This is a genomic window from Streptomonospora arabica, assembly GCF_039531585.1.
Taxonomy (GTDB): Bacteria; Actinomycetota; Actinomycetes; order Streptosporangiales; family Streptosporangiaceae; genus Streptomonospora; species Streptomonospora halophila.
Window position 1 is genome coordinate 1 of record NZ_BAAAQI010000014.1, and the last position, 57,671, is coordinate 57,671.

General features: G+C 70.1%; 35 protein-coding genes, 1 tRNA gene, 2 pseudogenes and 1 riboswitch (1 of these 39 running past the window's edge). Of the genes and pseudogenes, 21 read left to right on the plus strand and 17 right to left on the minus strand.

The genetic code is table 11. From position 1 onward, the window contains the following. Positions 1-450 precede the first annotated feature (450 nt). Positions 451-3,294: a family 78 glycoside hydrolase catalytic domain gene (locus ABD284_RS19310; protein WP_344145453.1), complete on the minus strand. Its 2,844-nt coding sequence runs from the start codon at positions 3,292-3,294 to the stop codon at positions 451-453. A gap of 754 nt (positions 3,295-4,048) precedes the next feature. Here ABD284_RS19310 and ABD284_RS19315 point away from each other — a divergent pair. The 4 genes from ABD284_RS19315 (at position 4,049) to ABD284_RS19330 (ending at position 10,725) form a co-directional block, all read left to right on the plus strand. Then, positions 4,049-5,041: a LacI family DNA-binding transcriptional regulator gene (locus ABD284_RS19315; RefSeq protein ID WP_344145455.1), complete on the plus strand. Its 993-nt coding sequence runs from the start codon at positions 4,049-4,051 to the stop codon at positions 5,039-5,041. A gap of 398 nt (positions 5,042-5,439) precedes the next feature. Next, positions 5,440-6,453 carry a LacI family DNA-binding transcriptional regulator gene (locus tag ABD284_RS19320; protein ID WP_344145457.1) on the plus strand — a complete coding sequence of 338 codons (1,014 nt, stop codon included), beginning with the start codon at positions 5,440-5,442 and terminating at the stop codon, positions 6,451-6,453. A gap of 145 nt (positions 6,454-6,598) precedes the next feature. Next, positions 6,599-7,903 (plus strand): MFS transporter, encoded by a 1,305-nt coding sequence (locus ABD284_RS19325; RefSeq protein ID WP_344145459.1) that lies wholly within the window; start codon positions 6,599-6,601, stop codon positions 7,901-7,903. Further along, complete coding sequence (locus ABD284_RS19330; RefSeq protein ID WP_344145461.1) at positions 7,903-10,725, plus strand: family 78 glycoside hydrolase catalytic domain; 2,823 nt, start codon at positions 7,903-7,905, stop codon at positions 10,723-10,725. The genes ABD284_RS19325 and ABD284_RS19330 overlap by 1 nt, the downstream gene beginning before the upstream one ends. 155 nt (positions 10,726-10,880) lie before the next feature. Here the strand turns inward: ABD284_RS19330 and ABD284_RS19335 are convergent, their stop codons facing one another. Further along, positions 10,881-11,786 (minus strand): helix-turn-helix transcriptional regulator, encoded by a 906-nt coding sequence (locus tag ABD284_RS19335; protein ID WP_344145463.1) that lies wholly within the window; start codon positions 11,784-11,786, stop codon positions 10,881-10,883. 351 nt (positions 11,787-12,137) lie between these two features. Between ABD284_RS19335 and ABD284_RS19340 the strand changes: the two genes are divergently transcribed. Continuing rightward, a complete protein-coding gene (locus ABD284_RS19340; RefSeq protein WP_344145465.1) occupies positions 12,138-13,160 on the plus strand; it encodes a zinc-dependent alcohol dehydrogenase family protein in 1,023 nt (340 codons plus the stop codon). Between the two features lie 514 nt (positions 13,161-13,674). On the opposite strand, the pseudogene ABD284_RS19345 reads toward ABD284_RS19340, so the two are convergent. Together ABD284_RS19345 and ABD284_RS19350 are read right to left on the minus strand one after the other, a co-directional pair. Then, a pseudogene (locus tag ABD284_RS19345) lies at positions 13,675-13,995 on the minus strand (transposase); the annotation flags it as partial. Positions 13,996-14,083: 88 nt separating this feature from the next. Beyond that, positions 14,084-14,344: a transposase gene (locus tag ABD284_RS19350; RefSeq protein ID WP_344145629.1), complete on the minus strand. Its 261-nt coding sequence runs from the start codon at positions 14,342-14,344 to the stop codon at positions 14,084-14,086. 722 nt (positions 14,345-15,066) lie between these two features. On the opposite strand from ABD284_RS19350, the gene ABD284_RS19355 reads away from it, so the two are divergent. The 4 genes from ABD284_RS19355 to ABD284_RS19370 all read left to right on the plus strand — a co-directional run bounded on the left by ABD284_RS19355 (position 15,067) and on the right by ABD284_RS19370 (position 19,893). Beyond that, complete coding sequence (locus ABD284_RS19355; protein ID WP_344145467.1) at positions 15,067-15,423, plus strand: exonuclease domain-containing protein; 357 nt, start codon at positions 15,067-15,069, stop codon at positions 15,421-15,423. Positions 15,424-16,216: 793 nt separating this feature from the next. Continuing rightward, entirely contained in the window at positions 16,217-16,549 is a 333-nt protein-coding gene (locus tag ABD284_RS19360) for a hypothetical protein (RefSeq protein WP_344145469.1), read from the plus strand. After that, positions 16,546-19,638: a P-loop domain-containing protein gene (locus tag ABD284_RS19365; protein ID WP_344145471.1), complete on the plus strand. Its 3,093-nt coding sequence runs from the start codon at positions 16,546-16,548 to the stop codon at positions 19,636-19,638. The genes ABD284_RS19360 and ABD284_RS19365 overlap by 4 nt, the downstream gene beginning before the upstream one ends. A gap of 36 nt (positions 19,639-19,674) precedes the next feature. Further along, positions 19,675-19,893, plus strand: coding sequence for a hypothetical protein (locus ABD284_RS19370; protein WP_344145473.1), 219 nt, complete (start codon positions 19,675-19,677; stop codon positions 19,891-19,893). Positions 19,894-19,905: 12 nt separating this feature from the next. On the opposite strand, the gene ABD284_RS19375 is transcribed toward ABD284_RS19370, so the two are convergent. The 4 genes from ABD284_RS19375 to ABD284_RS19390 form a co-directional block, all read right to left on the minus strand. Further along, positions 19,906-20,691, minus strand: coding sequence for a hypothetical protein (locus ABD284_RS19375; protein ID WP_344145475.1), 786 nt, complete (start codon positions 20,689-20,691; stop codon positions 19,906-19,908). Further along, on the minus strand, positions 20,688-22,904 hold the full coding sequence (locus ABD284_RS19380) for a hypothetical protein (RefSeq protein WP_344145477.1): 2,217 nt from the start codon (positions 22,902-22,904) through the stop codon (positions 20,688-20,690). The genes ABD284_RS19375 and ABD284_RS19380 overlap by 4 nt, the downstream gene beginning before the upstream one ends. Next, on the minus strand, positions 22,897-23,784 hold the full coding sequence (locus tag ABD284_RS19385; RefSeq protein WP_344145479.1) for a hypothetical protein: 888 nt from the start codon (positions 23,782-23,784) through the stop codon (positions 22,897-22,899). Before ABD284_RS19385 ends, ABD284_RS19380 begins: the two co-directional genes overlap by 8 nt. Positions 23,785-23,953: 169 nt before the next feature. Further along, entirely contained in the window at positions 23,954-24,745 is a 792-nt protein-coding gene (locus tag ABD284_RS19390; protein ID WP_344145481.1) for a Crp/Fnr family transcriptional regulator, read from the minus strand. An 810-nt stretch (positions 24,746-25,555) separates the two neighbouring features. Here ABD284_RS19390 and ABD284_RS19395 point away from each other — a divergent pair. From ABD284_RS19395 to ABD284_RS19405, 3 genes are all read left to right on the plus strand, one after another. Next, entirely contained in the window at positions 25,556-29,014 is a 3,459-nt protein-coding gene (locus tag ABD284_RS19395; RefSeq protein WP_344145483.1) for a LamG-like jellyroll fold domain-containing protein, read from the plus strand. A 790-nt stretch (positions 29,015-29,804) separates the two neighbouring features. Next, positions 29,805-35,522, plus strand: coding sequence for an RHS repeat-associated core domain-containing protein (locus tag ABD284_RS19400; protein ID WP_344145485.1), 5,718 nt, complete (start codon positions 29,805-29,807; stop codon positions 35,520-35,522). 142 nt (positions 35,523-35,664) lie between these two features. Next, entirely contained in the window at positions 35,665-35,967 is a 303-nt protein-coding gene (locus ABD284_RS19405; protein WP_344145487.1) for a hypothetical protein, read from the plus strand. Positions 35,968-37,379: 1,412 nt separating this feature from the next. On the opposite strand, the gene ABD284_RS19410 is transcribed toward ABD284_RS19405, so the two are convergent. Further along, positions 37,380-37,676: a transposase gene (locus ABD284_RS19410; protein WP_311547827.1), complete on the minus strand. Its 297-nt coding sequence runs from the start codon at positions 37,674-37,676 to the stop codon at positions 37,380-37,382. 71 nt (positions 37,677-37,747) lie between these two features. Between ABD284_RS19410 and ABD284_RS19415 the strand changes: the two are divergent. Next, positions 37,748-38,005, plus strand: a pseudogene (locus ABD284_RS19415) (tyrosine-type recombinase/integrase); the annotation flags it as partial. Between the two features lie 343 nt (positions 38,006-38,348). On the opposite strand, the gene ABD284_RS19420 reads toward ABD284_RS19415, so the two are convergent. After that, positions 38,349-38,421, minus strand: a tRNA-Arg gene (locus tag ABD284_RS19420). Between the two features lie 630 nt (positions 38,422-39,051). On the opposite strand from ABD284_RS19420, the gene ABD284_RS19425 reads away from it, so the two are divergent. From ABD284_RS19425 to ABD284_RS19435, 3 genes are all read left to right on the plus strand, one after another. After that, on the plus strand, positions 39,052-40,110 hold the full coding sequence (locus ABD284_RS19425; RefSeq protein ID WP_344145631.1) for a cobalamin biosynthesis protein: 1,059 nt from the start codon (positions 39,052-39,054) through the stop codon (positions 40,108-40,110). After that, positions 40,110-41,642, plus strand: a complete 1,533-nt coding sequence (locus ABD284_RS19430; protein ID WP_344145491.1) for a cobyric acid synthase — start codon at positions 40,110-40,112, stop codon at positions 41,640-41,642. The genes ABD284_RS19425 and ABD284_RS19430 overlap by 1 nt, the downstream gene beginning before the upstream one ends. Before the next feature lie 295 nt (positions 41,643-41,937). Next, positions 41,938-42,072 carry a hypothetical protein gene (locus ABD284_RS19435; RefSeq protein ID WP_344145493.1) on the plus strand — a complete coding sequence of 45 codons (135 nt, stop codon included), beginning with the start codon at positions 41,938-41,940 and terminating at the stop codon, positions 42,070-42,072. A 63-nt stretch (positions 42,073-42,135) separates the two neighbouring features. On the opposite strand, the gene ABD284_RS19440 is transcribed toward ABD284_RS19435, so the two are convergent. From ABD284_RS19440 to ABD284_RS19450, 3 genes are read right to left on the minus strand one after another with little or no spacing between them, the layout of a single operon-like run. Continuing rightward, a complete protein-coding gene (locus ABD284_RS19440) occupies positions 42,136-43,782 on the minus strand; it encodes an ABC transporter permease (RefSeq protein WP_344145495.1) in 1,647 nt (548 codons plus the stop codon). Beyond that, positions 43,779-44,711, minus strand: coding sequence for an ABC transporter ATP-binding protein (locus ABD284_RS19445; protein ID WP_344145497.1), 933 nt, complete (start codon positions 44,709-44,711; stop codon positions 43,779-43,781). The genes ABD284_RS19440 and ABD284_RS19445 overlap by 4 nt, the downstream gene beginning before the upstream one ends. Beyond that, positions 44,704-45,366 carry a TetR/AcrR family transcriptional regulator gene (locus ABD284_RS19450; RefSeq protein ID WP_344145499.1) on the minus strand — a complete coding sequence of 221 codons (663 nt, stop codon included), beginning with the start codon at positions 45,364-45,366 and terminating at the stop codon, positions 44,704-44,706. The genes ABD284_RS19445 and ABD284_RS19450 overlap by 8 nt, the downstream gene beginning before the upstream one ends. Positions 45,367-45,807: 441 nt before the next feature. On the opposite strand from ABD284_RS19450, the gene ABD284_RS19455 reads away from it, so the two are divergent. Next, entirely contained in the window at positions 45,808-46,314 is a 507-nt protein-coding gene (locus ABD284_RS19455) for a hypothetical protein (RefSeq protein WP_344145502.1), read from the plus strand. 99 nt (positions 46,315-46,413) lie between these two features. On the opposite strand, the gene ABD284_RS19460 is transcribed toward ABD284_RS19455, so the two are convergent. Continuing rightward, a complete protein-coding gene (locus ABD284_RS19460) occupies positions 46,414-46,986 on the minus strand; it encodes a hypothetical protein (protein ID WP_344145504.1) in 573 nt (190 codons plus the stop codon). Positions 46,987-47,153: 167 nt separating this feature from the next. Further along, positions 47,154-47,244, plus strand: a riboswitch (cobalamin riboswitch). A gap of 66 nt (positions 47,245-47,310) precedes the next feature. On the opposite strand from ABD284_RS19460, the gene cobN reads away from it, so the two are divergent. From cobN to ABD284_RS19475, 3 genes are all read left to right on the plus strand, one after another. Continuing rightward, positions 47,311-51,105: a cobaltochelatase subunit CobN gene (gene cobN / locus ABD284_RS19465; RefSeq protein WP_344145506.1), complete on the plus strand. Its 3,795-nt coding sequence runs from the start codon at positions 47,311-47,313 to the stop codon at positions 51,103-51,105. A gap of 157 nt (positions 51,106-51,262) precedes the next feature. Further along, entirely contained in the window at positions 51,263-51,703 is a 441-nt protein-coding gene (locus tag ABD284_RS19470; protein ID WP_344145508.1) for an NfeD family protein, read from the plus strand. A 70-nt stretch (positions 51,704-51,773) separates the two neighbouring features. Continuing rightward, entirely contained in the window at positions 51,774-52,880 is a 1,107-nt protein-coding gene (locus ABD284_RS19475; RefSeq protein WP_344145510.1) for an SPFH domain-containing protein, read from the plus strand. Between the two features lie 71 nt (positions 52,881-52,951). On the opposite strand, the gene ABD284_RS19480 is transcribed toward ABD284_RS19475, so the two are convergent. Continuing rightward, positions 52,952-53,917 (minus strand): quinone oxidoreductase family protein, encoded by a 966-nt coding sequence (locus ABD284_RS19480; RefSeq protein WP_344145512.1) that lies wholly within the window; start codon positions 53,915-53,917, stop codon positions 52,952-52,954. Positions 53,918-53,987: 70 nt separating this feature from the next. Beyond that, positions 53,988-56,237 (minus strand): serine/threonine-protein kinase, encoded by a 2,250-nt coding sequence (locus ABD284_RS19485; RefSeq protein WP_344145514.1) that lies wholly within the window; start codon positions 56,235-56,237, stop codon positions 53,988-53,990. Positions 56,238-56,499: 262 nt separating this feature from the next. Between ABD284_RS19485 and ABD284_RS19490 the strand changes: the two genes are divergently transcribed. After that, positions 56,500-56,769, plus strand: coding sequence for a DUF6504 family protein (locus ABD284_RS19490; RefSeq protein ID WP_344145633.1), 270 nt, complete (start codon positions 56,500-56,502; stop codon positions 56,767-56,769). A 60-nt stretch (positions 56,770-56,829) separates the two neighbouring features. Here the strand turns inward: ABD284_RS19490 and ABD284_RS19495 are convergent, their stop codons facing one another. Beyond that, positions 56,830-57,671: the 3' portion of an amidase gene (locus ABD284_RS19495; protein WP_344145516.1), read on the minus strand. 583 nt of this gene lie beyond the right edge of the window; the window shows 842 of its 1,425 coding nt (coding positions 584-1,425); the start codon falls outside the window, past its right edge; it ends in the stop codon at positions 56,830-56,832.

A 57,671-nucleotide genomic window follows, 5' to 3' on the forward strand; every position in this document is an offset into this window, starting at 1 on the left:
CCTGACCGGCGTCCAGGAACTGCTCACCGGCCAGGCCAACCCCAACGCGGTGCTGGCCGACATGGACGACGCCTACACCGAGGAGTAGCTCCGTGAGGTCGGCGTACAGCGCCGCCTCCTGCAGCAGAGGTGCGCCCGACCGTGGGGAGCCGCCGCGTCGATGGGAGCGCCAGCATCCCGGACCGGCATTTCGCCGGTGCGGGATGCGCCTTGCCCCGTCGGAGAGCACCACGAACGGGCATGAGGAAGGAGGGAGGGCGGCCTCGCCGGGGGCACAAGGGCGATGGCGCCCGCGCCTGCGTGGGAGGGGGCGGGAGGAACCCGACCGGCTCGCGCCTGTCCGGAGATCGCGGCGTTCGCACGACGGTCGCCGTACACGCGGTTCGTGTGTCCTCGACCAGCCGTGCGCGGGGCCGCCGGCTGCCGGCGGCCCCGCGGCCTTGCGATCGGCTACCGGCCGAGGCCCGAACGAGCCGCCGCGCTTGTCAGCACGGAGAATCGGACGTCACTGACGTCGTCGGCCACGACGAAGCGCCATGTCCCCGAGCCGACGCGGTAGACCGCATACCCCTCCCGCACCTCTAGGAAGTCGGCCTTCGGGGACGCCGCCACGTGCTCGGCACGTCGACCGAGGAGGGGCACATGGATCTCGCCTTCGGCGTTGGGCGGAACGACGGCCTTGAGGCGCAGGCCGCCTTCACCGTCGCGGCGCCAGCTTGAGGCGACCTTTCCCCGGACGGTCTGAGTGCCGGCCTCGGCATGGTTCAGGCCACTGGGAATGTGCGGTTTGATCCTCGCCGTCGCATATCCCGGTCGGGAGGCGGTGATCCCGGCCAGGTCGGCGAACATCCAATGGCCGATTGAACCGAAGAAGTGGTGGTTCAAGGATCGGGTGTCGGCGTTCCAGTGCTCCTGGAGCGACGTCCGTCCGAGCTCGATCCAGTAGCCCCAGCTCGGCTCCTTGGTCTGCGTCGCCACCGCGTAGGCCACGTCGATCTCACCGTGCTGCGTGAGGACGGGCAGCAGGTAGCGGGTGCCGACCACACCCGTGTCCAGCCGGTCTCCGCGCTCGCGGATGTCGGCGACGAGGTTGCCGACAACCGAATCGACCTGCTTCTTCGGCACGAGTCCGAAGGCCAGCGGCAGAATGTTCGACGTCTGCCGGTACTCACCCACACCGGGGGTCCGGTAGAGACCGGCCTCCTTGTCGAGGAACGCCGTGTTGAAGGCGTCCCGGATCTTGTCCGCGCGCTTCCGGTAAGCCGACGCCTGTTCGCCGTCGCCGAGGATCTTTGCGGTATCGGCCAGCAGGCTCGCCATGCGGTAGGCATGGGCCGTCGAGCTCAGCACCGGGCCCTCCGGCGGGTTTCCGCCCGGAGCCACCCAGTCGCCCAGGCCGACCGGGTATAGGTCGTCGGCGTCCCGTCGGGACTCCAGCCACGAAAAGTACCGCTGCATGCCGTCATAGTGGCGTTCGAGGACCCCGACGTCGCCCTCCGTCTCGTAGAGGTTGCGGGACAGCACGAACAGCGCCATGTCCCAGGCCGGGGTGGGGCCTTGGACGGCCGGCCACCCCGGCGAGCCCTCGTAGCTCCAACCCGGAGTCGGCACGATCGTCGGTAGCTCGCCCGAGGGCTTCTGCGCGTCCAGCAGGTCGTTCAGGAATTTCCGATGGAACCGGCTCGTGTCGAATTCGTAGCTCATGGTCGATGCCGTGAGCTGCGCATCGCCCGTCCAGCCGGCCTTCTCGTAGACAGGGGTGTCCGTGGGGACGTGTTGGTGGTTGTTGAGCAGGGCGCGCCGCGTGTTGTCGCGGATGGTGTTGAGCAGCTCCGAGCTGCTGTCGAAGTGCCCGATGGATGCGAAGTCGTTGTGCGTCCGCCGGCCCTGGACGGTTGCCTTGGTGGGTTCCGAAGGCAGGCCGCGGACCTCCACGAACCGGAATCCCTTGTAGGTGTAGGAGGGTTCCCACACCTCAGGCCGTTTGCCTCGGCCGAGGACGTAGGTGTCGGTCTGAGCGCGCGGCACGTCGTGGAAGTTGTCGTACTGCGGGACACGCACGAGGCCGTCGTCGCCGAGCCGCTCCCCGTAGCGCATCGTGACCTCGGTTCCGGCCTCACCGCGGACCTTCAGCCGGGCCCACCCGGCGATCTGGGCTCCGAGGTCGAACACATGAACACCGGGCTCGGGTTCGGTGATCTCGACGGGGGTGAGGGTCTCGGTGACCCTGACCGGTTCGTGGGGCCGGGCGCGCAGACTGCCATCAGGGCCCTCCGACAGCTCCGCCGCATCCCACGCGTCCGCGCCGTCGTAGTCCGGTCGGCTCCAACCGGGCTGCTCGCGCCGGGCGTCGTAAGTTTCACCGGCGAAGACCTCGTCGTACCTGGTCGGCCCCTCGGCGCTCGTCTCCCATTCCTCGTCCGATGTGACCCTGGTCGTCGAGCCGTCGGGATGGGTGATGACCAGCAGGGCGCGGAGTTCGGGATCAGACCACCACGGCGCACTGTCCCAGTTCCAGGAGTTGCCGGTGCTGATTCCGTAGAAACCGCGTCCGAGTTCGACGCCGATCGCGTTCTTCCCCTTGTCGACGAGCTCGGTCACATCGTGGGTCACATATAGGGCAGTGTCGCTGTAGTCGGTCTGGCCCGGATCGAGTACTGCGGTGCCCACGCGTCGGCCGTTGATCTGTGCGACGGAGTACCCGAGGCCGCTGAGGTACAGACGGGCCTTGGAGACCCGGCCGTTCGAGTCGAACTCGCGCCGGAAGCGCGGCGCGGGCGGGTGGTCGGCGCCGGGACTCCCGGGGTCCGGATCGCGACTGATCCACTCGGCGCCCGTCCACGCGGTGTCGTCGAGCAGTGCCGTCTCCCACCAGCTGGGAGAGCTCCATTTGGAGGCGGCTCCGTTCGTGCCCCACACGCGCACGCGCCAGTGGTAGCGCGTGGCCGATTCCAGGTTCCGCCCGGTGTAGGGGATGTGTGCGGAGGCGCTCTTCTCGACTCTGCCGGAGTCCCATACGTCGGCGTCGCCGTCGACAAGGGCGGATCGCGAGCCGGCCACCTGCACCTGGTAGGCGGTCTGGTCGGGGGCGCGCTTGTGCGCTTTCAGGCGCCACGACAGCCGCGGCTGCGCGACGTCGATGCCGAGCGGACTCGGGGTGTCCTCAACTCGCAGGTCGATCGGTGATGCGGCGGAGGTCCCTGCGGCGGCCGGCGCAGCCTGCATGGGAGCCATGAAAAGCCCCAGCGTCAGCACGAGCGCGAGGGTCAGCGATAGTGGTGGGCGTTTCAACATCGGCCTCTCCCGAGGGGGTGGGGGACACCGTCGGCCGGGGGTGCGCTGGCGGCACCGGTTCACCGACGGAAGGGAGGTGGGTCGGTCGTGGGAGCGCGTGCGGTGGACTCGGGCCCAAGGGCTGTTGACGGCCGGCGGATGCGGCGTCGCCGGAGTGGCTCAGAGCCGCGATGAGTCGGGGGAGGTGCCCGCGGTCGCCGGGGGAAGTAGGACACCTGATTGCGTTGAAACGTTTTATCTCGTGGCGAAAATTTAATGTCGATCACATTGCGGCGTCAAGACCTGTCCGGCGGTCGTCGTCTTGCAGCGAGGGTGGGGTCGCTCCCCGGCAGCGTGGCTGCTGCAGGGAGACCGCGTGGTCGCGGTCTACTTCGGCTCGCGGCGGCAGGAAGTAGAGTTGGCTCTAAAACAGATGAAACGCTTCGACCGCTACTGATGAGGGTTCGCTTGCCCAGCCCCCGCCTTCCAGTGCCGCCCTCTGCGCGTCCGGGGCGGCGGTGCGGTGGCAAGGGCCACGCTGTGCATGGCGCCTGGTCGTGGCCGGCCGTCCACCCGGGCGGCGGAAGCCGGAGCCCCGCGGCGTCCTGCGGCGGTCCCCACTGCGGGCGCAGCCGTGCCGGACCATCGCCACGCCGGAGTGCCATGTCGGAGCCGCCGCACCGTCCGCAGGAGCGTGACCTATGATTCCAGGAGCGACCGGCGATCGGCGCCGGTGCCGCCGCACACGTACGTGGGAACGGACATCGTGAAGACGGTGAGTATCAAGGAGGTCGCGAACGAGGCCGGAGTCTCGACCGCCACCGTCTCCAACGTGATCAACCGGCCGGACGTCGTCGCCGCTGCCACGCGCGACCACGTCCAGGCCGTGATCGACTCCCTGGGATACGTGCCCAACTCCGCCGCGCGCCATCTCAGCAGCGGACGCAGCACTGCGGTCGGTCTGGTGCTCTTCGGCGTACGCAACCCCTTCTTCGCCGACATCGCGCGCGGGGCCGAGGACGTGCTGCAGCAGGCCGGTCACCTGGTGGTGATGTGCAGTACCGACCTGGATACCGCTCGCGAGGAGGACTACCTCGACCGACTCGCCCAGCAGCGGATACGCAGCCTGCTGATCACCCCGGTCCACGTTTCGGACGCCTGGCTGGCGCGGCTGCGGGAGCGCGGCCTGAGCAGCGTGCTGATCCACAACTCGGCCGACCACCCCGACGTCTGCTCGGTGGCCGTCGACGACGCCCTGGGCGGCGAGCAGGCAGCCACACACCTCCTGGCCCGGGGCCACCAGAGCATCACCTTCGTCACCGGGCCGATGAACATGCGCTCTCCCAGCGACCGCTACCAAGGCTGCCTTCGCGCGATTCTGCGTTCCGGGCGGACGGAGCAGGCCCTTCGCGTGGTGGAAGTAGACGACTTCACCATCGAACAGGGGCGCCGGGCCGGAGAGCAGGTGCTTGCGGCCACCGATCCCGTCACCGCGGTCTTCTGCGCCAACGACCTGCTCGCCCTCGGCGTCATGCAGGCCGCCTTCCGCGGCGGCAAGCGCATCCCGGAGGACATGGCGATCGTCGGCTACGACGACATCGAATCCGTCGTGACCGCTGGCGTGCCGATGACCACCGTGCATGTCGGCGGCTACGACCTCGGCCGAGCGGCGGCGCAGCTGCTGGTGGAGGAGGAGCGCGCCCCGGAGGCCCACCGCCACCAGCGCAGGATGTTCTCCCCTCGCCTGGTCGAACGGTCCTCCACCTGAGCGCCGCGATACCGGACGAGTGCCCCGGTGGCGGATCCGGCGGCCTCCCCCGCCGGCGGTATCGGCGAGGGGGCCCCTCAGTTGCCGAGCCGCGAGGGCCTCCGCCGCTGCGGCCCACCGGCAGCCAACTGCAAAGACGCGGCGTCGCCGCGGACACGCTCCAGCCGGCCGACGGTGACCAGGACGTTCGCGCCGTACGTCGTGGCCGCTTCGATTCCCGCCCCCTCGGATGCGCACGAGGCCATGCGCCGGCACCGGCCACCGCATGAGGCCGAGCCCGTTCTGCGGCCGATGTGCCGCTCTACTCGTCTGTCCCGGTGCCGCCACCGCACTACGATGACCTGGGTGATCAGCCGGTTCGTACAGCGGGTGGGGGAGGACTGCTGAACAAGGTAACGGTGCGCGAGGTCGCGGAGTTGGCGCGTGTGTCACCCGCTTCGGTGTCGAACTACTTCCACCGGCCCGGGAAGCTCTCGGGTGCCACACGGGAGCGGATCCGCCATGCCGTCGAGACGCTCGGGTTCGTGCCCAACGATGCGGCGCGGGTTCTGCGCACCGGCACGAACGCGGTGATCGGCTACATCGCGTTCGAGCTCACGAGCGCGACGACGCCCGAAATCGCCCGGGCCATTGAGGAACGTGTGGCCGGGCGGGGCATGCACTTGCTCATGGCCAACGACGCGGGCTCGCGCGACAGGGAACGCAGCTACCTCCAGTTGTTCGAGAAGCAGAGGGTGAGCGGGATCATCGTGTCGCCGCTGGGCGACCTGGAGCCGGAGCTGGCGCAGATGAGGAAGCGCGGCATCGCCAGTGTGCTGAGCGCGCGGCGAGCGAAGACGGACGAGCAGGCTTCGGTATCCATCGACCATGTGGAGGGCGGCCGACTTGCCGTTCAGCACCTTCTCGAACGCGGCCACCGGCGGATCGGGTTCGTGGCCTCATCGCTGAAGCTGCAGCAGGTCGATGACCGCCTGCAGGGCGCACTGTCGGCGATCGGCTCCGTTCCCGGCGCCACACTGGAGGTCGTCCCCACGCCCGCGCGCACGGTCGAGGCCGGAGCCGCCTGCGCCGCGACCATCGGCGATCGCGAGCCCGCCCGCCGGCCTGACGCCCTCTTCTGCGCGAACGACCTGCTCGCGATCGGTGTGGTGCAGGCGTTCGTCGCTGTCCAGAGCATCCGCGTGCCCGACGACATCGCCGTGGTCGGCTACGACGACATCGCCTTCGCTCAGTCGACCGTCGTGCCGTTGACCACCATCCGGACCCCCCACGCCGATCTGGGAGCGGAGGTGGCCGATCTGCTCTTCGACGAGATGGATCATCTCCGCGGCGCGCCGTCGCCTCGCATCCGGTCTGCTGTCCGTCCACACCGGGAGTTCTCGCCCGAGCTCGTGGTACGCGCTTCGACCTAGCAGTTGGTAAATCCTTTTACTTCCTGGGTGAGATGTATTGACGCAGGCTTGTCCCTGATGCAGCGTTGTGTGCTGTCGCACGATTGAAACGTATTACCAACGTGCTGTCGCGGCGTCCGGAACCGCACCTGGAAGGGGACTGCTCGTGGCTGATACGGACCTGGCGCCTTCGGCGCGTCCCGACAGCAGGCACTGGAAGCTCGCGGTCGCTGCCGGAATGGCGTCGTTTCTCGACTCCGGCGCGATCATCTCCGTCGGCCTGGGCCTCGCGCTCTGGGAGGAGAAGTTCGGCCTGGACGTGTGGACGGTCGGTGTCCTCGGCTCGGCGCTGACCCTGTTCATCGCCGTCGGCGCCCTCTTCGGCGGGCGGATCGCCGATCTCTTCGGCAGGGGCCGCGTCTTCTCGGTCACCATCCTCGTCTACGCCGCAGCCGCGCTGGCCATCGCGCTTGCCCCGAACGCGGCCGTGCTGGTGGCCGGCGTGATCGTGATCGGGGCCGCCGCCGGCGCCGACCTGCCCACATCGATCGCCGTGCTCTCCGAGCGGGCCCCGACAGGCGCGCAGGGCAGACTGGTCGCCTTCACCCACGTCATGTGGACCGCAGGAGTCCTGTTCACGACCTCGCTCGGGTTCGCCGTATCGACGCTCGGCACTTTCGGCATCAGCCTGATCTTCGCCCTGCTCGCGGTCCTCGGCGTCGCCACGTGCGCCTTCCGCGCGTTCTACCCGCCGTTCAAGGAACTCGAAGCAGAGGCCGCGGCCCGCCACAGCGCGGAGGGGATCGATGCCGCCACCGCCCTGCCCCTGCGGACACTGCTCACCACCCGATCGTTTCGCACGATGCTCCTGCTGACCGCCCTCTTCTACGTGTTCTTCACGCTGGTCGCCAACACCTTCGGCGCCTACAAGACCTACTTCCTCGTCACCGTGGGCGACACCACCCAGACCACGGCGACCGCCCTGTCGTTTCTGACCACCATCATCGGCCTCGCCGGTACGGCCGTGTTCACGCGCATCGCCGACACGAAATGGCGCAGCCGCTTCTTCGCCGGGGGCGTCGTCGTGTTCACGGCGTGTCAGCTGCTGATCGCCATCACCGGCGGCACCGTGCTGCCGGCGATGATCGCCGCGCTCGTGCTCTACAACGTCGCGTTCCCCTTCATCGGCGAGGCGCTCTACAAGATCTGGACCCAGGAGTCGTTCCCCGTCAACGCCCGCGCGACGGCCCAAGGCGCGACCATGGCGGCGGCGAGGTTCCTCGCTTCGGGATTCGCCCTCCTGACCCCCGCTCTCATCGACTGGAGCCCGTCCGGCCTCTACTACCTGCTGACGGTGTTCTCGCTCGCCGTGGGCGTGATCGGAACCCTCATCCTCCGCCGGGTGCGCGCGTTCGAACACCGGCCGCCGGTCTCAGGCACGGCCGCAACCGCCGCGAAGGAGGCCCGGTAGTGCGCGAAGAACCTCCCGTCACAGTCAACACCCCGCAGGTCGGGCTCAGCGGCGAGCCGTTCATCGCCGAGACCGAGCCCCCCATCTCCTGGAAGATGAGCACGGCCGTTCCCGGCTGGACCCAGGCGTGTGCGGAGGTGGCGGTCGTACGGCGCGGGCAGGCGAGCACGGCCGAAATCACCGGCAGGGACTCGGTCCATGTCCCCTGGCCGTTCGCACCATTGGAACCCCGCGAGACGGTGCGCGTACGAGTGCGTGTCCACGGGGCGGACGGGTCCGCCTCTGCCTGGAGCGAGGAGGCCGAGGTGACCGCCGCGGCCCTGCCCCCGCAGCAGTGGCGGGCCCGCTTCGTCGGGTCGGGCGGGGAGGAGCCGCACCTGCTCCGCGGCACCTTCGCACTCGATCGCAGCGTCCAGCGGGCGCTGCTCTACACCACTGCGCTCGGCGCCTACGACGTCGAGATCAACGGGGCGGTACTCGACGACGCCGAGCTCAAACCCGGCTGGACGAGCTATCAGTGGCGGCTCAACGCCGAGGTGCACGACATCACCGCGCACCTGAGCCACGGCGCCAACGCGATCGGCATCGTGCTCACCGGCGGCTGGTACACCGAACGCTTCGGGTTCCGCGACGCGGCGCGCCGCTTCTACCAGGGCCCACCCGCGGCGGCGGCACAGCTCATTCTGGAATACAACGACGGCACCGAGGAGACGATCACCAGCGGCGCTGAGTGGCGGTACGCCCCAGGCCCTGTCGTCGCCGCCGGTATCTACCAGGGCGAGACCTACGACGGGCGGCGGAGCCTACCGGACTGGTCGAGCCCCGAATTCGACGATTCGGACTGGGTAGCGGTCGCGGTCATCGACGGCCCGGACGTAGTGCCCACGGTGCGATCGTCCCCGCCGGTGCGGGCGGTGGAGCACCGCCCCGTGCATCGGGTCGTCACCACCCCCAGCGGTCGGACGGTGCTGGACTTCGGGCAGAACCTCGTGGGTCGGCTTCGGATCCGAGTCGAAGGAGAACGCGGCCACACGGTGACGCTGCGCCACGCCGAGGTCCTGGAGGACGGTGAACTCGGCGTGCGTCCGCTCCGCAACGCGGCAGCCACCGACCACTACACGTTGAGCGGCGACGGCGAGGAGACCTGGGAGCCGCGCTGGACCTTCCACGGCTTCCGCTACGCCGAGGTCGAGAACTGGCCGGGCGAGTTCACCCCGGACCGCGTCACCGCCGTCGTCGTGCACAGCGACATGCCCAGAACCGGCGGCTTCACCACCTCACACGCGCTACTGCAACGGTTCCACGACAACGTCGAGTGGGGAATGCGGGGCAACTTCCTGTCGCTTCCCACCGACTGCCCGCAACGCGACGAGCGGCTGGGGTGGACCGGCGACATGCAGGTGTTCGCCCCGGCAGCATCGTTCCTCTACGACTGCGACGCGTTCCTCCGCTCTTGGCTCGACGACGTCGTATGCGAGCAGCGCGCGGCGGGTGGCGTGGTCCCCATGGTCGTTCCGGCGGTGATCCCGCAGGTTCCCGGACTACTCGACCCGGTCGCGGCCTGGGGTGACGCCATCACGGTCGTGCCCACCGTGCTCTGGGAGCGCTTCGGAGACCGTGGCGCGCTGCGTGCGTGCTTCGAGGCGATGGCCTCCTGGGTGGAGCTGGTCGAGGCGCGTGCCGGGGCGACTCTGCTGTGGCAGGACGGCCTGCAGTTCGGCGACTGGCTCGACCCCGACGCCCCGCCCGAGCGCCCCGGCGCGGCGAAGGTCGACGCCGACATCGTCGCGACGGCGTACTTCTTCCGCTCGGCGGAGCTCACCGGCCGGGCCGCTGCCCTGCTCGGACGCGACGCCGACGCACGGCACTACGCCGACCTGGCCGAGCGCGTGGCCGCGGCGTTCCGTGACGCCTACGTCACGCCCCAGGGCCGGATGATGTCCGACGCGCCCACCGCCTACGCACTGGCCATCGCGTTCGACCTCGTCACCGACGAGCGGCGCCAGGCGATGGGAGAGCGGCTGGCGCACCTCGTGCGCGCGTCCGGCTACCGGATCTCCACCGGGTTCGTCGGCACACCCCTCATCTGCGACGCCCTCACCGCCACCGGGCACAGCGCAGCGGCATCGCGGCTGCTGACCCAGACCGAGTGCCCCTCATGGCTGTACCCGGTCACCATGGGCGCCACCACCGTGTGGGAACGCTGGGACTCCATGCTGGAGGACGGCTCCATCAACCCGGGGCAGATGACCTCGTTCAACCACTACGCCCTCGGGGCCGTTGCCGACTGGCTGCACCGGGAGGTCGCCGGGCTCGCCCCGCTGGAGGCCGCCTATCGCACCCTCCGCATCGCCCCGACGCCGCTGGAGGATCTCGACGACGCCGCCGCCTGGCACGAGACCCCCTACGGCACGGCCAGAGCGGGATGGCGCCGCGAAGGCGACCGGATCCACTTCCACGCCGAGGTGCCGCCGAACGCGGCGGCTCGGGTCGAACTGCCCTCCGGTGCGACCTACGACATCGCAAGCGGGGTCCACAACTGGGTCGAGGAGCATCCGCGGTCGGTGCCTCCGCGCGCCAAGCGGGACCTGTCGAGCAGCCTCGCGGAGATCGTCGACGACCCCGAGGCCTACCGGGCGGTGCTCGCCGCGATCCGCGACACCGACCCCGAACGGGCCGAGGCCTTTCGGCGCACGACTCGCTGGACACCCGGTCGGCAGCTTCGCGAGCCGCTCAACAAGGCGCCCCTGCCCATCCTCGAAGCGGTCGAGAAGGCCCTGGAGGCCCTGCCGACGGAGCCGACCGACCGGGCTCCCAGGTGAGTACGCCGCGGGCCCCGCACTGATCGCGGTGCCCGCGGCCCTACGCGTGCGGTCGGAGACCTCTCCTCGAACCGGCTGATGCGCCGAGGGCTGCGGACAACCACCGTCACGGCCTCCGCGAGCGCGGCGGCGGCACCTCGGAACGGCGGATTCCGTCAGCGGGCCGGGTCGGCGGGTGCCGCTGTCGTGGGGCGGGTGGCGGTCCAGCTGGCCAGGAGTTTGAGGCGGTCCTCGGAGGTGGTGCCGGGTTCGGCGGTGTAGAAGGTCAGCTCGTGGGCGGCCGGGCCGGGCAGGGGCAGTTCCATGGACTGGTAGACCAGCTTCAGGGTGCCGACCTCGGGGTGGTTGAGCCGCTTGGCGCCGTCGTGGCGGATCCGCACGTCGTGGGTGGCCCACATGGTGCGGAACTCGCCGCTGAGGGTGGACAGTTCACCGACGAGTTGACGCAGGCTTGGATCGTCGGGATGGCGTCCGGTCTCGGCGCGCAGGAGCGCGACCGTGATGCGGGCGCCGGCCTCCCAGTCGACGAAGAAGTCGGCGGCGGCCGGGTCGAGGAAGTGGAAGCGGGCGAAGTTGGGGCGGCCGTGCCGGTCGGTGCTGTTGCTGTCGAACAGCGGGGCGTGCACGGACCGGGCGAGCGCGTTGTGGGCGATGACGTCGAGGCGGCCGTTGCGGATGAACCCGGCGGAGAGGGTCGCGGAGTCGAGCAGCCACTGGACCCGGGGCGGAACGGGCACGTCCTTGCGGCGCTGCGGCCTGCGGCGCGGGGCGCGGGCCGCGCGGGCGAGGTCGAACAGGTGGGTGCGTTCGTCCTCGTCCAGTTGCAGGGCCTGGGCGACCGCGGCGAGGACGTCCTCGGACACGCCGCCGATGTGGCCCTTCTCCAGCCGGGTGTACCACTCGGTGCTGACCCCGGCCAGCACGGCGACCTCCTCGCGGCGCAGTCCGGGCACACGGCGGCGGCTGCCGCCGGGAAGCCCGGCCAGCTCCGGAGTGATCTTCGCCCGTCGGCTGATGAGGAAGTCCCGGATGTCGGCGCGGCTGCCATCGTGCTGGTCCATGCCCCCACGGTAATCGCGGACGGCTGAGCAGGCAGGCCGAGTTTGTACCCCCGATAACCTCGGCCTCCTCCCTGCGCGGCACGGTCGGCTTCCTGGCACGGGCGCACCGGTCCGGGCCGGGTCCGGGGCCGGGACCGCTGGCCGCGGCCTGCGGTGCTGGTACGGGCCGTCGATGACCTCAAGGGGGTCGAGCCGGTACCCCCGATAAGTCCGACCTTCTCCGCGTGCGGGCACGGCGGTTTCCTGGACAGGCGGGCGCCACCGGTGCCAGCGAGCGTGAAGTCGGCGACGACGCAGCTGCCACCGCGCCGGCCCACCCACACACGAACCAGGAGACAAGGAGGCGCACGCATGCGTGGAGTCATCATGCACACCGCCGGGGACGTCCGGGTGGAGGACCGAGACGACCCGAAGATTATCGAGCCGACCGACGCGGTCGTCAGGCTGACCGCGACCTGCATCTGCGGGTCGGACCTGTGGCCGTACCGCGGCATCGAGCCCGCCGACCACACGCTCATGGGCCATGAGTACGTGGGCGTGGTCGAGGAGGTCGGCTCGGCGGTGGAGACCGTCGAACCCGGGGACTTCGTCGTCGGTTCGTTCGTCATCTCGGACAACACCTGCGAGATCTGCCGGGCCGGTTTCCAGTCCAAGTGCGTGCACGCCGAGTTCGTCCACGCCGGGATCGGCACCCAGGCAGAGAAGGCCCGCATCCCGCTGGCCGACGGCACCCTGGTCGCCACCCCGGGCCGGCCCGAGCCGGAGCTGGTCCCGGCCCTGCTCGCCGCCTCCGATGTGCTGGGCACCGGCTGGTTCGCCGCCGTCGCCGCTGAGGCGGGACCCGGCAAGACGGCGGCGGTCGTCGGCGACGGCGCCGTGGGCCTCATGGCGATCCTGGCCGCCAAGCAGCTTGGCGCCGAGCGGATCATCGCCATGTCCCGCCATCCCGAGCGGCAGAAGCTGGCCCGCTACTACGGTGCCACCGACATCGTCGAAGAGCGCGGCGATGCAGGCGTCGCGAAGATCAAGGAGATGACGGGCGGCCACGGAGCGCACGCGGTCGTCGAGGCGGTCGGCACCCAGGAAGCGTTCATGCAGGCCGTCGGCGCCACCCGCGGCGGCGGGCACATGGGTTATGTGGGCGTGAACCACGAAGTCCAGATCCCCGGCATCGAGTTGTTCTTCGCCGGGATCCACACCCTGGGCGGTCCCGCCCCGGTACGCCGGTTCCTGCCCGAGCTGATCCAGCTCATCTGGGACCGGAAGATCGACCCGGGCAGGGTCTTCGACCTCACCCTGCCGCTGGAGCAGGCGCCGGAGGGCTACAAGGCGATGGACGAGCGACGCGCCACCAAGGTGCTGCTCACGCTTTGAGGCGGCCGTTCACGTCCGCGGCCCGGCCCGCCTCGCCGAGGCCGGGGAGGCGGGCCGGTCGAGCACGTCGGGTGCCGCCTGCATGTGCGGGATCAGCTCAATGACGAGCGGGCCCCAAGGGCGATGAGGTGCCGCCCTTCACTGCGCTCGGGGCCCGGTGAACGCGGCCGCGCGACGCACAGGCCGGACAGCCTGAGGGGCCCGAGCGCTCCTCCAGAAGGGCGCCTGGCGTCGGTTCAGAGATCGATTCGCGGACTTGAGGAGACGAGACGATGGCATGAGTGCACAGCACGAGAACCGAGCCGGCTCGACGGGCCCCGCGATGGACCGGCGCAGCCTGCTGATGGCTGCAGGGGTCGGTGCCGCTGCCGTCGGCGCGATGTCCTTCGCCGGCACCCCGGCCTTCGCGCAGGGCAACGGCAACGGCGGCCCGGACAACTTCTACACGAGCGACAGGGTCACGGTCGAGAGGGCCGCCTTCGACAACCAGTACAAGATGTCGGTCGTGGGCAACCTATTCAAGCCCAAGGGGTTGAACGAGCGCAAGACGCATCCGGCCGTCGTAGGCCCAGGCCAGCAGCCGGTTATCGACCTGGTTGGCGTAGCCGGCATCGGCCCAGACCAGGCCTATGGACGGGAAGGCCGCGGCCGGCCGTTCCAGCTCGCGGCGTCCGCCGGGCCGGTCCTGGACCGAGGCGGAGGTCACCGCGCCCACGAGGACCAGCCCGAGCGTGTCGGTGACCAGGTGGCGCTTGCGGCCGGTGGTCTTCTTGCCCCCGTCGAATCCGCTCTCGGCACCGCCTTCGCCGGACTTGATCGACTGGGCGTCCAGCGCTGCGGCCGAGGGCGCGGCCTCGCGCCCGGCGGCCGCGCACCAGCTCCCGCAACCGGTCGTGGATGCGGTCCCAGGTTCCGTCGGCGGCTCAGGTGCGGTACCACCGGTAGGTGGCGTCCCAGGGCAGCAGGTCGCGGGGGATCATCCGCCACGGGCAGCCCGAACGCAGCACGAACAGGATCCCGTCCAGCACCAGCTGGTCGCCACCACCCCGGCCATGCTGGCGGCGCCGCGGGAGTACTCGGTCACCTGCACCGTGACCGCAGCCACACCGGCGAAGGGCTGGCCGCAGCCGCTGGGCGGCTTGGGAGGCGATCGGATGCTGTGCGGTGCTTTCGGCTATGCGGATTCAGTCGCCGTCGGCGGCGGCCGATGCGATCAGCCGACTCCGGGGGATGAGTTGCGGAGGCAGCCAACGCGCTCGCCGCCGGACGGGTGGAGGACGGCGGTCGCAGGATCGGAGGAGTGCTCGGGCCCGGGCATGGGCCAACGGACTTTGGGGCGTCCCAGGGCTTGGCGGGCGTTCGGCCGGGCGGTTGCCGGCGTGGGAGTGGGGCGTTGTGCTGGGGTGGAGTCGGGTCAGGTGTCTCGCCGCGCTTGGTGGCGAACTCGGGTGCAGGGGGCTGACCTGCGCAAACGACACAGTCCAAACATAAGAGCACCATGGGAGCACCAACGGCCCCGATCGCGCCGAGGTGCGAGCGCCCGCAGGGGTGTGACCTGCGATGATGGGCGCACCTGGCAGGATTCGAACCTGCGACCTACGGATTAGAAGTTGCCTGGTTGGGTGCCGCGGCCTGCCGCGTAGTGGTGTTTCGTGATGCCGTGTCCGATTAGTTCGGCCGTCCTGTGCCGCCGCATGCCGTCGCCTACCGCACTGGTCCGTACCCCCCGAGCGAATGCGGAGCCAGCTACTTCCTCTCTCTTCCGTGAGCTACTTTGAAAAGTACATCGAGACTTCGCGTATTCACCCGTTTCCGCCCACCGCCGGGCAAGTAGCAAGTATCCTGATTCGACCTCGCGACCCGCGGCGAGTTCCTCGTTATCCCTCACGCCGAAGGGGCGTCAAACATGACCGGATACGCCGTCGTGGACGTAGAGACAACCGGAATAACACCTGCCAGCCACCATCGTGTAATGGAAGTCGCCGTCGTGTACTTGGACGAATCCGGGAGCACTGTCGGTGAGTGGTCGACCCTGATCAATCCGCGCCGCGACCTCGGACCCGGTCACATCCACCGGATTCGTGCGTGTGATGTCCGCAAAGCCCCTGAGTTCGAGTACGTGGCCGGGGAACTGATCGCCCTGCTCACAGGACGGGTGGTGGTAGCCCGCAATATCTCCTTTGATGCCCGCTTCCTCGGCGCCGAATACGCGCGCCTCAATGTCCAGGTCCCTCTCTCCACCGACACCGGGCTTGCACGATGACCCTGGGGCGGCGCTACCTGCCCGCCGGACATCAGCGCTCCCTGGGCGGCTGCTGCCGCAGCGTCGGAATTCCTCTCACCAATGCGCACTCCGCGCTGGGCGACGCGCGCGCAACGGCTGCACTGCTGCAGCACTACCTCGATCTGACTCCCGCTCCCAGTCCGGGGTCGGCACTGTTACGCGACTGTGCACGCCTCGCATGGCCGGCGTTGCCGCGCACGGCGTTCACCCCGGTGACGCGTTCACCCGCTGGGGAGACAGAGGAGCACCTCCTGGACCGAATCGTTGAGCGGCTTCCTGCCGATGTCGAACCATACCTGGCCGTGCTCGACCGGGCGCTACTCGATCGGCACGTCGCGGCCACCGAGGCCAACGAGCTGGTAGAGCCCGCACAGTACCTCGGGCTCTCGCGTGCGACCGTAGCGCAGGCCCACCGCCGCTACCTGGCCGCGGTAGCCGATGCGGCATGGGGGGACGCAACGGTCAGCGATGACGAAATGGCAGACCTGCGCAGCGTCGCGAGAATACTCAAGCTCGCGCCGGGAGCAGTGGAGGAGGAACTTCATCGCGCCGCGACTGTTCGGGCAGCGGGCACGCCCCCGAGGAGTCGCGGACCCTCAGATCAAGGAAGAGTTGGTGGAATCGGATCGAGCAATACCGGATTGCAAGTCTACGAGGCAAAGGGAGGGGGCGGATGGCAATAGAATGAGTCGCGCCACCAGCGGCACGTTCACTGGAAACCGCACATCCGAGGGGTAATCACTTGCGCACGTGGCTCCAATGTATTTCCCATTTGATCCTAACGACCATCGGCTTCGTGCTCGCCGTCGGGGTCTCAGTGCTCGTCAACGTGTGGACCGACGGATGGGAATGGTCGGTCGGCGTCGGTATAGCAGTCTTGATTGGGTGCCAGGTCGTCGCAGAGAGTGTTCGCAGAGTCATGGCCGCTCCGGGGTCGGAGCCCCGGAAAAAATCGATTGTTAACCAAGCGTTCGGCGGCGTCCGCGACAGCGAGATCAGCGGCATCAACCGTGCCAGCACGGGTTATGATGCGGAGGTGCAGCAGCGCTTTAAGGACGTGCACAATTCGACCATTGTCGGGTTTGGCGAGGGTGATCGGTCATGACGGTACCGCTCGGACCAGGCATCCCAGACAAACTGCTCGCGCAATCGAATGCGTTCGTCGACTCTCGGGTTATTTTCGACCGGATCGCCGAGCGGCTCTCCGAGGGCGCCCCCTTTTTGGTGCTCGTAGCCGAACCCGGGTTCGGTAAGACATCGATTGCCGTCCGGCTCGTGCAGATCTCCCTTGGCACGGCAACGTCGCCCGATGGTTTCGCGCCGGGGTGGCTGCACGCCTGGCACTTCTGCCAAGCCCAACGCTACGAGTCCCTCGATCCCCGTGCTGTGCTCGAACGATTGGCCGCTCAACTCTGCCGGACCGTGCCCAGCTACGCAGAGGAGATCGCCCGCTCGGTGGGCAACACCAGCATCGCAATCACGCAGACCGTCTCCGGTGACCTCCACGAGTCCACGGTCACCGGTATCGGAAGTCTGATCCTTCCGGCCACCGATCCGCGCAAACTGCTGCACGATTTCTTCCGGAAGCCGCTCGCTCGTCTCGGCCGCGACGTGACTGTCCTGGTGGACGCGATCAACGAAAGCGATGAACAGGGCGGCCCGACGAATTCCCTCGCATGGCTGTTGGCCACAATCCAGGATGACCCGATACCACAGTTGCGCTTCGTGCTAACTACCCGCAACGGCACCACGGCCAGCCGCTTCCCTTCCGATCGCCTAAACCTCCGGGACATCCGGTCCACTGGTGCGGACGATGTGCATACCTATAGCCTGCGCCGCCTCCGGGACGCCGGTGTCCCGGAGGCGGCACCCTTAGCCGCGCGGATCAGCGATGCCGCGGATGGCAACTTCCTGTACGCTGTGCACGCTGTCGGCCAGTATCTCAGGGAACCGACGAGCGGTGCGCTCACCCTGCCCGTCGGCCTGGCCGAGCTATACCAGAAGTTCCTGTCTCGCACAGCGGCCCTCGACATCAACAGGTGGCATGGCTCGGTTCGCCCTGTTCTTATGCTCCTCGTGCAGAGCAGAGGCGAGGGGTTCACCCGCCGGCAACTGGCCGCTATTTCGGGGCTGGCACCGTCACTCGTCGACGAAGCCCTGGAGCGGTGCTCCCCCTACCTACTGGGGGTATCCGACGGCCCCTTCGTCCCCCATCACGAAGCGATGCGCGCGTACCTTCGCGCGTCGCCGCAGCACGGCATCCACCCCTTGGAGGCGACCCGCCGGATCGTCGGCGCCCTGTGCAGTGCGACCACGGACCCGCACGCCGTCAAACACCTGCTCGGCTACCTCGCCGACTACTACCGGCTCGCAGAACACGAGGACACCACCACCGCCCTCCGTGCGATCGAGGCGACACTCACCGACCCCGCGTACCTGCACGCGCGGTTGGCGGCGACTGGCATCGACTCCCTGTTGGCGGAGCTCGGCACCCTCCGCTTGACCATCGGCGAAAGCGGGATCTTCGACACTATCTATGGGGTACTCACCCGCCAGGCGCACAATCTGCGCCGGTGGATCCCCGACGAGCAGCCCGCCCTGGCACTACGGCAGATCCGGTACGACTGCGTCTCCTCCGGTGCTCCCGATCTTGTCGCCGTGGGTGCCGGTGAAGACGAACCCGCTGTTCATATCGAGTGGAGCGCGGGCAGCGAGGGCACCTGGCTGATGTCGCATACCTTCGGCTCCACCGGCGCTCTCTTCCAGGCAATGGCCTTGTCGTCGGACAGTGACACGGTCGCGTTCGCCTACGTCGATCACGACAAAAGCAGCATTCACCTGCACGAGGTGGAGACCGGCGCGGCGGTCCGCAACTTCTCCTGCGAGGGACGCGTCTCGGATATTCGTTTCAGCGACGACGATCTACAAGTGGTCGTCCGCCAGCCTAACAGCGAGATCATTGCGTGGAGCCTTGCCACCGGAAAAGAGGAATCTGCGGCCATTGAAGACATCCCGCAGAAGTCGCCACCCTCATTGCCGATCTACATCGATGCCGTGAAAGATGTCGGCAATGAACCGATTGCCGCTACCACACCTGACGGCCGCTACACCGTTGCCCTGTGCCACCAGTTCAAGCGGCCGTTCATCGCTGTGTGGGAACTGCGACGCCGTGAGATCATTGGCCTACATTTCGACAATGATGTCCATTCGTTGGCTATCACACCTGATGGCGGCAAGGTCATCGTTGGTTGCATAGTCGGCAACTCCTATGTTCTCTCCCCGCCACCTGGGACTGGTCGCACCTCCCGCAACGGCCACAGCGTGGCCGTCCAAGCGGTCGCCCTGCGCGGGGATCGGGCGGTATCGGTCGGGGTTGACGGCACCCTGAAGGTGCGGGACTCCTCATCGGGACGGCCTGAACTCACCGCCAACGGGCAGCCGAACGTTTACTCAGTCGGCATCACTCCCCACGGCGGACACGGCATCATAGGGAGCCACGAAGGCGACATCGAAGTCTTCGACATGGAACTCCAACTCGTGGTGCGCAAGCTGGCCGTGAACGGAATTCCGGTCGATGAGCTGTGGGAATCCCGCGATGGTGCGAGTGAACATATGCTTCCTCCGATTGGTTTCGAAGAGCCATATCCGCTCGAGCGACCGATTAAGTTGCACGCCGGCCGCCAATCGGCAATCGCGGCCGTCGACGTGTCGGTCGACGGCCGCTTTGCGGTCACCGGTACCACCGAAGGCGTGCTCCGAACCTGGGACCTGGACACTGGAAACCTGTACCGTGAATTCACCAGGGACGGTTGCTTCATCCCTGCAGCCCGATTCACCCCGGACGGCCGGAACATTGTGACCGTGTCCCAAGTCAGCGGTCTCTGGCTTCCCCACTTGGTCTCCGTGGACATGTGGTCGATCGCCTCCGGGCACCGGATCGATCGGATCTGGCCACCCCCAGGAGAGCACCCGTGTGAGATCCCTTGTGAAAACGCTGTCGCGATCACCAGGGACGGCCGTTACCTTGCCACGACGTCGGCCGACGGGACCCTCGTCGTGCATGACCTCGTCGGCGGGCGCGAAATCGGCCGTCTCGTCCTGCATGGCAAACTCCTCCGCATTGCCATCGACGACACGAGGGTGCTCGTCGGCACCGACCGGGGAGAGGTGACCCTGCTTCGATTTTCACCGTAGCTTTAGGAAACCAGGTCACTGGAGCCGCGCAAATGGATGGGGTCAGTCCTCGACTGGTCGATGAATGAGGGAAACCACCAAACTCGCGTCCAAGCCGAACTCCTCGACGAGGCGCTCGCCGGGCCGGTGATCACCCTCGACCAGATCCGCGCCGCAGGCGTGAAGATTCCCGGCTCCTCCAAGGACCGTAAGCCCCGCCACAACCTGGCCTCCCGCGCCCCGTCCTCTTCGGCGTTGCAATGCAGCCTGCTCTGACAGCGGCGCTAGTCACTGTGTAGCGTCGATCCCCCAGCCGACGTTCTCCCCACCGGCTCGATCACGCACCCGTCTTGCCAAGTCGCGGCGGCCGAATCCTGCGAAGAGGAGCGCCAACCGTTCCAGTACGAATTCGCGGTCAGCGCTCTCCAGGTCACGGAGCAGCTCGCTCAGAAGGCCCGCCGCGTCTGCGACAGATTGATCTTCTGCGGCGTTGGACATCACCAGACGCAGGTTGTCTTTGGCAGCCGCCAGTTTCTCGGTACCGTCCGGGTTGCGGTCGTACCACCAGCGCAGCGCAACCGCGGGATCGCTGTAGACATCCTCGGTGAGCCGCTGCAGATGCTCCATCTGGGCGCGGTGCTCCTCAGCCCGGATGGCGCTCCGCGGCGCCCACCGCTCTCGTTCCTTGACCAACTCCACGTCTTCGGAGTCGGCAGTCAATCTCACCGCGACGCTGCCGAACGTGATCTCCGAGTCGCTGACAACGTCCTCCTCGATCAGTTTGCGCGAGAGATCCGCTTCGGCGATCCCGAAGTCCGCAACCGAGTACCCCTCGGCTACTTTCCAAGCGAACTCCAGAATCTCGGCGCGAGCCGAGCCGGCCGCCGCCTGGCGGCGCAGCCGCGAGCGGCCGGAGACTCGCAGGGCTAATTCGAATGCGGCCGTGAACCACAGCCCTTTGTCCAGGCTCGGCAGCCGGGAAGAGAAGCTGAGCCATTCCTCTCTCCCGCGCAGGGTGCTGCTCCACGGCGCTGCTGCCGGTTCGGCCGCGACCGCGCGCCACAGCAGACTCATGACCGTGCTCCTTCCGCCGCGGGGGCCGATATCGTCAGCGGGTCCAGACGGGGTAGATGCTCCGCAAGCAACGGCATGCGCTCGCTGGCGCAACCCCGACGGCCCCATTCGCGGAGTCGGCGACACAAACGGACGTTGGCTCCTGTATGCGATGCGGCGGCGCGCAGGAGCACCTCCTCGAATACCCCCTCCTCATGTCCGGTGTTGGCCAGGCCTGCGATCCAGGCGTCGGCGACCGCATTGCTGTCCCGAGGGCGCGTCGAGGTCAGTGCGGCGGCGATCGCGTCTCCGATTCGCTGCAGCGGAATGCGATCCGGTCCATCTCCGAGATCCTGGAGGATCAACGGGCGACCTGCATCGTCGGTGGAACTGAGCAGTTCCGCCAGGTAGCCCCGGGCGAACTCGGCGCGGCCGCGGCCCCGTTCATCGGCCTCCCACTCCAGCAAGGCCTCCAGAAGCGCCGGGCGGCACGCGGCCTCCGCACTGATCGCGTCCACCGCGCTGTGTAGCTCCTCGGCTGCGTGGCCCTGCACCCGGTCAGCAAGGTGGCTCAGCCGGACCAGGGCGGCGTGCGGCTCGAACCGGCCGTACTGGCCGCAGACCTGGGCGACTGCGACGTCGAGTCGGCCGCCGTCGGGGCCGTTGCGGGCCAGACTGTAGAGATAGCTCCGCACTGCGGGCCCCAGTTCATCGTGCACAGCCGCCCGGACGACGACCGGCACGGCGGACGAGCGCAGGCCGCTGTCCTGGCCCCACACGGCGAGCAGTCCGTTGACTGGCTTGGGGTCGGACTGGCGTTCAGCCAGGTCGAACCACCGGTCGGCTACTGCACGCCGCTCCTGCGGCGGTATCTTCCGCACAGCCCAGTCGGACCAGGTCAGCAGTGACTCGCGGGTTTTGGGATATTCACGCCACAGGTGATCGAGCACGGCGTTGCCCATTCCGGGTTGGCGAAACCGGATGCGGTCACGATCGTCGACGGCGGCGCCGATCTCGTCGAGCATCTTCGTGAGACCGCCGCCGGAGATCGGCGAGGTGAACGCCACGGGCACGTTCCACTTCTCGGCCAGTTCGTCCACCTGCACCATCACCACATCTGACGGGCAGCCTTCGAGGACGGCGACGGCCTCGATCAGGACCCGGAGATAGTCGCCAGGCCGAACGTCCTCACGGCGCTTCGGCTGCTTATCTTCGTCATCGCGGAGGGTGTAGCGGTTCCTCTCCCGCTCGACCGTCTGCCTCTCGTGGGAGGCGAACCATTCGCGCACCTCCTTCGCCAGGTCTTCGAAGATGCCCCGCACGACGCGTACCTGCTCGGCGAACACGCAATCGCTGTCCGCGTCACTTCCGCCGGCACAGATCTGTTGCACTTCTTTTGCGACACGGGCCGCATACGCAGGGCTGTTTCCGGCCACTAGATCGCGGATCTGCGGCTCCGCCGACCAGCGCTCGGCCACGGCCTCCGATGTGCGGTAGCGCAGATGCTGGAAGAACACCTTGCGGGGGGATGCAGGCTGTGCCCGGAGGAGGGCATAGCCGTCGACGGGGTCGTCGTCCCATTCTTCCGCCACGATGATGATCCGCGATCCGCACTCCCTGACCTGGTGTGCGTACCGGCGGACATGGTGGGAGACTCGCCCGCGCTTGAGCGCTGTGATGTCCAGTAGGTATGCATGGTCGGGTTCCGCGGGAAGATGGTCCAGGCGTCCACCGCGGTCGCCGGCGTCCGAGGTCACCTCCGCCACCTCCAGGCCGGTGGCTCCCAAGACGCTGATCGCACTGGCGGCGCGGCCGGTCCCCGGGTTGCCGACGACCACACCGACGCACAACTCCTGAAACTCGGCGGCGAAGCGTCGGTAGTCATCCTCGTCCGGGGCCACGAAGGTCGCACAGATGGCCTGCACGCGGTGCGGGTCCATGCGGCGGGATTCGCGGACTTGACGGATGGTCGCCGGGTCGAAGGAGACGCTTTCGCGCACCTCGTAGATGTTGACGCCGCCGTAGATGACGGCGTCCTGGACCAGTTGGCCCGTGTTGGTGCCCGCGGTGTTGGTGCTGGGGGAGCTCTTCTGGGCGTCGGTGCTTCTCCTCGGTTCCGCGGAGGAGGCGGCCTCCTGGTCGTGCCCCGGGGTTGCGGCTGACTGCTCCCGAGTCGCATCGTCCGCGTTGCTCTCTGCGTTCTCCTTTGGAGGCTTGCGCGTATCCTCAGCCATCGCGGCGCCCCCGGAGGCCGCCGCCGTGGATCCCGCCGTGGATGGTGCCGCCCTGCACCGCCTGGCCGTAGTTGTCGCCGATGCTGTTGGCCGTCTGGCCGGTGGTCGGCCCGGTCGACCGTGGATCGGGCGGCGGTCCGGCGGTGTCAGGAGGGCCAGGGGAACCGTCGTCCCCGTCGTCGGTGTCGCCGGTTGGTTCGGTGGCTTCCCGCGCCTTACCCTCCCCTGAGCGCGATGGTGCCGGGACGAAAAGGTACCCTTGCTGCCGGAACTCTTTCTGGGGCAGTTCCACGTCCACGGGACGGAACTTGCGCGGGTTCACACCGACAAACTTGCCGAGGACGGCCTCGTCGTAGACCCGGCCGGACACGATGGCGACGAGCAGCGTGATGTCGCGGTCCGACAGGCGCAACTCTTGGCGCACGGGACCTGAGTCCAGCAGCCGATGGGTGTCGTTCATCGCCCGGCCGATGCCGTCGATCGGGTCGTCCTTGTTACCGCTGTCGGGCAACGGACCCACGTCGATGCTGGCGCGCAACCGCAGCCGCAGTTCCCGGTCGTGGGTGGCCAGGCCAGGCTGGGCGTCTTCCAGAGCCTCCTGCAAGTGGCCGAGTAGCGGGTGGATCAGGAACGGCAGGTTCTCGGGCTCCACTCCGATGACGTAGCCGTCCCCGGTCTTCTGCGGGAAGCGACGCTCGGCCCAGACTTCGGCAAGCCCGGAGCGCGCGAACGCCTCTTCGAGGACCGTTTCGATCGTAGAGCTGATGATCTGCTGGTGGTAGCTGCCGTTGCCGGTGTATTTCTCGACGTCGACAGCCAGGACAGCGCGGTAGGGCGGAAGCGGGGAACTGCTCCGCAGCGGGCGCGGTTCGACGGGCATTGTGCATTCCTCGCGAATCGTGGCGACAGTTCAGGGCGCGGGAGTACGTTGCCGTACTGTTCACCGCACAACGAGCACTCTGCTCGTCCACGGCATGGAAGAATGTCCAGAAGTAGGCACATCAATCACGATGGTCGCGCCGACCCGCGCCTCCGGCCGAGACCACGGCTCATTCGGCCTGCGCGATCGCCTGCAACCGGTCGACATCTGCGATGGCCACGAACTCCCGGCCGGTGCGGATTACACCTAGCCCCCGCAACCGTTTGAACTCCTCGGCAACCGCCGCTCGCGACAGACCGATCGAGTCTCCCAATTCGCGTTGCGACAGTCCCAGCCTGACTACGACCGATCTGCGCGCGCTTCTGGGAGCACTCTCCGATCCAGAACCCATCAGCTGGGCGAGCCGCAGCAGCGTGGCTGCGAGGCGCTGCCGTGCCGTCAAGGACGCCATTTCGGCACGCAGCGAATCACTTTCCGTCTGTCGGCGCACCAAGTGCCGCCACAGCACCTGCTCCAAATCCATGCTTTTGACGAGGAGGCGGAACTGTGCGCTGGTGAGCACGCGAGTCAGGCACCGTCCCGTAGACGGCATAACGGTCGCAGAACGCGGGAGTCCGGACAGTGCCGATAATTCACCAAGAGACTCTCCGTGCCCCCGAAGCGCGAGGAGTAAGCCGGTGCCGTCGGGCTGGACCATAGTGACCTTGACCATGCCCTCCAACAGGAGGAAGACAGAGTCCTCCCGCTCACCCTGCCTTATCATCGTCTCTTGCGCGGCAAAACTCCTGGTGCGGCCGGCTTTTGCCAAGCGCGCCCACTGATCATCGGTGAGTAACCCGCCAAAGCCCTGCCTGCCGATGGGACACCTACCGTTCGTCGGCTTCCCGGATCGTGGATGTTGATTCCCCGGCGGGCGGCGGAAGCAGTGCGGCCGGGGCGAGTTGGCCGAGTCCGGCCACACCTGCCGGCGCGGGTAGGCCCATCGTGTAAGTAACGCTGCAGCCTGGTCCGGGTGGGAATCCGATCATCAGGCTTATGGGTTCTGTCCGGTGGCTCAGTCTCGGGGTAGCGGACACCGGGATGGAGGTGGTGGGCCATATCGAATACAGGAACCATCCGGTGCGGGTGCCGGGACACCCCAACGGGCAGGCGGTAGCGCCTGCCCTCGGTTGGGCGAGCGCGGGCACGGCGGTTGGTACGTCTCTCTGAGGACGGGCTGCGCGGTGCTGGGCGGCGTCGGCCCATGGCTGCCAGGGCGGCCGACGTGGCCGGCCCGCTCTGGCAGGCGCAATCGCTGATCGCCTGCAACGGGAGGCTCTCACTCCGGTTTGCGGGTGTCGTCGCCGCGAGCGCTCTCCGGCCGAACGGCACCGCGACGGGCGGTGACAGCGCATCTACCCCGGAACGTGGGTGACAGCCGCCACACACACAGGGGGAACGGCGGCCGTGGAGCACCTCGGCTATTTCGACCTGCGGCGTGTCGACTTCTCCGGTCTCCGCCGCCTCCGCCGGGCCCGGAAACACACGTGGCCGTATGCGGTCACCCACCTCCGCTCGTGATCCCCACGGGAATCTCAGCGAACTTGCATGTTTGCAGTACACACCACCCCCCAACGGATCGCCGCCCTCGGTCGGCGCTGGCGCTTCGGCACGACGGGCCTCGGTTGCGCATTCCGTTAATAAACGGTTCTAATCTTCCGTGCGCTCCGGCGCCTTCGTCCGGATGACCCATGTCCGGGCGGACATCCCCCGATGCAGAATGGGTGACTCTGTGCTGCGCACGATCCGTGCCGGCGCGGCTGCGACGGCTGCTGCCGTGCTCGCCGCGCTGCTGCCCGCCGCCTCGGCCGGGGCCGATACCGCCGAGCAGCCTCCTGAGGACCACCCGGCCCAGTCCCAGGCCCAGCACGCGGCCGAGGTGACGGGTGAGCGGGTTGCGATCGAGGAGTTCACCGACGAGAAGAGCCGGGTCTTCGCCGAGCCCGACGGCTCGTTCACCCTGGAGCAGTCCCCGGTTCCCCAGCGTGTGCGCACCGAGCAAGGGTGGGCCCCCGTCGACACCGACCTGGTATCCGACGGTGACGGCGGCCTGCGCCCCAAAGCCGCTCCCGCCGAGCTCGCGTTCTCCGCCGGTGGTGAAAGCACCCCCATGGTGACGATCGGCTTGGGAGCCAAGTCCGTGTCGCTCGACTGGCCGGGCACGCTGCCCGAGCCGACGGTCGAGGGCGCCCAGGCCACCTACCCCGACGTGCTGCCGGACGTCGACCTGGTGCTGACCGCCTCGGCCGACGGGTTCTCGCAGGTTCTGGTGGTCGACTCCGCCGAGGCCGCCGCCAACCCCGAGCTCGCCGAACTCCAACTGGGGATGGACACCGTAGGTGTGCGGATGAGCGAGGACGCTTACGGCAACCTGGAGGCCCTGGGGGACAAGGGCGGCCAGGGCGTGTTCGTCGCACCGGCCCCGGCGATGTGGGACTCATCGGGCCAGGAAGGCCTGAGCGAACAGCGGCAGGCGACCACCCCGCAGGCCGGCGCGCGCCTCGAGCAGGTGGAGACGGAGGTCGGTCTCGACTCGATCCGGTTGGTGCCCGACGCCGGCATGCTGTCCGACCCCGACACGGAGTTCCCTGTCTTCATCGACCCGTCAGTGTCGGTGAAGCGCAAGGCCTGGGCCTATGTGAACAAGCAGTACCCGGGTGCGAACTACTTCAACTCCTCCGACTCCGACACCGGCGTGGGCTATGAGCCCCAGTACCACAACACCAAGCGCGCCTTCTGGCGCTTCAGCGTCTACGAGCGCACCAAAAAGGCCACCACCGTCATCAACCACGCCACGCTGCGGGCGAAGGTCACCCACGCCTTCGGCTGCACCGACGCGAAGTTCTCGCTGTGGCGCACCCGCATCCTCACCAAGTCCAAGGCCCGGTGGAACAACCAGCCCGAGAAGCTCGGCAAGCAGGACACCGTCAACGTCGACAAGGGCCGGCCCGCCTGCGGCGGCTCGGGCGTGGAGTTCGACGCCACCACGGCCTACGAATCCGCTGCCGGGGCCGACAACAACAGCGTCACCTACGGCCTCTACGGCAATGAGAACCGCTCCAACAGCAACCACGACTGGCGCCGCTTCGCCAAGGACCCCAAGCTCGTCGTCAACTACAACAACAAGCCCGCCCAGCCCTCCACCGGGAAGATGTCGGACTCGCGGGGCGGGGTGTGCTCCACCGACGCCGACTCCCCGCGGCTGGTGAACGCGACCTCCCTGCGACTGCGCGCCCAGGTGCGCGACTACGACTCCAAGTACGTCGGCCAGAAGGTCAAGGCCCGATTCGAATGGCAGCGGGCCGACGGTACCGACCTGGGCCAGGCCGACTCCGCCGCCTCCGACGTCGACGACTGGCCCGACGGGTCCTACCGCAGCGCCACCGCCGACGGCCTGCCCGAGCACACCCCGATCCGCTACCGCGCCCGCGCCTACGACACCCAGCACTGGAGCGCCTGGTCCGACTGGTGCTACCTGGAGGTCGACACCCAGGCACCCGATACCGGACCCGAGGTCGCCTCGCCGGACTACCCGGCCGGCGACGAGGCGAGCGGTTCGGTGGGCCGGCCGGGCGAGTTCACCTTCAGCGCCAACGGGGTCGAGGACGCCAGCGCCTACCACTACAGCGTCAACGATGCCTCCTGCTCGCAAACGGCCGAGCCCGGCCAGCCCGGCGGGGACGCCACCGTGCTCATCACCCCGCGCGAGGACGGCCCCAACCTCGTCCACGCGCGCACCAGCGACGCCCACGGCAACTCGTCGGCCTGCGTTCTGGTCTACACCTTTACCGCCGCCGAGCCCGCCGGAGCGGTGTCCTACTTCCCGCTGGACGAGGGCCAGGGCACGAGCGCCGCAGACGCGGCCGAGCAGGGCCGCACGGCCGAAGCCGAGGGGGCCTTCGCGTGGGACCGCGGACGTGTGGGCGCCTACGACTCCGGCTCCTACCGGCTGGAAGGCACCGCGGCCACCCTCGACGGCGCCCGCGTGGCTACAGCCGAGCCCGTCGTCGACACCAGTCAGGCCTTCAGCGTCGCGGCCTGGGTGCGTCTCGACGAGAAGACGGGCAACCACACTGTGGTCAGCCAGGACGGCCAGGTCCACAGCGGCTTCATGCTCGGCTACCAGTCCTCCTACGGATTGGACAACTGGGTGTTCAAGGTCCCCTCCGCCGACGAGACCGGTGCCGCGGACTGGACCCGAGCCGTCTCCGACCAGCCCGCCCAAGCGGGCGTATGGACCCACCTGCTGGGGGTCTACGACCCGGCCTCCGGCCGGGCGCGCCTGTACATCGACGGCGTGGCCCAGGAGGTCACCGAGACCATCGCCGAGCCGTGGCAGGCTCAGGGGCCGCTGGTGATCGGCGGCGCCAAGTTCGAGGGCGAGCCCTCCGACGCCTGGCCCGGCGCGGTCGACGACGTGCGCGTGTGGGACCGCGTGGTCATCGGCCAAGCCTCCGACGGCGAGACCGGTGAGGACGCCCACCCGGAGACCTGGCACCTGGCCAACACCCCCGCGCTCCAAGGGCGCTGGCAGCTGGACGAGGGCTCGGGAACCCAGGTCGCCGACTCCTCCGACCATGGGCTTACCGGCACGCTGGAGGGCGATCCGGCCACGGTGTGGAACGGGGCCGTCAACGAGGTGACCCTCTCACCCGGCGCCACCCTCGACGGTGTCGACGAGCGCATCACCACCGCCGAACCGGCGATCCGCACCGACCGCAGCTACAGCGCGGCCGCCTGGGTGCGCCTGGACGAGATCGGGGTCAACTCCACCGCCGTCTCCCAGGACGGCGACGTCCACAGCGGCTTCTACCTGGGCCACCAGAACACCTACGACTGGGACCAGTGGGTGTTCAAGATGGCACCGACCGACGAGAACGGTGCCGGCGACTGGACCCGCGCCCTGTCCGAAGACGCCCCCCAGCTTGGCGCCTGGGTGCACCTGGCCGCCACCTACGACCACACCGAGGCCACCATGACGCTCTACCTCGACGGCGTCGCCGAAGGCACCGCCGCCGTCGACGAGGCCCCCTGGAACGCCACGGGGCCGGCCGTGATCGGCGCCGCCCGGTTCGAGGAGGCGCTATCGGACGCCTGGAACGGCGACATCGACGACGTTCATCTCTACCAGGGCGTGCTCAGTCCAAGCCAGATCACGACTATCCGCCATGGAGACCTGCCACCCATGTGACGACCGTGGCCGGTCCGCCGGCGCCCAGCCGACTCCCGTGTTCGTCCCCCAGAGCACCCGGCGCACCCGCGCTGGGACCGGAGGTCTCCTGTGTCCGATCGCCCCGCCCCGACGGGACCGTCCAAGTCGCGCCTCTACCGCATCCTCTCCCGCGCCACCGCAGCGGTCGTGGCCGCGAGCCTGCTCAATGCGATGCCGGCTTCGGCGCTGCTGGTCAACGACCGCCCGCAGATCGCCGACGACACCAGCGTGGCGGGGGAGGCCTTCACCTCCGGCGCCGCCGGCGGCGAAGACGACGCGGTCGACGAGGCCGCCGTCAATCGGCTGGGCACGGCGTCCTGGCCCGAGCCGGCCACCGTCGCACTCAAAGAGGGGCAGGCGACACAGGCGCAAGCCCGCGCCTTCGCCGCCCCGGAGAAGAAGCAGGACCAGACGGTGTCCCTGGGCCCGGTGACCGAGAAGGCCCGCAAGGACTGGCAGTCGCCGCTGGGCCGCGGGCAGGAACCTCCGAAGGAGAACCCGGACCGAGCCCGCCCGGCCCCGGCCGACGAGCACCCCGTGCCGGTGCAAACCCCCGAACCCCAGGCGCCGTCGGAGCCACCTGAATCCGGCACAGCTCCCGCACCGTCACCGGTACCGTCCACGACCCCCTCGGCGAGCGCCGAGCCCGCGCCGCAACCCGCACCCACGCCCTCCCCCGCCCCCGAGGAAACCGACCCCCCCCGAACCCGCCGCGGTCGAAGCGGCCGAGCTGGAGGTGCTGGACCGGAAACACGCCCGGCGCCTAGGCGTGGAGGGACTGCTGCTTCGACTGACGCGCACCGACGGCGGCGAGCAGACGGCCCCGGTGCAGGTGGGCATCAACTACGCCGACTTCGCCGCCGCCTTCGGCGGCGACTACGGCTCCCGCCTCGACCTGGTCGCCCTCGACGCCTGCACCGAGCCCGGCGCCGACGAGGACTGCCTGCGCACGGTCGACTTGGGGTCGGTCAACGACACCGGCGCACAGACTCTGACGGCCACCGCCCCCGCCACCGGAGGCGAGGGAACCCTGCTGGCCGTGGCAGCCGACACCCAGAGCGAGGGCGGCACCGGCGACTACGCCGCCACCAAGCTCCAGCCCTCGGCCGAGTGGAACACCGGCATCCAGACCGGCGCGTTCTCCTGGTCCTATCCTCTGTCGGCTCCGCCGGTGGCCGGTGACCTGGTGCCGCAGGTCGCGCTGGGCTACTCCTCCCAGAGCGTGGACGGGCGCACCGCCGGCTCCAACAACCAGACCTCCTGGATCGGCGAAGGCTTCAGCTACAACCCCGGTTACATCGAGCGCCGCTACGAACTGTGCCAGGACGCCGGCCACGACGTGGCCGACCAGTGCTGGGCCCGCCACAACGCCACCCTCTCCCTGGGCGGCACCTCCACCGAGCTGATCATCGACTCCGACGGCGACTGGCATCTCAAGGACGACGACGGCTCCAGGATTGAACGCCTCACCGGGGCCACCAACGGCGACGACAACGGCGAGTACTGGAAACTCACCACCCCCGACGGCACGCAGTACTTCTTCGGCCGCAACCGCCTGCCCGGCTGGTCCGAGGGTGACCCCACCACGAAGTCGGCGCTGACCATGCCGGTCTACGGCGACGACTCCGGCGAGCCCTGCCACGACTCCGCCTTCTCCGGCTCCTGGTGCCAGCAGGCCTACAAGTGGAACCTGGACTACGTGGTCGACGCCCAGGGCAACGCGATGGCTTTCCACTACGGCCAGGAGACCAACCACTACGGCCGCAACCTGGAGTCCGAGGCCACCCCCTACGACCGGGGCGGCTACCTCAAGCGCATCGACTACGGGCTCCGCGAAGGCGACCCCTTCGCCACCGCCCCGGCCCGGATCACGTTCGAGGTCAGCGAGCGGTGCCTGCCCACCGACGACTTCGACTGCGCCCCCGGCAAACGCACCGGCGCCAACGCCGACCACTGGCCCGACGTGCCCATCGACCGCGAATGCGGCGCGAACGAGGACTGCACCGGCAACCACACCCCGGCGTTCTTCTCCACCAAGAAGCTGGACCAGATCACCACCCGGGTGCACGACGGCGACGGCTACACCACGGTCGACTCCTGGAAGCTGGACCACAAGTATCCGGCCCCGGGTGATGGCACCGACCCGGCCCTGTGGCTGGACGCGATCACCCACACCGCCCACGCCGGCGGCGGCGAACCCCAGACCTATCCGTCGGTGACCTTCAACGGCACCCCGCTGCGCAACCGGGTGGATGCCCGCACCGACGGGCTCGCGCCGATGTACAAGTGGCGCATCACCGCGATCTACACCGAGACCGGCGGCCAGATCGACGTCACCTACTCCGACGCCCAGTGCCAACCCGGCGACACCCCCGCACCGCACTCCAACACCAAGCGGTGCTACCCGGTCATCTGGACCCCCGCAGACGAAGAGGAACTGACCGACTACTTCCACAAGTACGTCGTCACCCAGGTCGCCGAGATCGACCGGGTAGCCGACCAGCCCGACGTCATCACCTCCTACGACTACGTGGGCGACGCGGCCTGGCACTACGACGACCCCGACGGCATCGTCCCCGAGGACCGCAAGACCTGGTCCCTCTTCCGCGGCTACGAGAAGGTCAAGGTCCGCACCGGCCACCCCGACGCCACCCGCACCGAGACCGAGCACCTCTTCTACCGCGGCATGGACGGCGACCACCAACCCGACGGCGACCGCTCCGAAACCCTCACCGACTCCCGCGGCACCGACGTCGTCGACAAGGAGGCCTTCAACGGCACCACCCGCGAGGTCATCACCCGCAACGGGGCCGGCGGCGACACCGTCTCCACCACCGTCACCACCCCCTGGAAGGAGCAGACCGCAAAGCGCACCTACGACTGGGGCACCCTGCGCGCCCACCTGTCGGGCACCAAGAAGAGCGAAACCCACACCGCCCTGCAGGAGGGCTGGCGCACCACCCGCACCGTCAACCATTTCGACAACCGCGGTTACATCATCCGCACCGACGATCAGGGCGATGTCGACGACCCCGGCGACGACCGGTGCACCCGCACCACCTATGCCCGCAACACCGACGACTGGCTGCTGGATACCGTCGCCCGCACCGAGACCGTCGACGCCGGCTGCTCGGCCGAGGTACAGCGCCCCGCCGACGTCATCAGCGACAACCGCACCCTCTACGACGGCCGGGACTACGGCACCCAACCCACCCGCGGCCTGCCCACCGCGACCCAGCGCCTGGCCGACTACACCGACGGCCAAGCCCAGTACCAGACCACGAGCGAGACCGCCTACGACGACTACGGGCGGGTACTGACGCAGACCGACGCGCTGGGCAACACGACCACCACCGACCACACCTCCGCGATCGCCGGCGGCGCGGCCACCGAAACGACCACCACCAACGCTCTGGACCACACCACCACCCAGCGCTTCGACGTCCGAGCCCAGGTCACCTCGGAGACCGACGCCAACGCCAACACCACGAACCTGGCCTACGATGCCTTCGGCCGTCTGAGGAAGGTGTGGCTGGCCGACCGGCCCAAGGACTCCTACGCCGACAACCCGAGCATGGAGTTCACCTACCACGTCTCCAAGGACGCCCCAGCCGCCGTCACCACGTCGGTCCTGAACCCCAACGGCGGCTACACCACCGCCTACGAAATCTACGACGGCCTGCTGCGCCCGCGCCAGGCCCAGAAGCCGGCCACCGGCGGCGGCCGCCGCATCACCGACACCTTCCACGACTCCCGCGGCAACACGGTCGTGCAGCGCGAGGCCTACTACAACGAAGCCGACCCCGGCCAGGAGTTGTTCGTCGTCAACAACGACGACGAGATCCCCCGCCAGAGTGAGACGGTCTACGACGGCGCCGGCCGCGCCACCGACATGATCCACGTCTCCCGCGGCGATGAGCAGTGGCGCACCACCACCGCCTACCTGGGCGACCGCACCAAGGTCACCAAGCCCGAAGGCGGAACCGGCACCACCACCCTCACCGACGCCCGCGGACGCACCACCGAGCTGCGCAAGCACCACGGCACCCAGCCCCAAGGCGACTACGACGCCACCACCTACACCTACGCCAAGAACGACCAGATCGCAGCGCTCACCGACCCCGAGGGCTCCACCTGGGAATACACCTACGACCTGCGCGGACGCAAAACCCGGGTGGAGGACCCCGACACCGGCACCTCCACCTTCACCTACGACGCCGCCGACCGGCTCGTGGCCACCACCGACGCCCGCGGGCAGACGGTGCACACCACCTACGACGATCTGGGCCGCAAAACCGAGCTGCGCGACGACTCGGCCAGTGGCACCCTGCGCGCCGAATGGGTCTACGACACTCTGGAGAAGGGCCAGCTCACCTCCTCGACCCGCTACGCCGACGGCGACGCCTACACCACGAGCGTGGTCGCCTACGACGAGGTCTACCGGGTGCGCGGCAAGCGGATCACCATCCCCCAGTCGGAGGAAGGGCTGGCCGGCAGCTACCTCTACCGCACCACCTACAACCCCGACGGCAGCACCCAGGCCAGCGGATTCCCCGCCGCCGGCGGCCTCAACAGCGAAACCGTCTCCCACACCTACGACGACCTCGGCCAACCCACCGCCATCACCGGGTGGGAGACCGTCGTCAACCAGACCCTCTACTCCAAGACCGGTGACCTGGTCCAGCGCGAGTTCAGCCGCGGCACCTTCGGTGCGGAGAAGACGTGGCTGACCCGCGACTACGACGAGGCCACCGACCGGCTGTCGATGACGAGCCTGGTCCACCAGAACGGCGAGGGGTCGCTGACCACCCAGCACTACAGCTACGACGACACGGGCAACATCCTCTCCATCCGCGACGAGCCCACCGGCGAGGCGCGGAGCTCGGACGTGCAGTGCTTCGACTACGACTACCTGCGCCGCCTGACCGACGTGTGGACCCCTGAGGCCACCGGCGAGAACGCGTGCGCGGCCGAGCCCGCCGCCGACGGCCTGGGCGGGGCGGCCCCGTATTGGACCTCCTACACCTACGACGCCTCCGGCAACCGGGTGAGCGAGACCAACCACGCCGCCTCGGGCACGACGCTGTCGACCTACACCCCGCCGGCGGAGGGGGAGGGGCCGGCCCACGGGGTGGCCGAGGTCAGCACGACCGCCCAGGGCGCTGAGGCCTCCGGGGGCGCGGCGTCCACCTCGACCTACGACTACGACGCGGCCGGGAACATGGTCTCGCGCAGCACCGGCGACCGGGACCAGGAGATGGTCTGGGATGCCGAGGGCAACCTGGCCTCGGTGCAGGGTTCGGCCGGTAGTGCGAGTTTCGTCTACGGGGCCGACGGCCAGCGGCTGATCCGCCGCCAGGGCGGTGAGTGGACGCTGTATCTGCCGGGTCAGGAGGTCACCTGGACGGCGGGGGAGGGGACGGCGGCGACCCGCTACTATTCCCACGCCGGGGAGACGGTGGCGGTGCGCGAGGACGACTCCACGCTGCATTGGCTGTTCGCCGACCACAACGGCACCTCGCAGATCGCGGTGGATGCCGAATGGGGCACGGTGCAGCAGCGCCGCTTCACCGCGTTCGGCCAGGCGCGCAGCGGCACCGAGGCCTGGCCGGGTGAGAAGGGGTTCGTGGGCGGGACCGTGGATGATGCGATCGGGCTGACCCGGTTGGGGGCGCGCTCCTATGACGCGGAGTTGGGCCGGTTCATCTCGGTGGATCCGCTGATGGACCAGTCGGACTCGCAGATGATGCACGGTTATGCCTACGCCAACAACAGTCCGGTGAGTATGTCGGACCCGGCGGGAACGGCGCCCTGCAAGGACGACCGGGGGTGCAAGGGAAGCAATCACGGGGGTAACGGAGGTAGTGGTGGTGGCCGCTCTGGTCACCACGGCGGCTCTGGCTCCGGCGGCGGTGGCGGTGGGTTCACCGGCGTGATCACCACGCCGGGTTGGGGCGGCGGTGGTGGCGGCGGCTACTGGGGTGGCGGCGGTTCCACCGGCGGCTATTACGGCGGCCCCACGGGGGGAGGCGGCAGTGGTGGCGGATCCGGTCCCGTATACGTCGATCCCTACGACAACGAGTCTTATAAGCCTGATCCGGTGGATGTGGCCCAGGACGACGCCAAGGCGCTGCAGAGCGATAAAGCGCCTACAGGAGCCGGGATCGGAGATTTCCTTGATAATCCTATGGGAAAGCTTGGCGGGTGGGCTGGCGTTGGAGGATTGTTGGCAACATGGGCTGGATACCTTTTGAAGGTCGCTGACGCCCAAAAATTTGGAATCTGGATTGGAATTGGAATTGTAATATTCAGAATCCGGATCTATATTTTCGACAACGTTACGATTCCGTATATGAAATGGGCCTGGAAGCATGGGCTTGGCCAATGGTTGGTCGACAACTACAGGCCGGGTAACAGGCCCGAACCGTGGCAGGAGCCAGCGCCGTGGCCCGAGTGGGCACCTGACGGGCCCAAGTTTCGAGACTGAGAGGGGAGGGTTATGAAAATTGAAGAATCCGAGCAGCGGACGCAGGCGCATTCGATGGATAATATCTGGCTTTATTGTTTTTCTAATGGGTGCAGGTGTTATTAGTTTGGCGGGAGAGGCGTACTCGTATCACACTGGTGCGGTGATCGAAGTTCCGGATGTTGGTGGAGGAATATGCGCCCTCGCTGTTGCATTCATGTTTCTTTATCGTGCAGGTGGGAGTAGGGTACAAGGTTGGGGGCGGGGTTCATGGATGGCATTGTCCATTTTGTGTATTCTAGTTGGCCTTCTCTTTCTGTTTTGGATTTCGCTTTTTCCTGATTCCTTTGGCAGTGGGGTGAATTCTGTCGACGCGGTAATTGGGCTTTTTGGTGGGGTGGTGGGGCCGATTGGAAGTGGTGTAACTATTCTAGTTGGCCTGCGTGCGGATTCATATAAGGAATAGTTCCGGTGGGTGGAGGGTTTTGACGCGCCGAGATCGGGTGCCCGGCGAGGTCATCCTCGGCCGGGCGGTTCAGGGTCAGGGTTGATTTGAAGTCGGTGATCGTCTCAACTCCCGCCATTCAGGAGATCGCAATGGGGTCGAAGGGGCGGGTGAAGCACCCGTAGGAGACCCATCGAGGGCTCTACACAAAGTGAGCCAGAACCCGGAGCGATCGCCATACTCATGCAGTCCATGGAGATCCAGCCGTCCGGCGTTCGGTAGTGGAGACCGCAGTGCGCTGTATCGAGCACGTTACCCATCCGAACCGCGTCGCCGACCCAAGCTCCAAGATAGGGCCGTTGCCAGCCAAACTGGCGAGAGTCTCTATTTCGATCTCGGTATCGGGGATAGTAGGAAATACTTCGTCGTAGTGATCGGACCAGATATCCCCATAGTCAACAGGGTTCCACTGCGCGGACGACATGATCTCAGTCTCTGCTCGTTTCACACCCGGGAATGGTCGGTTCTTCGTCGGCGGAGCGACAGAAGAGGTGTAGCCAATCTAGGGGTCATTACTGCCGTGGGGAACACATTTCGAAGTACTTGAAAACATGGGCAATTGGCCGCCCGCCGACAACGTCGCGACGCAGCTGCTCCGGGCTCCGGTGTGCTCTCGGCCGCCCAGGGCCCGATCCTCGCGTTTAGGTCAGCGGCCTTTCAACAGCCGCTGGTGGCGTTGGATCGGGACGCGCGCGCAATGCCGGCCGGCACGCCTGGACCGGGGCCCCCACATCGCGAGGCGGACCGCGATGCGCCGCGCTGTCGAGCTGGCGCGCCAGGGCAGCAAGCCAACCGTCGAATTCGCCGAGGCCCCCGGTATCTGCCGTTTCTTGCTGCAGAACTGGGCTCCCAGCCCGCCGCCGCGAAGAAATGATCGGCGAGGCCGCCCTGCCCACACGTGCGGAAAGGAAGGAACTCGCCGAGTTGGGCCTTCGCAACAAGAGCGGAAGCCAAGAACGAGATCCTCAAGCGTGCCGCAGACTATTTGGTCAGGGCGTACGTACTCCCAATGTAAGGTTCTCACTGGTTTGGGAATGTGCCGCCGGCTCGGTCCCGGTCGCGGTGGCCCGTCGAGTACTCAACTTCTCCAGGTCGGGGTATTACCCCAGGCGTGACCGGTCTGAGGCGCTGCGCGCCCACCGCAATATGGAGACCGCGAAGAATCTCCGGGTGATAGTCAGGAATATCATCACGGGCGGTCGTGGGTGCGCAGACGTGAGTCCTCGAAGAACACATCACTCCACGGATCGCTCGTCTCGCGGTAGTGGTCCGCTTCATTCTCGCGTAGTATCCCGACGTGGAGACGTCCAGTACTCGACAGGCCACCGCGACAGGGATCGAGTCGGCGGCACATTCACGGACCAGCGAGTACATTACTTTGGGAGTACGTTCTCACTGGCGAAATAGGCCGCGGCCCGCTTGAGGATCTGGTTCTCGGCTTCCAACTGCTTGTTGCGGCGGCGCAGCTCGGCCAGTTCCTTCTTTTCCGCATTTGTGGGCCGGGCGGCCTCGCCGACCGCTTTCTCCTCGGCGGCGGCCTGGGCCACCCAGTTCTGCAGGCAGGAGCGGCTGATACCGAGGTCTTTGGCGAGCTCGACGGTGGACTTGCTGCCCTGGCGCGCCAGCTCGACAGCGCGGCGGCGGAACTCGGGCGAGTGTGGAGAGGGCATGGACGACATCCTTCCTGATGATCACGCCTGCCCTCACCTCAAGTGTCCGCGCTACAGGGGGAAGCTCAGGGTGGGTCAGCGGGCTCTTCTGCCGGATCGCCTCCGAGGCGGAACTGCCACCGATCACCCTGCACGGGCTGCGCCACGGCGCCGCCTCCCTCAGCTTGGCGGCGGGGGTGGATGTGAAGGTGGTCTCCTCCGAACTCGGCCACTCCACCACGGCTTTTACTCAGGACACCTACCAGAGCGTGTTCCCCGACGTTGCGAAGGCGGCGGCCGAGGCGACCGCGGCGCTGCTGCCGTTGACGAAGCCGCAGTCCGCGGGGTGATCCCGGGCTGAATCCGCGCTCGCGGGCGCTCCGGGTGGCCGGGGCGCCCGCTGGCGTTTTGGTGGCCGTGTGTGGGCCCGTGGCGGGGCTGCCCGGGGGCGCTGGCCGTTGGGTGAGCGCCCGGGTTCCGTGGGCGGTGCTGGGGGCCGTCGTGGGCGCCCGTGGTGGCCGCGGCGCCTGGTGGCGTGGGTGGCCCGGCTGCCGCCGAGGATCGGGAAATCCGTTGGGGTGCTTCGAGCGGAGTCCAAGCTGGGGAGCGAGCGCGGAGCCAGCGCGGGGGACAAAACGGGTGAATCGGCGGCGCCTGGAGTGTCGTGCAGGCCGTTGGCCTGCGGAAACTCGGCGCACCTGGCAGGATTCGAACCTGCGACCTACGGATTAGAAGTCCGGTGCTCTTTCCACTGAGCTACAGGTGCTTGGTTCAATTGTGGCGTGGATGCCTTGGCTGTAACGACATCGTGACCTGCGTGTTGGCGGAGCGTGTCACGCGTGCGCGGCCGTGCCTTGCCCGGGCGGCCGGGGGCTGCGGGTGGCGGGGTGGTGGCCGGGGCGGTGCTGGCGCGGTGACATTCTAGGGTATTCGGAAGATGTCACCCATCGCTGGGCAAAACTATAACAACTACGGACATTCGTAGTTGCGTCTCGTTAGCACACGCGCTCCACCAAATCGGTCCCTACCGGCCTCTTGGAACACGTTACCCGTGATTAACCGCAGGTGGGGTGCCTGTTACCGGTGTTTCGCCAACCGGGGGAGCGGGAGTGCGGCGTGTCGGCAGGTCAGGGGCTAGAAGGCCCACCAGCCGCCGTGGGCCAGCAGGAGTGCGATCACCGTGAGGGTCGTCATCGGGTGCTCCTCGCTGGCCGGCGGGCCGTCCTCCGTGGCGCTCCACGTGCCGAATGTCGATTACTCTATGTAGTAATCATGCACGGAGAGTCACAATCCTTCGGGTGTCGCGGGGGACGGTGAGAGGGCGTGCGGCCCGCGCACTACCGTTGAGCGGGTGAAGAAGCTCGATCGACGCTCGGCCTGGCCGGTCGGTGTGGGGATGCTGTGCGGCGCCGTCCTGGACCGCGTGCTGCCCGATCCCCGGCGCGGACATCCCGTGGCTGCCTACGGCCGGGCCGCCGCCCTGCTTGAGCGGGGCCTCTACCGGCCCTCACGTGCGCGGGGCGCCGCGTTCGCGGTGCTCGCCGTGGCTCCGGCGGCCGCCGTCGGCGGACTGGTGCAGGCGCGGACGGCCGGCGCGGGCCGTGCGGCGGCCGTCTGTGCGGTGACGTGGGCCGTCGTGGGCGGAGCCATGCTAGGCCGCGAAGCGGGGGCCGTCGCCGACGCCCTGGAGGCCGGCGACCTCGCGGAGGCGCGGCGGCGCCTGCCGGGGCTGTGCGGGCGCGACCCGGAGTCCCTGGACGAGAAGGGGATCGCACGAGCCGCGGTGGAGTCCGTCGCCGAGAACACCTCCGACGCGGTGGTGGCCCCGCTGCTGTGGGGAGGCCTCCTGGGGCTCCCCGGCCTGCTCGGCTACCGCGCCGTCAACACTCTGGACGCGATGGTGGGCCACCGCTCCCTCCGCTACGAGCGGTTCGGGTGGGCCGCAGCTCGGCTCGACGACGTGGCCAACTGGGCGCCGGCGCGGCTGACCGCGGCGCTGGCCGCCGCGGCCGCGCCGCTCGTGGGCGGGTCCCCCGCTCGCGTGCTGCGTGTGGGGGCGCGCTACGGCGCCCGCCATCCGAGTCCCAACGCCGGGCACTGCGAAGCGGCGTTCGCCGGCGCGCTGGACGTGCGTCTCGGAGGGAGGAACGTGTACGGATCCCGGATCGAGGATCGTCCGGAACTGGGGGAGGGGCGCCGCCCCGAGGCCGCCGACGTCCGGCGCGCGGTGCGCCTGGCCCGCGCGGTCAACGACGCAGCCGCGGTCGTCGCGGCGGTTTCGGCCGTCGTGCTCACCGAGCGGGGCGCCGCCCGGAGTGCACGCGCACCGGGTCCGCGCGCGCTGCCGGGTGTGCGGAGCGCAGCCGCCCGCGACCTCGCCCGCGCATTGGCCCGCCGCTCGCGCCGCACCGGCCTCCGGCGGCTCGCGCGCACCCCGACGGGGAGGCGGCCGTGATGCGCCGCGGACCCGCGGGCGCCCCCGCGCTGCTGGTGGCCGGGACCACCTCGGACGCGGGCAAGAGCGTCATCGTGACCGGGATCTGCCGCTGGCTGGCCCGCCAGGGCGTCAAGGTCGCACCGTTCAAGGCGCAGAACATGTCGCTGAACTCGGTCGTCACCGCCGACGGCGCCGAGATCGGGCGGGCCCAGGCCGCGCAGGCCGCGGCCGCCGGGATCGAGCCGACCGCAGCGATGAACCCGGTGCTGCTCAAACCCGGAAGCGACCGCAGCAGCCAGGTCGTGGTCCGCGGCCGCCCCGTCGGCGAGACCGACGCGCTGGGCTATCGCGAGTTCAAGGACAGGCTGCGCACGGTCGCGGCCGAGAGCCTCGCCGAACTGCGCGCCGAGTACGACGCGGTCATCTGCGAGGGTGCGGGCAGCCCCGCCGAGATCAACCTGCGCCCCGGAGACATCGCCAACATGGGCCTGGCCCGGGCGGCCGGACTGCCCGTGCTCGTCGTCGGCGACATCGACCGCGGCGGCGTCTTCGCCGCCATGCACGGCACCCTCGCCCTGCTTGAGCCTGCTGACCAGGCACTGATCGCGGGCTTCGTCGTCAACAAGTTCCGCGGCGCCCCCGAACTGCTGGAGCCGGGCCTGGACATGCTGCGCCGCCTCACCGGCCGCCCGGTGCACGGCGTCCTGCCCTGGCTCGACGGCCAGTGGATCGACGTGGAGGACTCGCTGGCATTGAGCGGCGAGCGCGCACCGGCGCGGGCGCCGATCCGGGGCCGCACGCTGCGCGTGGCCGTGGTGCGGACGCCGCGCATCAGCAACTTCACCGACATCGACGCCCTGTCCGTGGAGCCCGGGGTCGACCTGCGCTTCGTCACGTCGCCGCAGGAGACCGACGACGCCGACCTCGTGGTGCTGCCCGGAACCCGGGCCACGGTCGCCGACCTGGCCTGGCTGCGCGAGCGCGGACTCGACGCGGCCGTGCTCGCGCGCGCACGGGAGGGCCGTCCGCTGCTGGGCATCTGCGGCGGCTACCAGATGCTGGCGCGGCGCATCCACGACGACGTGGAGTCCGGGGCGGGCGCGGTGCCCGGCCTGGGGCTGCTGCCCACCACGGTCGCCTTCGCCGCCGACAAGACCCTGGGCCGTCCGGTGGGGGAGGCCTACGGTCACCCGGTCGAGGGCTACGAGATCCACCACGGCCACAGCGTGCTCGACGAGGGCGCCGACCGCGATGCCGAACCGTTCCTCGACGGCTGGCGCCGGGGCGCGGTGTGGGGCACGACCTGGCACGGCGCACTGGAGAACGACGGGTTCCGCCGCGCCTTCCTCGCCGATGTGGCCCGCCGCGCCGACCGCGACTTCGTGCCCGCCCCCGACACCGACTTCGCCGCGGAGCGGTCCGCCCGCCTGGACGCGCTGGGCGACCTGGTGGAGCAGCACATGGACACGGGCGCGCTGATGCGGCTGCTGGAGGAGGGCGTTCCCGAGGGCCTTCCGGTCATTGCGCCGGCCGGAATTCCGGACGCCTGAGGGCCTCCCGGGGCGCCCGGGCGGCCGGAGTCGCCCGGGCGCCGCTGTCACGGCCGCCGCAGCCGAAGGCGCCGCCGCGCACGCCCAGGCCGCCAGGACCGCTGCCCCTTGGGTCGGGCTGAGCGGGTCCTGCGCCTGGGCGAACGTCGCGTCTGCGGAGCCGACGGCGAACATCCTTCGGCCGCAACGCGGTGACCGTCGGCGATCGTGTGCGGGCGGTGTCGTGGTCGGGGCTGTTCACGATCGCGGTCGGCCACGCGGACGGTCGATGCCTACTGCGGCCGAGGCCGGTCCGATGGCACCTCTCGAAGGTATCGCCGCTGAAGGGGAGCAGTGGATCGACCGCGAGCAGGCATCGGGCGCTTACGGCCCCCGGCTTTCCGCTGATACATGTGGAGTGGAGGAGGCGGGAGCGGACGCGGTGGAATGACTGGGGCGCGTGGGACGCGACCGCCGCCGCGCCTGGTGGGGCGCGGCGGCGGGGTCGGGGTGGTCAGACGTTGATGCCGCGTCTGCGGAAGGCCGCGAACCCGAGTGCCGCGAGCACTGCGGCGAGCGCGAGGAGCGCGGCGAAGGGGCCGGGGTCGAAGGACTCCACCGGCATCCGGGCGGGGTGGTGGAACGGTGAGGCGTCCAGCGCCGCGTTGGGCAGGTCCATCAGCGGACCGAAGGTGCCGATCACCGCGCCGTAGCCGACGACGGCCCAGGCCGCCGGTATCGCCCGCGGCGCCGCTCCGAAGAGCAGGGCGGCGAGCCCGAGCACGACCAGCACCGCCGGCACGTGGTTGAGGTGGGCCAGGGTGAGGTCGCCGATGTGCCGGGTGTCCCCGGTGACGAGCGCGGCGCCCGCGCCGATCGCCGCACCGGCCGCCGCCATGAGCACCACGACCGCGGCCGCGGTGACCGCGAGGTTGCTGCCGAGCCAGGCCCAGCGGCCGACCGGGGTGGCGAGCACGGGCTCGCCGCGGCCCCCGGTCTCCTCCGTGCGCAGGCCCTGTACGGCCAGGATCGCGTACGCGCCGACGATGTAGGACATGAACCCGGCCATGTAGGCGAGGTATCCGGCCAGCATGCCGTCGGCGCCGCCGAACAGCCGGACGAAAGCGGCCGGCATGTCCTCGGCGGCGTCCAGCAGGGTCTGGGCGTAGGCGCCGAAGGCCAGCGAGCCGATCGCCAGCGCGGCGGCCCAGCCGATGATGCCCGCCCGCTCCAGCCGCAGGGCCAGTCCCAGCGGGGTGCCGAGGGAGGCCGCGGCCCGGGAGCGGCCCGCCCGCACGGCGAGAAGGCCGGAGCCCAGGTCGCGGCGGGTCAGTAGGGCATAGCCGGCCGCGAAGCCGCCTGCGGCCACGGCCAGGGGGAGCAGCAGCGGCCACCAGCGGTCGAGTACGAACGGGGCGGTCTGCTGCCCCCAGGCCAAGGGCGAGAACCAGGAGAGCGGCGATCCGCCCTGCTCGGCCATGTCCCCTCCGGAGCGGACCACGAACGCCGCGCCGAGGACCGCCCCGGCCATGCCGGAGGCGGCGCGGGAGTACTCGGTCACCTGCACCGTGACCGCGGCCACCCCGGCGAAGGCCAGGCCCGTCGCGGCGATCCCGGCAGCGAAGACCAGGGAGCCCCCCGCGCCGTAGCCGCCGACCGCCGCCATCATCGCGAAGACGGCCGCGCCCGCCGCCGCGTTGGTGACCGCGGCGACGACCAGGGTCGCCGTCAGTGCGGCGTAGCGGCCGACCACGTTGGCGCGCACCAGTTCGGCGCGGCCGTTCTGCTCCTCCACCCGGGTGTGCCGGCTCACCAGCAGGATGCTCATGAGCGCCGCGAGGACCAGGAAGTACAGCCCGTACCCGTTGGCGACGAACCGCTCCAGGGTCGGGTCCTCGAAGCCGTATCCGGGGCCGATCATGAGCCTGCCGACGGGGTCCCGGAACATCTGCCCGATGGCCCGCAACTGCTTGTCGTCTCCGTAGGCGACGGGCAGCGCCGCGGTGAGGTAGCCCATGAACAGGGCGAAGCCCGCGGTCCAGGCGGGGAGCCGCACGCGGTCGCGGCGCAGCAGGAAGCGGGTCAGGGTCCAGGTGCCCGCGAACCCGCCGCCGCGGGCCGTGTGCGCCGTGTGCGGGCGCTCCGCGGCGGTGGCGGTCATTTCGCCACCCCCGCGGAGCTCGCGGCGCCGTCGTGCAGCGCGTCGCCGTAGTGGCGCAGCAGCAGCTGCTCCAGTGTCGGCGGGTGGGCGACCAGGGAGCGCACACCGAGCGCGCCCAGCGCGGCGACGATCCGGTCGAGGCGGTCGCCGTCGGCCTCGAAGCGGACCTGCCCGCCGGTGTGCTCCAGGCCGTGCACCCCCGGCAGGGCGGCCAGGGAGTCGGGCGGCTGGGCCGTCTCCGCGACCACGGTGGTCCGGGTGAGGTGGCGCAGTTCGGACAGGGTCCCGGTCTCCACGATCGAGCCCTGCCGGATGATGGAGATCCGGTCGGCCAAGGCCTCCACCTGGCCGAGGATGTGGCTGGAGAGCAGCACCGTGCGGCCGGCGGCCTTCGCCTCGCGGATGCACTCCTGGAACACCGCCTCCATCAGCGGGTCCAGCCCGGCCGTGGGCTCGTCGAGCAGCAGCAGCTCGACGTCGGAGGCCAGGGCGGAGATCAGCGCGACCTTCTGCCGGTTGCCCTTGGAGTAGGTGCGCCCCTTCTTAGCGGGATCGAGGTCGAAGCGCCGGCACAGCTCGTCGCGGCGCCCGCGGTCGAACGACCCGCGCAGCCGGGCGAACAGGTCGATCGCCTCGCCGCCGGTGAGGTTGGGCCACAGCTCCACGTCGCCGGGCACGAAGGCCAGCCTGCGGTGCAGGTCGACCGCGTCCTTCCACGGGTCGCCGCCCAGCATCGCGGCGTGGCCGGAGTCGGCGCGCAGCAGTCCCAGCAGCACCCGCAGGGTGGTGGTCTTGCCGGCCCCGTTGGGCCCGAGGAAGCCGTGCACCTCGCCCTCGGCGACGCTGAGGTCCAGCCCGTCCAGGGCGGTGACGGCCCCGAAGGACTTGCGCAGCCCGCGGATGTCGATGGCGGGCGCCTGTTCAGTCATCACTGCCTTCTTCCTCTTCCCCGTCGGCGGGGAACGTGGTGCGCATCCGCTCGCGTGCCTCGTCGGTGAACAGGCCGCTCAGGGCGTCCAGGGCGGCACGCACGTAGCGGATCTGGTCCTCGGCGGGGCCGTCGATGGACATGCCGAGGAGCCGCTCGGCCTGGTCGTGCAGGACCAGCAGGCCCAGCGACCACAGCACCAGCACGGTGTTGAGGTCCCGGGGCCGCTCGGAGGGCCGGAAGATCCCGGCGCGCTCGGCCTCCTCCGTCGACGCCATGGAGGCCGCCACGATCCCGTCCACCAGGGAGTCCGCGTGCTCGGAGCCTTCGATGAGCATGCGGGCCAGATAGCGCATCAGCGGGCGGGAGTCGGACTGCTCGCGCAGCGCCTCCAGCACGTTCACGGTCGGACCCTTGCTGAGGGCGGCGCGCTTGCGCTCCTCGATGATCGCCGCCACGTACTCGTCGCAGGCGGTACGCAGGCCCTCCTTGGAGCCGAAGTGGTGGGACACCAGGGCCTGGGAGACCCCCGCTTCCGCGGCGACCCGCTTCATGCTCGTTCCCCGCATGCCGTGCTCGGCGAAGAGGGAGACGGCGGCGTCGCGGATCCGTGCGCGGGCGGTGAGGTCCTCCGGGCCATCGGATGCTGATCGCATGATCAGTATGCTAACTGATCGACCAATCAGCGGCAAGTGCCTCCGCCTCACCCTGCCCGCGGGTCCCCGAGGGGCTGGGCGATGCCGCAGGTCGTCCGGGATTCCCGGCGAGCCGTCCCGCACGTGTGGCGGCGGTTCCCGGCGTTCTTGCCGGAGTGGCCGCGCACCGATGCCGCGCATCCGGTCGCCGTGCCCTCCCCTGACGAGCGAGCAGCCCGACGCGGTCCTGCGCGGCCGGGGCGGTGGGGAACCCTCCTGCCCGGCAGAGTCGGAGGCTGTGGACAACCGCCCGAGCCGCATCGCGGCGGGTTACCTTGGGGGTGGTGCAGCGGCCAGGCGGTCATGGGCGCCGGGTAACCGGCGGGTCCCATCGCGGAGGCGGCCGCGGGCCGCGCAGGGCGCGGCCGAGTCCGCTTTCGCACTCGACCTGGAGGTTCACAGGTGAACACCGCTACGATCCCCGCGTCCCCGACCGCACCCGCGAGCGCGGAGAACCCCGTACTCCGCGACCCCCGCTCCACCGACGACGCCGCGGGCCCTCTCGCTCGGCGGGTGACCCTCGCCCTCGACCCCGTCACCCATGATGAGCTGCAGCGCGCCGCCGGCCACCGGGACGTGGCCTCCTACCTCTACGTCCTCGCCGGGCGCTACGCGCGCTGGAACGAGCTGCGCGACTGGCTGTCGCAGCTGGAGACCGCCTATGGGCCGCTGCCGCCCGAGGCGCTGGAGCGCGTCCACCGCCGGATGCTGGGCCTGCCGCGCCGCAAGGAGGCCGCCCGCTCGGTCTCCGTCGGCTTCAGCGACGCCGAGTTCCGCGCGCTCAGCGATGCGGCCGGCGACCGTCCGGTCGCGGACTACCTCCGCGAGCTGCTGGCCGGGCTCCTGTGCCCGGCGCAGGGCACCGATCCCGCGGGGGCGGACACGGGCGAGGGAGGCCACCCGGGGTAGCGGCGGCCGCGCCGCGGGTCCGCCGGCGCGGGTGGCGGCGGACTTCGGCCGGGCGGGGTCCGCCCCCGGCCCGGCCCGCCGTCGCCGCCTCCGCCCTCGTCAGGCGGTGCCGAGAGAGCGCGCGTAGTTCACCGACTGCGTCACCTGCGTGATGGTCTCCTGGCCCTTCGCCGGGATCATGGTGGAGTGGTAGACGTTGTGGCCCTGCACGGTGACCTGCACGTTGCCCGTGATCTTCTCCTCCTTCATCAGCAGGAAGAGCAGACCCAGCAGCCCCAGCCCGCACGCCCAGGCGAACAGGAGGAAGGACACCACCGCGAGCACGATGCCCGTCGTCGCGATGCCCTGCGTGGTGTGGGTGAGGTCGGTGACGGTCCAGGTGCTGCCCTTGATCGGGATCCGGCCCCCGGGGGTGATCACCGAGGTCTGGGTGATGGCGATATCGCCGATGGTGGTCAGAACCGCCTCGTTCTGCGGGACCGGTGCGTAGGGAGCCTGCCAGCCTCCCGTCTGCGGGCCCTGCCCGTAGGGGACCAGCGATCCGGCGGAGGGGTCGGCGGCCGGGTACCCGCCCGAGGGGGCGCCCGGTGGCGCGTACGGGTTGTACGGATCGCCCTGCGGCCGCTGGTTGTAGGGGTCGCCCGGATCCGACGGGGGCTGGGGGTAGCTCATATCCGTCGATTCTTGCAAAGCCGGAGCACCGCCGGAACCGTATGGCCGAACCGGGTCGGTGCCGGACCCCCGGCCGCAGCCCCGGTGGCCGCCCCGGTGGCCGCCCCGGGCGGCCACCGCCCGGGGCACTCCCGGCGCCGTCTGCCAAGATGGGCGGCGACGGCACGAAGGAACGCGGTGCGAGTCCGCGGCTGTCCCGCAACTGTCAGGGCCCCGCTCCTTGCGCCCCCGCCGGAGCGCCGCCCGAGCCAGGAACTTCGTCCGTCGCGCCCATGTCCGGTCACGGGGCGAGGACCCCGGCACTGCTGAGAAGGACGTCCACGCGTGGCTACCATTCTGCTGCTGTCCACAGCCGACACCGAGCTGCTGGCGGCCCGGGCCGCCGAAGCCGGCTACCGCACCGCCAACCCGGCCCGCACCGGCCCCGAAAACGTGGGCGGCCTGCTCGACGGCGTCGACGTCGCCGTCGTGCGCCTACTCGGCGGCAGCGAGGCCTGGCCCGCCGGCCTGGAGCGGCTGCGCACCAGCGGCGTGCCCCTGGTCGCGCTGGGCGGCGAGGCGGCACCCGACGCCGAGATGATCGCGCACTCCACGGTGCCCTCCGGCGTGGCCACCGACGCCCACGCCTACCTGCGCGAGGGCGGCATCGCCAACATGCGCGAGCTGGCCCGCTTCCTGTCCGACACGGTCCTGCTGACCGGCGAGGCCTTCGAGCCGCCGCTGGCCATGCCCGAGTACGGGGTCCACGAGATCGCCCCGCGCGGCACCGGGCGGCCGGGGCAGGGGGCCGAAGACCCGCGCCCCACCGTCGCCGTGGTCTTCTACCGCGCCCACGAGCTCTCCGGCAACACCGCCTTCGTCGACACCCTCTGCCATGCCGTCGAGGACGCCGGCGGCAGGCCGCTGGCCGTGTTCTCCGGTTCGCTGCGCGGCCTGACCCGCGACAGCCACCCCGGGCTGTTCGAGATCCTCGACAGTGCCGACGCCGTGATCACCACGGTGCTCGCCGCGGGCGGCGCGGTGGCCGCCGACGCCAGCGGGGGCGGCGACGAGGACGCCTGGGACGCCGGCGCGCTGGCCGCCCTGGACGTCCCCATCCTGCAGGGCCTGGTGCTGACCTCCGCGCGCGAGCGCTGGCAGGCCTCCGACGCCGCGCTGACGCCGATGGACGCCGGCATGCAGGTGGCCATCCCCGAGTTCGACGGACGGCTGATCACCGTGCCGTTCTCCTTCAAGGAGATCGCCGACGACAGCGGCATCCCGGTCTACGCCGCCGATCCCGAACGAGCCGCCCGCGTCGCCGGAACCGCGGTGCGCCACGCCCGCCTGCGCGCGGTGCCGCCCGCGGAGCGGCGCCTGGGCGTCGTGCTGTCCTCCTACCCGACCAAGCACTCCCGCGTGGGCAACGCCGTAGGCCTGGACACCCCCGCCTCGGCGGTCCGCCTGTTCCGCCGGCTCGCCGAGCGCGGCTACGACCTGGGCGGCGACGACTCGCTGTGGCGGATGCCCGGCCCCGAGGAGGACCGGCGCGAGGACGACGGCGACCCGCTCATCCACACCCTCATCCGCGCCGGCGGCCACGACGTCGAATGGCTCAGCGAGGAGCAGCTCGCCGCAGCGACCAACCGCGTTCCGCTGGAGGACTACCGCCGGTGGTTCGAGGCGCAGCCCAAGCGGCTGCGCGACGCCGTGACCGAGCACTGGGGGCCGCCGCCCGGCGACCTCTACGTCGACGACTCCCGCGGCACCCCCGAGATCGTCCTGGCCTCGCTGCGCTTCGGCAACGTCGTGCTGATGATCCAGCCGCCGCGCGGTTTCGGCGAGAACCCCATCGCCATCTACCACGACCCCGACCTGCCGCCGTCGCACCACTACCTGGCCGCCTACCGGTGGCTGGAGGCCCCCGCCGAGCCCGCGGGCGAGGGGAGCGCCGCCGGCTTCGGCGCCGACGCGGTGATCCACCTCGGCAAGCACGGCACCCTCGAATGGCTGCCCGGCAAGGGCCTGGGGCTGGCCGCCGAGGACGCGCCCGACGCCGTGCTGGGCGACCTCCCGCTGATCTACCCGTTCATCGTCAACGACCCCGGCGAGGGCACCCAGGCCAAGCGGCGCGCCCACGCCACCGTCGTCGACCACCTGGTGCCGCCGATGGCGCGCGCCGACACCTACGGCGACATCGCCAAGCTGGAGCAGCTGCTCGACGAGTACGCCATGGTCAACGACCTCGACCCGGACAAGGCGCCCGCGCTGCGCGCCCAGATCTGGACGCTGATCAAGGCCGCCGAGCTTCACCACGACCTGCACCGCGACGAGATGCCCGGCGAGGACGAGTTCGACGACTTCGTCATGCACGTCGACGGCTACCTGTGCGAGATCAAGGACGTGCAGATCCGCGACGGCCTGCACATCCTGGGCGAGGCCCCCGAGGGCGGGGCCCGCGTCAACCTGGTCCTGGCCGTGCTGCGCGCCTCGCAGGTCTGGGCCGGGCAGGCCGGCGCGCTGCCGGGCCTGCGCGCGGTGCTGGCCGGCGCCTTCGGCCTCGACGAGAAGGAGCTGCTCGCCGAGCCGGGCGCACGCGCCGACGTCCCCGAGGGCTTGACCGCCCTGGTCGACGGGCCCGCGCGCACCGCCTCCGACGCCCTCGACCTGGTCGACGCGCTGGCCCGCCGACTCGTCGAGGCGATGGAGGAGTGCGGCTGGGCCGCCGACCGGGTCGAGCCGGTGGTCTCCCGCGCGCTCGCGGGCTCCTCCACCGGGGACGACCACGCCCGCCGGGCGGTGCAGGTACTGCGCTTCGCCGCCGAGGAGGTCGTGCCGCGCCTGGCCGCCACCAGCGACGAGATCGGCGCCGTCCTGCACGCGCTGGACGGCGGGCACGTTCCCGCCGGCCCCTCCGGCTCGCCCACCCGCGGGCTGGTCAACGTGCTGCCCACCGGCCGCAACTTCTACTCGGTCGACCCTAAGGCCGTGCCCTCCCGCAACTCCTGGGACGTGGGCCAGGCCCTCGCCGACTCGCTGGTGCGCCGCCACCTCGACGACAACGGCGAGCACCCCCGGTCGGTGGGGCTGACCGTGTGGGGCACCGCGGCCATGCGCACGCAGGGCGACGACATCGCCGAGGTGCTGGCGCTCCTGGGCGTGCGCCCCACCTGGGACGACGCCTCACGCCGCGTCACCGGGTTCGAGATCGTGCCGCTGGAGGAGCTGGGCCGGCCGCGCATCGACGTCACACTGCGCATCTCCGGGTTCTTCCGGGACGCCTTCCCGCACGTCATCGGTATGGTCGACGACGCGATCAAGGCGGTCGCCGACCTCGACGAGCCGGCCGAGCGCAACTTCCCGCGCGCCCACGCGCTGGCCGACCACGCCGACCACGGCGACTGGCGGCGTGCCACCACCCGCATCTTCGGCTCGCGTCCGGGCGCCTACGGCGCCGGCCTGCTCCCGCTGATCGACGCGCGCAACTGGCGCGACGACGCCGACCTCGCCGAGGTCTACGCCGTCTGGGGCGGCTACGCCTACGGCCGCGGCCTCGACGGCCGCGAGGCGCGCTCGGACATGGAGGCCTCCTTCCGCCGCATCTCGGTGGCCGCGAAGAACCAGGACACCCGCGAGCACGACATCGTCGACTCCGACGACTACTTCCAGTACCACGGCGGCATGGTCGCCATGGTGCGCCGGCTCACCGGCACCAACCCCGCCGCCTACGTCGGCGACTCGGCCGTGCCCGACCAGGTCAAGACCCGCACCCTGGGCGAGGAGACCCGCCGGGTCTTCCGCGCCCGCGTGGTCAACCCCCGCTGGGTGGCGGCCATGCGCCGGCACGGCTATAAGGGCGCGTTCGAGCTCGCCGCCACCGTCGACTACCTGTTCGGCTACGACGCCACCGCAGGGGTGGTCGACGACTGGATGTACGCCAAGCTCGCCGAGACCTACGTCTTCGACCCTGAGAACCGCGAGTTTCTGGAGCAGTCCAACCCCTGGGCACTGCGCGGCATGACCGAGCGCCTGCTGGAGGCGGCCGAGCGCAAGCTGTGGGAGGAGCCCGACCCCGAGGTGCTCGACCGGCTGCGCGAGACCTACCTCGCCCTCGAAGGCGACCTGGAGGACGAGGACTGATGCGCCGCTCCCCGCCCGCGCCGGTCCGCGCGGGCGGGGAGCGCCCCCTCCCGCCCGCGCCCGGTCCGTGTCCGGAATGCGGCCCGCTGCTGTGTGGTTGCTCACTTCTAGGGGGTACGTTTAGACCAAGCCGCGCTCGGACGGGAGGTCGGTAACGATGCCGTTTTGGGTCCTGTGGCTGATCGCGGCCGCCGCCTTGGGCGTAGCCGAGGTCTTCACCCTCACTCTGGCCCTGGGCCTGCTGGCAGCCGCCGCGCTGATCGCCGGGGTCGTGGGCGCCATCGGCATGGGGTTCGCCACGCAGGTCGCGGCCTTCGTCATCGCCTCGGCCGCCGGGCTGCTGGTGGTCCGGCCCATCGCCAAGCGCCACCTGCAGCAACCGCCCCTACTGCGCTCGGGCACCGACCGCCTCGTGGGCCAGTCGGCGGTGGTGGTCGACGAGGTCACCGGCGAGCACGGCCGGGTCAAGCTCTCCGGCGAGGAGTGGTCGGCGCGCTGCATCGACGAGGACACCGTGATCCCGCCCGGTACGCGGGTCGACGTCATGCAGATCGACGGCGCGACGGCGGTCGTGTACCCCAGAGAAGCGCTGCCGTGAACGCGACGGGCAGCGCGCCTCGCCCCTCTGCCCGCTCGGCTCCGTCCACACAGCCACCCAGGAGGTCGCCATGGGGATCGACATCCTCTTCATCGTCATCGCCGTCCTGGTCGTACTCGCCGTCTTGTCGACCGTGCGGATCGTCCCGCAGGCGCGCGCCTACAACATCGAGCGGTTCGGCCGCTACCAGCGCACCCTGCAGCCGGGCCTGAACTTCATCATCCCGGTCGTCGACCGCGTCAACACCAAGTACGACCTGCGCGAACAGGTCTTCTCCTCCAAGCCGCAGCCGGTGATCACCGAGGACAACCTCGTCGTCAACATCGACACGGTCCTCTACTACCAGATCACCGATCCGCGCGCCGCCGCCTACGAGGTCGCCAACTACCTGGCCGCCATCGACCAGCTCACCGTGACCACGCTGCGCAACGTGATCGGCGGGATGGACCTGGAGCGGACGCTGACCTCGCGCGAGGAGATCAACTCCATGCTGCGGGGCGTCCTCGACGACGCGACCGGCAAATGGGGCATCCGGGTCAACCGGGTCGAGATAAAGGCCATCGACCCGCCGCCCTCCATCAAGGAGGCGATGGAGAAGCAGATGCGCGCCGAGCGCGACAAGCGCGCCGTCGTGCTGCACGCCGAGGGTGAGCGCCAGTCGCGCATCCTCACCGCCGAGGGCGCCCGCCAGCAGGCCATCCTGGAGGCCCAGGGCGACCAGCAGGCGCGCATTTTGCGGGCCGACGGCGAGGCACAGGCGATCGAGCTCGTCTTCAAGGCCGTGCACGCCAACAACGCCGACCCCAAGCTGCTCGCCTACAAGTACCTGGAGACCCTGCCGCACCTGGCCAACGGCGAGGGCAACACCTTCTGGGTCATCCCCGGCGAGCTCAGCCAGGCGGTGCAGAACGTCTCCAAGGCGTTCTCCGCCGACGCCGGCGCGGCCGCGCCCACCGGCTCCGCCGAGGAGGAGGGCCCGGAGGCCGAGGGGGTCGAGGGCCGCGAGTCGCCCGGCGAGCTGACCGCCGGCCAGCACCGCGAGTCCCCGACCGAGGCCGCCGGCCACGCCGCCGAGATCGCCGCCCAGGCGGTGGCGAGCGCGCGCGAGGAGGCCGAGGCCGCCGCGGGCGCCGCCAGCGGCCAGGTGCCCGAGCCGCGCCCGCGCGACAAGGAGTAGCCCGCCGCACCGCCCGCGCCGGGCGGTCCCGGCGGCGGCCCGCAGCGGGCCGCCGCCGGTCGCGGGGCGGATCAGACCAGCAGCAGCTTGCCGGTGGTGCGCCGGGCCGTGAGGTCCTCGTGGGCGCGCGCCGCCTCCTCCAGCGCGTAGCGCCCACCGACGCGCACGTCCAGGCGCCCGGAGGCGACCAGCCCGTACACGTCCGCCGCGCGCTCCAGCAGCTCCTCGCGCGAGGCTATGTGGTGCGCGATGCTCGGCCGGGTCAGAAAGACCGAGCCGGCGGAGTTCAGCCGCTGCGGGTCCACGGGCGGCACGGCACCGCTGGCCTGGCCGAAGAGCGCGAGGACGCCGCGGGGGCGCAGCGACTCCAGGCTCGCGTCGAAGGTGTCGGCTCCGACGCCGTCGTAGACGGCCGCCACTCCGCGGCTGCGCGTCAGCTCGCGAACCGCGGGAGCGACGTCCTGGCGGGTGTAGTCGATGACCTCGTCGGCGCCGGCCTCGCGGGCGAGCGCCTGCTTGGCCTCCGTCGAGGCGGTACCGATGACGGTCGCACCGCGCGCCTTGGCCATCTGGACGAGCAGCAGCCCGGTGCCGCCCGCGGCGGCGTGCACGAGCACCGTGTCGCCCGGCTGCACGGCGTAGGTGGAGTGGGTCAGGTAGTGGGCGGTCATACCCTGCAGCAGCGTGGAAGCGGCCTGCTCGGCGGTGACGCCGTCGGGCACGGGCACGACGCGCCGGGCCGGGGCCGCCGCGCGGTCGGCGTAGCCGCCCGGCAGCATCGCCCAGGCCACCCGGTCGCCGGGGGCGACCCCGGTGACTCCGGCGCCCACCGCCGCGACGCGGCCGGCCGCCTCGACGCCGGGGGTGAAGGGGGTGGAGACCGAGTAGGCGCCGCTGCGCTGGTAGACGTCGATGAAGTTGACCCCGCGGGCCTCGACGTCGATCAGCACCTCGCCGGAGGCCGGCTCGGGGTCGGCGGTCTCGGTGAGGCGCATGACCTCGGGGCCGCCCTGCTCTTCGATGACGATGGCGCGCATGCCTGACCCTTCCCGGTTGCCCAAGTGTGCGTGGGGTGCGGGCGGCGACGGCGGCCGCCCGCACCCCACCCTAGGCGTCGCCGCCGGAGCCGGCCGAGCTCAGCCGCTGCACCTCGAAGCGGTGGAAGCCGACCATCGGCGTGTCGGTCTCGCTGCCGCGGCGCTTGAGCGTCACGCCGGTGCCGCCTGTCTTGCCGCCGGCGAGCGGTTGGTCGTCGACCGCCTCCAGGACGTGCTCGCCGTTGACCCACAGATTGACGGCCAGGGTCCCCGCCTCCTCGTCGTACTCGCACGCCATGGCCACCGTGTTGGTGACGGACTCGCCGTTGCCGTCGTCGGTGCCGTCGCGCATGGGCAGCTTGTCCGGAGGCTGGACGTAGCCGCCGACGTCGTCCGTGGTGGCCATGGCGGCCTCGCCGGACTCGCCGCCCACGCGCCGGATCTGCGCGCTGCCCCCGTCGAACCGCACCAGGCCCTCGTAGTGGGTGACCACGTCGTCCTCGGTGCTGCGGTGGAAGCACCGGAGGCCGTACTCGCTGTAGGCGGGCCCGGCCAGCGCCTCGGCCTCGGCCTCGACCAGGACGGCCTCGGGGTAGGTGCCGGTGTAGGGCGCGAAGGCGCCGATGCTGCCGTTGAAGTCGTTGTACTCCGACACGCGCAGGATCAGGCCGTTCTCCGGGTGGTAGGCGTACTCGGTGAACTCGTCCTCGGGGTCGTACTCGGTGGACTCCCAGGCGCTGCTCGCGAAGTCGTCCTCGTAGATCAGGGTGCCCTCGGGCGGACCGCCGCCGAGCAGCAGCACGGAGCCGAGCACGCCTCCGGCGACCAGGAGCAGCACTCCCGCGACGGCGCCGATGAGCAGTCCGGTACGGCCTCTGCCGGGCGCGGGGCCGCTCGCCGGGGCTGCGCCGCCCGCACCGGGCACGCCCGGCCCGCCGATGCCGGCCGAGGGCTGTCCGAAGGGCGGCGACCCGGCGTCATAGGGCTGCTGCGGACCGGAACCCCCTCCGTAGGGCTGCTGGGGTCCGGACGGGGTCCCGTAGGGCCCCGATGCCGAAGGACCGGCGCCGGGCGCGGGCCCGTACGGCGCCTGCGGTCTGGATCCCGGTCCGTACGGGGGCTGCGGGCCGGACGGGTGGCCGTAGGGCTTCTGCGGCGGGCCGGGCGGGGGGAAGCCGCTGCCCCCGGGCGCGTGTCCCGGGGCGCCCTGGCCGAAGGGTGCCTGGGGCCGCGGCGCGGGCCGCTCCGGTGCCGGCGGGACGGCGTGGGTGGAGGGCTGCGTGGTCGGCGGCCGGGCGGGGGACTCGGGGGCGAGTGCACGGGTCGACTGCTCGGTCGGGACCGCGTCGGGTCCGGCATCGGGTGCGGCGCCTCCGGCCGCACCGGCGGCCCCTGCTGCGGCGCCCGCGGCCGCCGTCCCGGCGGCCCCGACGACGGACGGCGGGGTCCAGGACTCCACGACGGTGCTGTCGACGATCGCCTCGCCCGGGTCGTCCTCGCCCACGAGCATGCTCAGCAGCCGCTGGGCGGTGGGGCGGTTGCCCGGCTCCTTGTCCAGCGCGCTGCGGACCAGGTCGCTCAGCCGCGGGTCGAGCCCCTCCAGGTCGGCCTCGCCGGAGCTGATCAGGTGCAGCACGGCCGGCACCGTCTGGGCGTCGAAGGGCGCCTTGCCGATACCGGCGTAGGCCACCAGGCAGCCCCAGGAGAAGATGTCGGAGGCGGGCGTGATCGGGCCGCCCGCGATCAGCTCGGGAGCCAGGTAGGAGGGCGTTCCCATCAGCTGGCTGGAGCGGGTGACCGCGCTCTCGTCGTCCATCGCGCGGGCGATGCCGAAGTCGATGACCTTGGGTCCCACCGCCGAGAGCAGCACGTTGCCGGGCTTGAGGTCGCGGTGGATGACGCCGGCGCGGTGGATGGCGGTCAGCGCCGCCGCGACGCCCAGGGCCAGGCTCTCCAGCGTGCCGCCGCTCATCGGGCCCTCGGCGCTGATGGCCTGGGCGAGGTTCGGTCCGGGCACGTACTCGGAGACGATGAACAGCGGGTCGCCGTCCAGGCGGGCGTCGAGTACCCCGGCGGTGGAGAAGCGCGCGACCTTGCGGGCGGACTCGACCTCGCGCGCGAAGCGGCGGCGGAAGTCCGGGTCGTCGGTGAGGTCGGGGTGGATCAGCTTGACGGCCACCAGCCGTTCGGCGGTGTCGCGGGCGAGGTAGACGGTCCCCATGCCGCCGCGCCCCAGCCTGCCCTCGATCCGGTAGTCGCCGAGCTGGTGGGGGTCGCCGGTGCGGAGGGGTTTGGCGCGCTCGTGCCCGATGTCCGTCACAGTGCTGCGTTCCTTAGGCCGGCAGGCGATTCGGGGTCTCAGCGTACAGACGCCCCGGACAGGGCGAGTCGGGGCGGGTTCGCACGAGTTCGCCGACTGGGGGCGGGGTGTTCCTGATATTAGACAGGATGCGGCGCGTCGCGGTTCCGCGAATTCACAGGATCGGCTAGTGTTAGTACACACGTTCGAATAAGCGCCTGTCCTTCCCCGCAGGCCCAGGCCGCCCGATCGAGGGCGCCGCAGCTTGAGGGGAGTGTCGCCAGTGGGCCACGTCTACGGTGTGCCGGTCGCGGTCACCGAGCACGAGGGGCGGCCGGTGCGCTTCGTATGGGAGCACCGGGTCTACAACGTCCGCCACATCGTCGACCACTGGGTCACCCTGCGCGCCGACTGGTCACCCGAGGTGCAGGAGCACCTGCCCCAGCGCGCCCACTGGCGGGTCGAAGCCGGATCCTCCGGCGCGCTGGGCGTCTACGAGCTCCAGCACGACTCCGCCACGGACCGATGGCTGCTGGCGCGCGTCTGGGACTGACCCCGCCACCTGGCCGCATCCGGCCGCATCCGGTCGCGGGCGCCGCGACCTGGCCGCGACCTACAGCAGCGGTCGGCGGCGGCCGTGGCCGGTGGCGCGCTCGAAGGAGCGGCCGATCTCCAGTACCCGCCGGTCGGCCCGATGCGGTCCGGCGATCTGCAGGCCCACCGGCAGCCCGCCCGGCGTGAACCCGCCGGGCACGGCCAGCGCCGGGCAGCCGGTGATGGTGATGTGGTAGCAGGAGCGCATCCAGTCGAGGTAGGTCTGCTGCTCGGCGCCGTCGATGTCGGCCGGGTACTCCAGGTCCGCGTCGAAGGGCGCCACCTGGCTCACCGGCAGCAGCAGCGCGTCGTAGCGCTCGAAGAATTCGCGCACACGGTGGTAGATGCGGGTGCGCTCCAGCTCGGCGCGCGCCACGTCGGCGCCGGAGAGCTTGCGGCCTTCGTCGATGTTCCAGGCCAGACTGGGCTTGATCCGCGGGCGCTCGCGGTCCAGCAGCGGTCCCAGCGTCGCCTCGAACTGCCAGGCCCGCAGCGTGCGGAAGACGTCGTCGGCGCCGGAGAGGTCGGGGGCGTCCTCGGCGATCTCGCAGCCCAGCTCGGAGAAGACCTCCAGCGCGGGCGCCAGGGCCTCCGTCACCGCCCGCTCGCACGGGGCCGACCCGCCGAGGTCCGGCGACCACGCCAGGCGCAGGCCGCGCACGTCGGCTTCCAGCGGCGGGGCCAGCGCCGATCCCGGCTCGCCGAGGGCGACGGGGCTGCGCGGGTCGGGGCCGGCGATCACCGACAGCAGCAGCGCCGCGTCGTCGACCTCCCGCGCCATGGGGCCCTGCACCGACAGCTGCGACCAGCCCAGCGGTGCGGGGTGCTGCGGCACCCGCCCCGGCGACGGCCGCAGCCCCA

Bases quoted from the DNA above. Each gene is read 5' to 3' on its own strand.
- ABD284_RS19310 (WP_344145453.1), bottom strand. From the start codon at position 3,294: ATGTTGAAACGCCCACCACTATCGCTGACCCTCGCGCTCGTGCTGACG.
- ABD284_RS19335 (WP_344145463.1), bottom strand. From the start codon at position 11,786: ATGGACCAGCACGATGGCAGCCGCGCCGACATCCGGGACTTCCTCATC.
- ABD284_RS19340 (WP_344145465.1), top strand. From the start codon at position 12,138: ATGCGTGGAGTCATCATGCACACCGCCGGGGACGTCCGGGTGGAGGAC.
- ABD284_RS19355 (WP_344145467.1), top strand. From the start codon at position 15,067: ATGACCGGATACGCCGTCGTGGACGTAGAGACAACCGGAATAACACCT.
- ABD284_RS19365 (WP_344145471.1), top strand. From the start codon at position 16,546: ATGACGGTACCGCTCGGACCAGGCATCCCAGACAAACTGCTCGCGCAA.
- ABD284_RS19370 (WP_344145473.1), top strand. From the start codon at position 19,675: ATGGGGTCAGTCCTCGACTGGTCGATGAATGAGGGAAACCACCAAACT.
- ABD284_RS19375 (WP_344145475.1), bottom strand. From the start codon at position 20,691: ATGAGTCTGCTGTGGCGCGCGGTCGCGGCCGAACCGGCAGCAGCGCCG.
- ABD284_RS19380 (WP_344145477.1), bottom strand. From the start codon at position 22,904: ATGGCTGAGGATACGCGCAAGCCTCCAAAGGAGAACGCAGAGAGCAAC.
- ABD284_RS19385 (WP_344145479.1), bottom strand. From the start codon at position 23,784: ATGCCCGTCGAACCGCGCCCGCTGCGGAGCAGTTCCCCGCTTCCGCCC.
- ABD284_RS19410 (WP_311547827.1), bottom strand. From the start codon at position 37,676: ATGCCCTCTCCACACTCGCCCGAGTTCCGCCGCCGCGCTGTCGAGCTG.
- ABD284_RS19425 (WP_344145631.1), top strand. From the start codon at position 39,052: ATGCTGTGCGGCGCCGTCCTGGACCGCGTGCTGCCCGATCCCCGGCGC.
- ABD284_RS19430 (WP_344145491.1), top strand. From the start codon at position 40,110: ATGCGCCGCGGACCCGCGGGCGCCCCCGCGCTGCTGGTGGCCGGGACC.
- ABD284_RS19435 (WP_344145493.1), top strand. From the start codon at position 41,938: ATGGCACCTCTCGAAGGTATCGCCGCTGAAGGGGAGCAGTGGATCGAC.
- ABD284_RS19440 (WP_344145495.1), bottom strand. From the start codon at position 43,782: ATGACCGCCACCGCCGCGGAGCGCCCGCACACGGCGCACACGGCCCGC.
- ABD284_RS19445 (WP_344145497.1), bottom strand. From the start codon at position 44,711: ATGACTGAACAGGCGCCCGCCATCGACATCCGCGGGCTGCGCAAGTCC.
- ABD284_RS19450 (WP_344145499.1), bottom strand. From the start codon at position 45,366: ATGCGATCAGCATCCGATGGCCCGGAGGACCTCACCGCCCGCGCACGG.
- ABD284_RS19460 (WP_344145504.1), bottom strand. From the start codon at position 46,986: ATGAGCTACCCCCAGCCCCCGTCGGATCCGGGCGACCCCTACAACCAG.
- ABD284_RS19470 (WP_344145508.1), top strand. From the start codon at position 51,263: ATGCCGTTTTGGGTCCTGTGGCTGATCGCGGCCGCCGCCTTGGGCGTA.
- ABD284_RS19475 (WP_344145510.1), top strand. From the start codon at position 51,774: ATGGGGATCGACATCCTCTTCATCGTCATCGCCGTCCTGGTCGTACTC.
- ABD284_RS19480 (WP_344145512.1), bottom strand. From the start codon at position 53,917: ATGCGCGCCATCGTCATCGAAGAGCAGGGCGGCCCCGAGGTCATGCGC.